Here is a 57,671-nt window from a genome sequence, read left to right on the forward strand (position 1 = left end):
TACGAGCTAAAACGCTGTAAGCMTTATAATGCCCTGCAGGCTCAGCTCGACTACGATGCCAAGCGGGAAAACTGTGGCTCTAGACGCACGGTCGATCAAAAAGATGTCGACTATATCTTATCCAAACTCAAGCTGGGCTGGTCGCCGGAAAGCATTGTAGGCAGGTATAGGAAAATGCATAAGAAATCTTTTCCTATCAGTGTATCAAGCATTTACCGGTACGCTGCCCTCGGCCTGTTTAAGCTGTCCCAAAAACTTCTGATTCGAAAAGGGCGGAAGTTGAAAAACAACATGACGGAAACGCGAGGCAAGATGCCCCGTCTTAAAAAGATTCATGCTCGTAGTGCGCCCCGAAGTCAAGTCGGGCATTGGGAAGTCGATACAGTCATCGGCAAGTCACACAAAAGTCAGATTCTCACGTTGACCGAGCGTACCAGCCGGTTTGAGATTATCTATAAGCTGGCGGCGAAAACGGCGAGTGAAACYGCACAGTCCATCATCCAYGTGTTGAAGAACTTGCCAAAAAAAGTGGTAAAGTCCATCACCGCAGACCGCGGCAAGGAATTTCATCTTTGGGAAGAAGTCGAAAAAGGGCTGGAGGTTCCCTTTTACTTCTCGGATCCCGGAAAACCAGGTCAGCGTGGCACCAACGAAAATAGTAACGGGCGCATTAGGCGCACATACCCAAAAGGAACCGATTTCAGCCGGATGACCCAGAAGGACATCATGGATTTTCTCTTGACGTTTAACCAGGTCCCCCGGAAAGTGCTCAATTATAATACGCCATTTGAGGTATTCATGAATTTCTTGCCGTGTTCGACTTGAGTTGACAATTTACAAAACATAAAAAATATCAACCTTCAGAATTCAGCAAATCACATTAGAAATCATGATAGTCAGAGAACCAGCGAGAAAACTGGAAGAAAAATTGACGAATTCATTGTTTATAAAGGAGAATCCTTTCAATCCTTCTGCTTTAACTCCGCAATGCTCCGGTGATTCTGTTTCCAGCCCGCACCGACGGCAGCGGTACTCTATTTGCACATAAGCTCCCAGTATGGTATCAGCCAGACTGCCGAAGAAGCCGGCACATGTAATAATTACAGCTGCCTCGGCTGAAATCTCCTTGAACAGCAGTATAGATATGAGAGCTATCAACAAAGAACCAGCCAGGCTTGCGAGCGTTCCCAGTAAAGAAACTGCCCCTGAAGATCCCTTCTCCACTCTTGCCAGATTTCTGATAGAAATAGGATCGCTTTTGCTCAAAGGCCCTATTTCAGAAGCCCAAGTATCAGCATTGGCAGCGGCAAGTGACGTAAATGCTCCCAGCATGTAAACAGCATCGTCCGTTATGATATAAAGAAGTGAAAAGATCAACGCACTTCCTCCATTAGCCACTACCTGCTGCCAATCCCTTTCAGACGTCTTGGCGAGTTTTTTCTCAATTTCTGCTTTGGCACTGCTTCTGAATTTTGACCATAAACTGCTCGTCCCAAAGAACGCCCCCAGGACAATGAGCCCCTTCCAGCCAAACGCAGACACGACTGTTATCCCGGTGAAAAAGGCTGCAATAGCTCCGCTGCCACTTAAGTTCTTCGTCTTCCATCCTAAAAAGCTGACGGCTAAAATTAATAGTAGGTTAGCCTCATTCACAATTCAGGACTGCTCCCTCAGTGATTATTTTGCCGACCGGAATATCAAAATGTTCAATTGGCACTTCCTCCATCACTTGTTCGTGAAAAGCAAGGGACAATGTCCTGCCCTGATAGTTTTCCAAGAAGCGATCATAATAGCCTCCGCCAAATCCCAATCTATAGCCGCTACTCATAAATGCCAAGCCTGGAACGATGACCAAGTCAATAACATCCTTTTCTACGAAAGTACATTTATCCGGATTTGGTTCCAACAGCCCAAAGTATACCTTCTCCAAGTCAGCAAATGAAGCTAACTGATAAAAGTCGAGCCTTCTGTCTTTAGGAGAGCACTTTGGCACAAGGACTCTTTTATCTTCTTCCCATGCTTTTCTAATAATCTGCCAAGTATCCACTTCTGGGAAATTCGATACAGTTAAAGCAATTGTCTGAGCTGTAGCCCATTCTTCCGTTTTATACAATTCATTGGCAATAAGAAAAGATTTGTGTTCGTATGCAGGTCTGTCAAAAGAAGAAAGCAGTTCTTTTTGCTTGTTTCGAAGATCTCTTTTATCCATTTATGAGATCACCCCTTAAAGTCAGTTTTTCGCAGAAAAAAGTGTTATACCCGGGCCTTGCCTCCGCAAGGAAACTCTCTGAGGGGCCCTATAATGACAGTTAAAACTCATCCCATACGGGAAATAAAGCTTTCTTTACAAGAACAAAAGCGGAAGCGCCTTGACCAGCCCCGACAGGCAAATGTTCCAAAGAGAAAAAAGGCGCTCTATCCTTTTATTCTCTTTGGGTTATTTGACCCCGAGGGGCTAGGCGCTGAAGCTGGACGTATCAAAAGCGGAAGCGCCTTGATCAGCCTCGACAGGCAAATGTTCCAAAGAGAAAAAAAGGCGCTCTATCCTTTTATTCTCTTTGGGTTATTTGACCCCGAGGGGCTAGGCGCTGAAGCTGGACGCGGACAACATAGTTAAAGTTGTCTACAAAGACTAATTTATAATTTCCAAAGCAACAAAAAAAGCAGCAGGAAAAATCCTGGCTGCTTACTTTGTTTCGCGGTGCAATGTTACACGTTTTAATTTAGGGCAATATTTTTTTAGCTCTAAACGGTCTGGATTGTTACGTTTGTTTTTTGTAGTAATATAGTTACGCTCACCAGTTTCTGTGCAAGCTAAAGTAATGTTTACACGCATTGTTATTTCCCTCCAAACTTAGCTATCTTCATCTGTTCATACGACTTTTTTATAATATCACTTTTTTAAATGAAATGCTAGTCTGTTTTTCAAGTGTTTGTGGAATTTTCGCAGATCTTCCCTCGAATCTGCCTCAGCACCAATTACATGGCCCTGGATTTTCTGTAAGGGCGAAAACAATAGGTCAAAAGAAGCCACCGTCAAAGCAGGTCCCTTAAGTAGAGGCTGATAAGGAATAGAGCCGGTTTTCAAAGTTTCCTTCCAATGGGAAATCCCGCGAGCGGTAAGCGGATATAGTGACCTCCGGACCATTCCGATGCTATTATCCACCTGATAGTCGACCAAGGATGACCGGGTTGATGAATAATGGTGGACGAGATGATCATCAGGCGAAATGAAGCTCAGTCTTTCAGTCCCAGCTGTTCTCCAGTCCAAAAGTAAGAATAACTTAAGCCTGCGATGGATTCTTTTTTTGTTTTCAACTGAAAATGTCAAAATACTGCCTTCAGTGCTGCTGTCTTCCTGAACAGCACAATTGAAGTCCTTCCAATCAGCAAAATTTGTAAGCTGCTGAGATTCATTTCTACCGCTTTCTTCACAATAGGCGAATATCTCGTAATGAAAGTTTGTGATGGTGTCCTTAGGCTCCTTATATACCCTTGCATGAGATACATTCATTTTCATTTTCATCTTCCTCTACACCTTTTGCCATTGTTTGATTTTATTGAAATAGTAGCCCGCAAATTCCTTGGCCAGATTTCTTCTTTCAGCTTTTGAGTAGATAATAAAACCATTGCTTGGCTGATCGACGATTCTGGTCCAGCCTCCCATACTATGTGAAATCAAGATTCCATCAAGGTTCAGGACCGGTTCGTCTCTTTGTTCTTCCACCAATTTAGTGATAACCTTCTGCTTTTGGTGGTCTGGACAGGCAACCATCATCCGTGTCAGATACTTTAGGGTATTCTCAAATCCATCCCTCACTGTTACGAATTCATCCATAATGCCTGCGCCGACCCTTTCTTTTATATCTTTCATTTGGCCGGTAAGAAACTCTTCCCTTGCCAGTTTATATTCTTCAGGGCTGCCGATATCACGCCAATAATCTTTAGTCCGGAACACGAAGATGTCTTCCTGTTCTGCCAGCATAAGCGGAAATACGTCCCTGCTGAAATCCGTTTCACCCTCAAAGCGGTACTTCCTCAACAATTCTGGTTCGACAATATAGATTCCGGTATTGACCAAATTACTGTCGATCTGTCCTGACTGGGGTTTTTCGATGAACTCTGTCAACCTTCCTTCGCTATCCGTTTTACATATTCCATACCCTTGAGGAACATCAAGCTCTTTCCCCACGATTGTCAATAAAGAGTCGTTTTGCTGGTGAAATTGGATTGCCTCTTGCAAGGACAGGCTTGTAAAAGCATCGCCACTGATTACCACAAACGCCTCATCCAGAAAATCAATTGAGCCAAAAACCCCTCCTGCGGTCCCAAGGGGAAGTTCTTCCTGTAAGTAAGTGATGCTTACTCCTAATTTACTTCCATCCCCAAAGTACTCTGATATCTTCTCTGCCTTATAGCAAGTCGTGACCATGATGGAAGATATTCCATTCTCCTTCATTAAATCGATATTGTATTCCAGTATGGGCTTATTCATAATAGTCACCATCGGTTTAGGGATGGACAGTGTATAAGGTTTCAAGCGTGTCCCTCTGCCGCCTGCCAATATGACACCCTTCATAACACCGATCCCTCCACCTTGTGCTGCAATGTCAATTCATCATACAACTCCAGCGTCTGTTTGGAAATACGCTCCCAGCTGAACATCGTTTCGGCCATTTTGTACCCATTTTCCCCCATTTGTTTCTTCTGCTCTTCCTCTTCTTCCAGATTTAAAATGCATGCACCTAAACTGCGGGCATCACCTGGATCGAACAACAGTCCTGCATGCCCATGTTCCACCAGAGACTTAAGTCCGCCTGTCTTAGATGCTATTACTGCCCTTTTTGCCGCCATTGCCTCCAGGGCAACAATGCCGAAAGGTTCATAAAAACTTGGGAAGATTACGGCTTCACTGTGGAAAAGAAAGGCGTTCCTTTCCTTATCGCTGACATAACCCAGAAAATGAACGAATTCCTCCAGCCCATTCTCCCTTACTCTATTTCGGAAGGACTCCAGAAGAGGCCCCTTGCCGGCGATGACAAAGTGTATCCCTTTTTCCCTGCTGATCATTCCCGCTGTTTCGATAATGGTTTCGAACCCTTTTTCATGCACTATTCTTCCTATTGAAAAGTAGTAATTTACTTTTTTGAATTGATCCTTAAGATATCCCGCTTCTTGATTGACATTATGGAGATTAACACCATTTGGGATGACAGAAACCGGGAGGTCCTTTCTCGGCTCTAATTCATAGAGTTCTTCCTTCATATGTTCACTGCAGATGATCACTTTGTCAGAAGAGCCCACGAGCATTTTCTCCTCCTCATGGATCTGCTGCTGTAAATTAGTGTATATACCTTGATTTCTGCCATGTTCAGTGGCATGAATAGTCGTCAGAAGAGGCACTCCATAATGAAGTTTCAACATGCATGCCGCATTTCCAACAATCCAGTCATGGGCATGAATCAGATCAATTTCTTCTGTTCGGAATATTTCACCGGCTTTCTCAATAAAAGAAAGATTAAGCTGAAACACCCAATGAAGAAAATCATCTTCCATAGGATGAAGCGGGCCTGTTCTGTATACATGTACTCCCTCATCTACTTCAAACGCCGGTGCACCATCCGTTGATGCCGTCAACAGAATGACTTTACACCCTTTTTTCACAAGGGATTTGGTCAAGTCATGAACGTGCCTGGATAAGCCGCCTACAATGTTGGGAGGGTACTCCCAGGAAAGAAGCAAGACAGTGCGTTGTCCAGAAACAGATGTCATATCCTCAACAATCGAATTCTCTATCTCTATTGGCAGGTATTCAACACTCTCTCTATATTCCAGCAGGCTGCTGTCTTCCTTTTTTCCTTTCCGCTGTTCTTCAAGCTCTCTGAATGCCTGCAGATAAGATTCTTCCATCTTTTCTTCTTTAAGCAGATGGTGCAAACAGGATATCCATTCCCTGATCATTTGCTTTACAACCCTGCCGCTTGCACAGTCAGATTGGGTGATTTCCTTCAGCTTTCTTTCCATTTCATGAAGTTCTAGCAATCCAATGAGTACTTCGTCAGAGAGAATTGCCTTTCCTTGATCCATCCCAAGGTAACCAAAACTCGCCCTTGTCAGAGTGCTCTTTTCATCTAAAAGTGAATTTTCACTGTACTCCATTTCGCAGTATTCACAGAGCTCTTCGACACGTCCCTTAATCTCCCCGCTGCCATCAACTGCTGTCAAGTGGCGATTGTTCTCGTCTAAACTGACAGGAAGGAGCATAAGTCCTCGAGGGGTCCCTAGCATACCTGCATCTCCATCACCTTTCTCACTGAAAATGAAAGTGGTTTCAGAAATGAAGGAATACTCGATGCCCAGTTCGATCAAGTAAAGGTCGATCCCCGGAGTATAAGCACAATCAGGCAGCCAGAAACCTTTGGGACCTTTAGTGAAGTGCTTTCTATGAAGCAGTAAAGCTTGCTGCACCATCATCCTTATTCCCCATCCTGTCACAAGGTGGGTAACCGGGAAGTTGGTTAAAGCCGAAGGAATAATAGTAATCCTCTTCTCTTCTTGAAGCATGTTTAGTCCAGAAGGGATATCCCGATTCATTCTTACCCATAGAGAGTAAAGCTCCTCCATACTTTCACCTTCGTGGTTTCTCTGAATTTGTAATGCAGACAGGAAGTATTTTTCTATAAGTTCCTTAGCTTCGTTTGTGGATAGCCAGTCGACAACCAGCGGGTTGATGACATAAAGTAAACTCTTTCCTTCTTTGTCTGTCTTATCGAAAAGCACGAGACATTCTTGTAATAGTTGTTGGATCAGTTCCATATTTTTTTTTATATCTGAAGGGAACAGGGAAACTGTATTAGATAAGATCATAAGGGATATAGGTTTCTTTTCCATGGCTTCCTCCTAGTTTTTCACGTAATACGAATAGGTACTTACATGTTCCACCCATTGAGGGGTCTGTGCTTTGCCCGCTTCAAAGTCCTGAAGTGCATTAAGCGGGTGATAGTCCTGTTCATGGCCAGTCCGAGGGGTTTGTATGACATTAGAGCGTGTTATTCCCGTGAACCTGCCTCCCTGGTCAACTATCCCATATTCAACACAGTAAGACCTGTTTGGTTTGAGGCTGTTAATAAACCAGTGTCCTGTGTGCGGATGTATAATAATATCAGTATAGCTATGGTGATTGTGTCCGTTAAAGGCAATGGAGGTGATATCAAATACTCTGAGACAATATAGAGATTGGTTTTCCTTAACCCCATGAAACTCCTTCACTTGCTTAATAATCGCCCTCGGGATGTTCCAATAACATAGGATTCTTGTGCTGTCTGAGAAAACTGCGGTCAATTCAGATATTAACGGCTTAGCTTTTGTGCCTTTGTGAGAGATTCTCGCTCTATATTTCCCCTGCCTTTTAGGCTTGGACACCATCTCAGTATTTTCTGAGGCTGCCGCAACAGGTGTTTGGGAATCTCCAAGGGCCTTTTGAAATTTCACCCATTGATACTGTACTTTTCCGACTGTTGTATTCATTTCTTTCGCAATCTTTCTGAAAGACATTCCCTGATTACGGTATTCAATTATTTGCTGCAGCATTCTTTTCACCTCTGAGATCAATTTGTGGTTATATGCATTGGGTACAATATTTATTCGTCCATTTAATGGTATCACCAAGGGCAAAAACCTACAATAAACGCATTTTGTCGCATTCTGCCTCCCTGCATCAAGACAATGAAAAAAGAGCAAAAAAAATTCGTTTACAGCTGGTATATTGGTTTTTCGTCCAATTAAACAGCGGAAAACGACAAGTTTCTTCTATTAATAATCTCTTTTTTGGTACACTTTGTTGCTATTGCATATTAATTTTGAAGACTACCTCCCTAATTGAACGGATATAACCTGATAAGCAAGCAAGATAAGAGATACTCTCCTTGGTTGGAGAGTAAAACTCAGATTCAAGGGGGAAAATCCGGCACTTGGAGGTTTTCCTAAAACCAAAATTTATGAGAAACAGCGTATTAATAAGGAGGACTCTTCTATAAAATTCAGTTATTCTATCAGAGGAATAACTACCAAATTCCTTATACGTCCAAACTTCCCTAAGACCTATTTGAGATTTAGGCGAGCGGTAACTGCTATTTATAACCCTGCAACCCTGCTGTGAGCGGGATATACAGTTATACGAGCGCATTATACATAAATGCGAGCGATAATAAGAAATTACGAGCAAAGAACCTATATTAATTTAGCCCAACACACCTTAAGGGATCCGCCTGCAATCTAGAAGATGAAAGTCTATTGAACGGTATAGAGAAATACGGAAAACTGTGCTATAACTAGTAGGTAGCAAACTCATACGAGGTGAACTTATGACAATCGTGATCATCAGCCTTCTCTCCCTTTCCTCTCTGCTTTTTATCATCTCTTTTTTTCAAAGAGACCGATATAAAACTTTGGAAAAAGATGTAGAAGAGCTTTCTATGAACTTCCTTCAGGAAAATTACACACTGAAAAAGAGGCTGAAGGTTCTTGAAGAAGAGCTGCTAATGGATGAAGGTCCCGTCTTCCAAGCACCCCCGCCCCAGCGTCCTAAAAAGAAGGTACATGAGATAGTGAAAAATCAGGTACTGGCACTTCATGCTCAAGGAATGAATATGGAGCAAATCGCCAAACAATCTGCATTGCCAGTAATGGATGTACAGGAAATCATCCGTAATCGCAGCGTCTGAAAGGAGTCATCATGAATAAACAAAACACAAGGTCTTTCGCTTCAGGTCTTTTGCTTTCTGCCATCCTCTTGATCATATTCTCTTATGGTACCGAAGACAAAGGTGATTCCAGGGAGACGCTGGAAGAGCAGGGTTATGTTGTTTTGACTGAGGAAGAAGCAAGGAATCAACGGGAAAAAATCGGAGATCTTGAGGAGCAGATAAATACACTGAGTGAAGACAGTGTATCTGGAGAACAAGAAACCGAAGTTGAAGAAGATGCAAGAACTGAGATAACACTGACCGTTTCCTCAGGAATGACTCCCATCGAAATTAGCGATGAGCTTGAAAGCAAAGGAATCATTAAAAATGCAAGTGACTTTAACAGCTACCTGGTGAAAAGTGGACGTGCCGATAAAATTCAGATAGGTGACTATCAGCTACATTCAGAAATGACACTTGAGGAAATATCAACATTATTAACAAAGTAAAAAGGCAGCCGCAAGTGGGCTGCCTTTTTCTATGATCAGGAATTTAAATCGAATCGTCTTCCTTTAACGAGATAGAATACACCTTCAGCGACGTTGGTAGCATGATCTGCTGAGCGCTCAAGATAGCGGCAGATAAAGGATAGCTGTGTAATCTGATCAGTGAACTCAGGCTGCTGTTTATTTAATGTAAGCAGCTCCCGGATAGTCTCTCCGTACAGATCATCAATTTCATCATCTAAATCAGCAATCTTCTTCGCTTTGACTACATCTTCTTCAACAAAAGATTCAAGTGTCAGGTTAATCATGTTAGAAGTAAGAGTGTACATTTGTTTAATATTTTTAATTGGCTTAATCAGCGGTTCCTTGCCGATTCTGATTGTAGACTTTGCTATATTAACTGCAAAATCGGCAATCCTTTCAATGTCCGATGCCACTTTTATTGTGACAATGATTCTCCGCAGGTCAGTTGCCACTGGCTGCTGTTTGGCGATAAGCAGAATAGCAATATCATTGATCTCTTCTTCCAGCAAATCTGCATGGGTGTCATCTTCAATGATTTCCAAAGCCTTTTCAATATCCTGTTCTTCAAGAGCTTTGACACTCATGTCAAGAGCAGTGTTCGCAAGTCTTCCAAGTTCCATTAACTTTGCCTGCAGGTCTTGCAAGCTTTCATCAAACTGTCCTCTGGCCATACATACCCCTCCACTTTAAGTAATAAATGATCTATCCATTATGGTTCTGTCACTGTCCTTCTGTTGTCTCACCCTCGGAACCCATATGAAAATATCCTTAGCTGATAAACTAAGGATATTTCCATGATCAACCGAATCTGCCTGAAATATAATCCTCTGTTCTCTTATCACTCGGAGTAGAGAAAATAGTATCAGTCTTATCGAATTCAATGACCTCTCCATTCAAGAAGAAAGCTGTCTTATCAGAGATACGTGCAGCCTGCTGCATATTATGCGTAACAATGATAATACTGTAATCTTTTTTCAAGTCCTGCACAAGTTCTTCCACTTTCAGTGTAGAAATTGGATCAAGTGCTGAAGTTGGTTCATCCATCAGGATGACATCCGGTTCAATGGCCAGGCAGCGGGCAATACACAGACGCTGCTGCTGTCCGCCGGAAAGCCCATAGGCGTTTTCCTTCAGGCGGTCTTTGACTTCATCCCAGATGGCCGCACCACGCAGACTCTTTTCTACAATTTCATCCAATACCTTTTTATTTTTGATGCCATGGATCCTCGGTCCATAAGCTACATTGTCGTAGATTGATTTAGGGAACGGATTCGGTTTTTGAAACACCATTCCGACTCTTGTTCTCAAATCCTCAACTGTAAAGGATTTATCCAAGATGCTTTTCCCTCTGTAGCTGATATCGCCGGAAATTTTCACTACGGGAATCAGTTCCACCATTCTGTTCAATGTTTTAATAAAAGTGGATTTACCACACCCGGACGGTCCGATAATTGCTGTTACTTCATTTTGGTTTATCGCAAGGTTAATATTTTTTAGCGCTTTGTCTTCTCCATACCAAAGATTAAGGTCTTTTGTTTCATAAACTACGCTTTTCTTTGGGCTTACCGTTGTATCTTCTTTTAAAGTGACTTTGCTCTTCTTTTCGTTACCAGATAGTACTGCCATTGAAAAAACCTCCAAAAATTAGAATCTCTTTTGAAACTTGTTTCTAATAATGATTGCAATAGAGTTCATCGCGAACAGTACAATCAATAACACAACAATCGTAGCCGCTGCTAAATAGGCATATTCATCAGTCAAAGCAGAGTCAACTGTCCAATAGTAAATTTGCATTGGCATTACAGTAAATTTGTCAAAAACGCCTTCTGGCAGTGGAATCAATAATGCAGGTATACCGATAACGACAAGAGGTGCTGTTTCACCAATTGCACGTGATAGAGCTAGTATTACACCTGTTAAAATACCCGGTATAGCTGTAGGCAAAACAATATTTTTGACAGTCTGCCATTTGGTAGCGCCCATTCCATATGATGCTTCCCTTAAGAATTGCGGCACTGCTCTAAGCGCTTCCTGGCTTGCCACAACAACAATTGGAAGAACGAGCAAGGACATCGTCAAGCCCCCGGCAAGGATAATGTTACCTAAATCAGCCATCCGGACAAATACAGTCAATCCGAGGATACCAAATACTACAGATGGTACACCAGCAAGATTACTAATGTTTGTTTGAATAATGCTCTTTAGCTTTCCTTCTTTTGCATATTCTTCAAGGTAAATTGCTGTACCAACACCAAGGAACATCGTCACTGGCGCTACGACAATCATAAGCCAGACCGTTCCAAGAATGGCTCCCAGGATTCCAGCCTTATCAGGGTTTACTGAAAGCTTTCCTGATAGAAATCCAAAGTCAATCCAGCCGATACTGTCAGAAGCAACACGGTATATCAATGTTACCAATACGACCAGTCCGAATAGGATAGATAATAGGAATAGAGTTCTTGCCAGCTTATTTTTAAATAAGCGCAAGCCCATGTGCTTTTGTACTTGTTCTGCGTTTACATACTTCATAATTAATATTCCTCCCTGAATCTACGAGAAATATATTGTGCAATCAAGTTCATGATCAAAGTGAACACAAACAAAGTCATCGCCACAGCGTATAAGCTGTAGTAAATCGTTGTTCCGGCTGCTGCTTCTCCACCGGTTACCTCTACTATATAAGCAGTCATAGTCTGCATGGATTGGGTAATGTCAAACGTGAAATTCTTATTGCTTCCAGAAGCAATCGTAACAATCATCGTTTCTCCAATCGCACGGGATATACCAAGTACAAAGGAAGATATTATTCCAGAAATAGCAGCAGGAATAACTACTTTCCAGGTTACTTCGAGTTTTGTCGCTCCAAGTGCAAGCGCTCCTTCTCTCATTGAGTTGGGCACAGAACTCATCGCATCCTCAGAAAGAGATGCCACCATTGGGATGATCATGATTCCCATTACTATTCCTGGACTGAGGATATTCGTAGGCTCTACCGCAGGAATAAATGATCTTATTAGAGGAGTCACAAATGTAAATGCAAAGAATCCATATACGATAGTTGGAATCCCCGCAAGAATTTCCAATATCGGTTTCAGTGTTTTTCTTACTTTGTCTGAAGCATATTCACTTAAATATACAGCAGACATTAATCCCACTGGAATTGCAACAAACATAGCAATGACAGAAGAGATAATCGTACCAGTGAGCAACGGCAGTACCCCAAACTGCGGTTCTCTTCCGATTGGATTCAATTCTGTACCTGTGAAAAAGTCCAAGAAGGGAACATTCCTAAAAAAGTTAACTGTTTCTGCTAATAAGGTAAAAACAATTCCAATAGTCGTGAAAATCGATATCGCCGCAATGGCAAATAAGAATTTCGGAATGAATTTTTCCATAACAGAATTAATGTTCAGTGTATTTTTCTTTTCTTCAATCATTTCCCGAACATTCATCTTGCCATTCGTTCCAGAATCCTTCATGGTTGATAACCCCTTTCATCCTTCATCCCTTGAGGAAGAAAATTACTCTTATTTTAATAACACACAAGAAGATGAGAAGAGTTACCTTCTCATCTTCCGAGCATGTTTTTCGTTACTAAATTATTATTGGATTTCTTCTAATTTAGAAAGGTTCTCTTCGATTGTTTCGTCTGAAAGTGGAGCAAAACCTGTTGCAGCCGCTACATCTTGAGCGTTGTTCATTGTGAATTTAGCATAGTCAAGAACTTGAGGCTTCTCTTTAGCCATGTTAACGTTCAAGTAAGTAAATACTGGACGTGTGAATGGGTTGTATGCAGCATCTTCGCTCAATCCTATTGTGTCAAGGCTAGGCTCGATAGGACCATTACCAAAGTCAACATTTACAGCACTGACTTTATCTTTGTTATTGTCATAGTAACCATATCCGAAGAATGCAATCGCGTTCTTATCTTTAGATACAAGATCAACTAGAGTAGAGTATTCCTGCTGTAGATTTACACTGTCAACAAAATCCTTCTCTTCCATGATTGTTTCGAACATGAATTCATTTGTACCATGGTTTTCATTTGGACCCATTGGCTTGATTTCTTCAGCCGGCCAGTCAGGGTTGATATCTGACCATTTCGTTACTCCACCTTCAGCAAGGAAGATGTTCACAACTTCTTCTTGAGTCATTTCAGTTGCCCAGTCATTTTCAGGGTTGATTACGAATGTCAAACCATCAAGAGCAACTTGGAATTCCATGACATCGATACCAAGATCTTCAGCTGTAGCTGTTTCTTCGTCTTTAATTTCACGGGAAGCATCGTTGAAATCTGTTCCGCCTTCTTCAACTAAGAACTTTTTGAACCCTGCAGATGTACCAGCACGGCTAACTTCTACAGAAACGTCACCATTTTCACCCATATAGTTTTCAGCCATTTGAGCCATGAACGGATATACAGTACCAGAACCATCGATTACAACGCTTCCTTCAAGTGAAGCTGTTTCTTCGCTATCAGCGTTGCCGCCGTTGTTTCCTGTGTTCGTGTTACCGCCATTGTTAGCAGCATTGTTTCCATTGTTAGATCCACAAGCAGCCGTGAACATTACTAGTGCTGCCATTACTACTAAAAGAAGTAGTCCTTTGAAGTTCTTCATTCCTAAATTCCCCCTAAAGAAATTTTTGTTTTTGTCCTACGAGTAATAGAATAATAGAGAAGTGTTAATCCGGTTTTAATCGATTGTAAAGCTTTTGTAAATTCGACTTATTTCTTGCTTAAAGTAAAAAAATTCCGGGAAATTATATCGAATTATAGCTATTATTTGATATAAACTGGAATCTATTCAAAAAAAAAGAGGCCTTCCATTCACGGAAGGTCTCCAATTGCTTACTCTTCTTAAGTAGTGCTTTCACCTGCTGCGTTTTCTTCTCTTGTTTCTTCTTGCAGTTCTTCTGCTTCATCAACATTTTCAACTTTCCGCTCTACTTCTGTAGAGTTCAATCCCTCTTCTTCACGTTCTTTCTTCAAGTCAAAATATTTATCCATAACTCTTCTAGAAATGTCTTTGTTAATGTAAGGATCTTGCCGGCCATTATGAGACCACGGCACAACCGTAGAAAAAGCAACTTCGGGCTGGTCATACGGAGCATAGCCGATCAACGTTGTATTATACGTGTCGTAGTAGTTTCCTGTTGCCGGGTCTCTATAACGTGCTTCAGCTGTACCTGATTTACCAGCAGCTACATAAGGAGCATCATGGAACTCCTTATAGGCTGTACCATCAGGGTATTGGTAGACACGGTAAAACCCTTGTTGAACATTTTCCATCTGAGCTTGTGTGACATTAACCTTATTCAGGATTTCAGGCTGTTTGACCGTCTCGATTGGCCCCATGTTTTCTTTATCGCCCGTCGGCTTGCGGATCTCCTTGAGGATGTGCGGCTGTACTCGGTATCCATCATTGGCTATCGTTGAGACATACTGAGCAAGCTGCATAGGTGTATACGTATCAAACTGCCCGATCGCAAAGTCCATCATGTTCCCTGGTGTATAAAAGGTTCCCCTGTATCCATTCACTTCACCGGGCAGATCAATACCTGTGTTGACACCAAGACCGAATTGGGCAAAATGGTTCCTCATGTTATCAAGGTCATTGGCATCCCCGCTGATCGCTGCATCGCGAACGTAGTAAGGATTGCCTCCTATCCTCATAGCGACCTTCCACATGTAGCCGTTGGAAGATACCTCAAGGGCTTGCTGGTCAGTCAATGAACGTTCTCTTCCATACCAGGAATTTTTAATAGGTGTGCCTTTAACCTTAATTGGTTCATCGAGGATGGTTTCTCCAGGCTGAAGCACACCAGTCATATAACCAGTCAATACTGTTGCACCCTTAACAACTGATCCAACCTCATAAAAACTCGTATATGTGCCGAGTGCATAATCCTGAATCCCATACTCTCCTGTTTCAGGATCCTTGGCATATCTCTTTCCGACCATCGCCAGGACTTCACCTGTATTCGGATCAATCAAGACTACAAAAGCCCGGTCAAGATGGGAGGACTGTGGATTACGGACATTTTTCAGCAGCTCTTCTGTGACGATTTTTTCCACTTCCTGCTGCAATTCCATATCGATTGTCAGGACAACATCTTTTCCGCGCTGACCTTCCTGCATCAGAACGGATTCCAGGACACTTCCGTCTTTAGTGATATTTTTGATTTTTTCTTTTTGCCCTTTTAAAACATCTTCATATTGAAGCTCAAGGTAAGTTTGCCCCACCCGGTCATTACGTGTATAGTCTCTTGCTAAATAGTAATCTACCATTTCCCTTGGAAGTCCTTCTCTGGAAGAAGACACATTTCCAAGGATGGATCTTAGCGTCTTATCGAATACATAAGTCCTTTCCCAGTCTGTCGTCGTATTCACGCCCGGCAGTTTAGACAGATGCTCACTCACTCTGGCAAATTCCTCTTGAGTGACACCTTTATTCTTGACCATCTGTGGAGAAAGAGCATATCCGCTGTTCATTTCACGGAAGATGGCAAGATCTTCTAGGTCTTGCCCAGACAGAGAGTTCAGATCAGCTTCTGTGATTCTATCCAAAGTCAGCTGATAAATTTTAGCATTAATTTCATCTTGAGATAGATCCTCATCTCTTCCGATTTCCGCTTTCTCTTCTGCTGAAACTTTTTCATCAGCTTCCTCTTTGTTGATCAGCATCCAATAATCTTTCTTATCCCGGTCCCTCACAGCCTCTGTATCCATTTCAATCAATTGGGCAAGGCTGCGGGCCACCTTGATCATATCTTCGGATTTTGTAGATTGGGTCCTTGTATAAGTTATGGCGTTCATCGGTGTGTTATCGACAATAACATTCCCAACCCGGTCGTAAATCTTCCCTCTTGGCACGCTGTTATTGACTAATACATCTTCTGTTCTTTCCACTTCCCGCTTATATTCTTCACCCGAAACGATCTGCACCAGTCCAAGCCGCAGGATCAGTAAAGAAAATAATAAAAAGACTCCAAAAAACAAGATGTTCATCCGAGCAGGCACATGTGTCTTTTTCTTTTTCTTAGTGTTTTTCAAGCTTTTCCAATCCTTCCTCGATATTAATTCCAAAAATAAATATTCTTTCTCATATACTCTATAGTATAGAAAAAAAAGAACCTTTTCCACCCATAACAACTGATGGATATGTAATTAAATTTTTCCAATTTGTTTTTAGTGAAAGCCGTGTTTAAGTACCCGTTAAAATCAAAAAAGTGCGTTAAGTTCAGCCCCTATAAATTTAGATTCAGAAGGATTGCTGCATTAAATGCAAGATTTCTTAATGCAGTTAGAGTAATTTTGCGGAGGAATGCAAATACTCCGGGCTGTTTCATTTTTGCATTTTCTGCGTTCAAGATTGAACATTTGTTACTATACCGATTTGCCGATTTATCTTTTTGGAGATTCCATGCTGTCTGTGAACACTTCGGACAACAGCCGTTTCGCTTTTAGTAGATCTGATGCCACCCCTCTAACCAGAACAAGCAGAAAGGGCGTCCCTCTCCGCTTGTATTACTAAGTCATGGACAAATTAATTTTTCTGATGAAAAGATAGATTAGACTGTGGCCGGAACCTAGAATGAGCAGCAGGATTGGGATACTTTTATCCTCATTGAAGAATGTTATAGCAAAGATAAATGCTAATATGGAAACAATTCTTCCTAAGTTAAGAAAAATCTCTCTGACCACAATGTATTCAATTCTCATCTCTGCGGCCTTCCACCCTTTCCCAATCACATCATAAGTCATGGAAATATATGGAACAAGCAGCAAAGGGTAAGCTACAGCAATGATTCCAGCATACATAAGAAGCCTGGCATAGGTTAAGTCAAATACAATCAAGAAAATGGCTGCATATAAAATTAAACCGCCTATCAGAATCGACTTTTTTCGGTATCTTTTTTTGATCAGCCTTGAAGTCAAAAAGTAGCCGATAAAAGCAATCCCTGAATTAACCAATCCAAAGGTACCTATTGCAAACTCACTTCCCGTACTGATAAAAACAAACACCGAAATAACAAATATGAAAGTCCCTTCTCTCAGACCTTGAAAGAAATGAGCGTTTGTTATCAATTTCCAGTTCTCATTATTTTTTCTCTCTTTAAGTATCCTCGTAAAACAATATCTTCCATGAGCCGGACGTCTTTTTAAGAAAAAGCTTAAAATGACAGCCAGTGAGAAAAGTCCTAATGAGAGGCCAAAGACAATCGTGTATCCCTGAAAGGATGTAAACCTTGATATGATATACCCCGCAAGAATTGGGCCTACCATTCCGCCTGCCGAGGTTAATGTTCCTAAAAATCCATTAAAAAAATCACGTGTTTCCGGTTCGGTGATTTCGAAAGTTAGGACATTGAAAGCCAGCCAGTAGAAACCATAACCAATTCCAAGGAGCGCACCCAGAATCACCAGGTTTTCACCTGCATTTTCTCCAAAAAACAGGACAGATAAATAGAAAGAGGCCAAAAAAATGACACCTATTCTCAATACGATTACCCTGTCAATTTTTTTGGCCCATCTGCCGGCCAGTATAAAGGTTAACGGCTGAAAAATAACAACCGTTAAGTTATAAATTCCTAGGTCTATAAATTCACCGGACTGTTTCCATAAATATATGTTTACAAAGGTGTTCGATAAGGCCACACTCATGGAATACAGTCCACCAATCAGAAGCAAAAACATTATATCCCTTTTTAATTCGATATCGCCTAAAAGCCTTTTAAACCTGGTCATTTTTTATTACTCCCCTTTTTCGTAAGCTTATTTTTTGAAAAAGAGGCCTAACTTATACCCATTAAAAAAAGAAGGTACTTAAGACTGCTGTCAAAATGAGAAGGCAAAAAGGAATACGCTTTATGAGGGCATAAAAAAGAGGATCCCTAGTAAGGAATCCTCTTTCACAGTCAATTATTTTGCTGCGTTGTAACGTTTAGTAACCTCTTCCCAGTTCACTACATTCCAGAATGCATTGATGTAGTCTGGACGGCGGTTTTGGTAGTTCAGGTAGTAAGCGTGCTCCCAAACGTCCAATCCAAGAATAGGAGTTTTACCATCCATTAAAGGAGAATCTTGGTTTAACGTGCTTGTTACTTCAAGCTCGCCATTGTTTACTACAAGCCAAGCCCAGCCAGAACCGAAACGGCCTGCGCCTGCTGCAGCAAATTCTTCTTTGAACTTTTCAAAGCTGCCGAACTTGCTTTCAATAGCGCTTGCAAGTTCACCTTCAGGATTTCCGCCGCCTTCTGGAGACAAAATCGTCCAGAATAAAGAGTGGTTTGCATGGCCGCCGCCGTTGTTGCGGACTGCTGTGCGTGCACCTTCTGGAACAGCATCTAGGTTTGCAACAACTTCTTCTACTGATTTGCTTAGAAGTTCGTCGTTTCCTTGAAGTGCATCGTTCAATTTAGTTACATAAGCATTGTGGTGCTTCGTATGGTGGATGTTCATTGTTTCCTTGTCGATATGAGGTTCTAGTGCATCGTAAGCATACGGTAGTTGCGGTAATTCAAATGCCATGATATATTCCTCCCTATGTAATATTTGGAATCCTTATTGATTCCGCCTTGTTCTTTTTTAGATTACCAAATTTAGCTTATTCCATCAAACGAAATGCTCGGATAATAAAAACCCAGATAGATAATAGTTTGATGACATGTTTATCATCACCAAAACAATCCGCTTTATTCTTTAGAGTCTTTAAAAGTTTTACTCGTTTCCTCTATTATCCATATGGAAATTCAGGTGACTGAACTGTGGATGGCAGAACTCTGCATTTTATCTGATGCGGCCCGGCATTCTGATTTTCATTCTGCTGCTGTTGTTGTAAATGAGGCTTACTTCAAAAGATTTTATAAATATGAATGTCTCTGTGGGTCACCTTACATTAAAAAGGAAGAATCCCAGTCAGTAGCAGCGAGGACCTGTTTCGATAAAAAACAATATTGACTCGACACCGGACATTCCTTTAGACTGCACATAATTGTCTTCTTCACTTCTTATTCAACTTTTAAAACCCCAGATGCTCACGTTAGATTCCCTTACCTCATGCTCCCTCTCCTTATATGACTATAACAAAATAAATAACCATAATGGTCTGTATAATCCCTTTGGTAAAAACACTTGAAATGAACCCGATCAGAGACCCAGTTCCAACTTTAAGCGCCTGCTTGAATCCTGTCCGGTTTACCAGCATTTCACCCAGCACCGCACCAAGGAATGGTCCGGCAATAATACCGACTACCGGAATGACAAAAGGACCTATAATCAATCCTATTGTGCTTCCCCAGATGCCCGCTTTGGTGCCTCCATATCTTTTAATTCCAAAAAGATTCGCTGCATAGTCCGCCCCGAATAGCAGCACAACGAACAAACCTTGAATAATCCAAAACAACAAGCTGAATGGTTCAAAGCTGAAGAGCACTCCATATAGAAGAAAGGCTCCCAGCAAAACCAGCACACTCGGAATTATCGGATAGACTAATCCAATAAATGAAGCTGCGATTAACAAAATGATAATACCCCAGTAAATAATCTCCAAATTTATTTCCTCCTAAAACAAAAGGACTGGCCAAGAGGGAGTCCCTCTGGTCAGTCCTATTATACACTCAAAATTAATCGTTTTCTCCTAATACCGCTTCTGCAATATTGACCGCATGGTCGCCGATACGCTCAAGGTTGCTGATGATATCTACGAATACGATTCCTGCCTGGCCGGAACATAAGCCTTCATTAAGTCGAAGGATATGCTGCTTGCGCAATTTACGTTCCATTTTGTCAATCATATCTTCTTTCTCAGCAACTTCCCTGGCAAGGCCATGGTCGTTAAGATCCAAGGAAGAAATAGCTTTTTTGACAGTTTCAATTGTTAAGACAAACATGACATCCAAGTCAGCCATGGCATCTTCGGTGATTTTCACCTTGTTTGCCTGCTGATACTCAACTAATTCTAAAATATTTTCAAAGTGGTCACCGATTCGTTCAATGTCTCTGACTGTATCCATCAAAATAGAATGTTTTTCAGATTCTGCTTCTGTCAATGAAGCAGAAGAAATCTCTACTAAGTAGTTCGTGATTTTCTTATCCAGATTATTGATCGCGTCTTCAATCTGATAAGCCACGTCAGAATGCTTGCTTTGTTTAGTCTTGAGGAAGTTATTTGACTCTTCCAATCCTTTTACCGCAAACTCACCCATGCGCAGGACCTCTTCCTTAGCCTGGCCCAAGGCAATGGAAGGTGACTGTTCGATAAACATAGGATCCAAATGTTTCGCTTTGTAATCAACTAGTGCATCCTCTCCCGGGATTAGCTTGGTCACAATAAGTGCCAGCAGGCCGATGAAAGGAAACTGAATAATAGTATTCGTCAGATTGAAAGTACCATGTGCAAAAGCAATCGTCATTTCAGGATTCAGGTTCAAGGCTTCCTGTAAAAATTCTATAAGTCTGTGATACAGCGGGAGAATAATCAGGAATAGTGTCGTTCCGATTAAGTTGAACAACACATGAGTCGCCGCAGCTCTCCTCGCAGCCACAGATGTCCCGATCGCAGCCAGCACAGCTGTGATAGTAGTCCCGATATTATCTCCAAACAGGACAGGCAATGCAGCGTTGATATCTACAAGACCTTCGGAATAAAGACCTTGAAGGATTCCAATTGTAGCTGAAGAGCTCTGTACTATTACGGTGAACAATGTACCAATGACTACACCAAGTATTGGATTGGAGCTCATGCTTACTGTAAGATCTGTAAACGCCTCTAAAGATCGAAGAGGTTTCATTCCTCCACTCATAAGCTCAAGGCCGTAGAAAAGGCCTCCGAACCCGAACACGATCTGTCCGAGGTACTGAACCTTCTTATGTTTAAAGAAGAATAACATGACAGAACCAACTGCAATGATCGGCAGGGCATATTCACCGATATCGATACCGATAATGAATGCCGTAACGGTTGTACCAATATTCGCACCCATGATGACACCGATTGCTTGGCGGAGCGTCATGAAACCTGCACTAACCAGCCCGACTGTAATGACAGTGGTACCACTGCTGGATTGAATAAGAATCGTAACAATTATACCTGCCAGAACCCCCATAAAAGGATTGGTAGTGAATCTATCAAGAATATCCCTTAAACGGTCACCTGCAGATTTCTGCAATCCATCTCCAAGGTATTTTATACCAAACAGGAAAATTCCAAGACCGCCAAAAAATTGAAATAACATCTCTTGCCAATTTAGTTCCAAAGATTTCAACCCCTAAATAAAGATTTCGACATCAAACAACAAAAACCCCTTTCAATTATTAAAGCATTATGAAGATAAAGTAAAGACTTTTTTAAGTTTTTTTAAAAGCAGTTTCTTTCCTGTCAGATATCCATATAAGACATCTCATAATAAAGTTCTACTTACTGCTTGATGTAAACGCATTGCCGGGCATAAAATGAGGATTGGACAACTATTTAGGGAGTGTTAAAAAAGATGAATATTTTCAAACAGTTATACAGAAGTCTGTATTCTCCCAAGGATATAGCTTCTTATCGATTTCAAGGTATAGGGAAAACAATCTTGTACGTATTTCTCCTGGTACTAGTTTCTATCCTGCCGGCTGCTTATAACCTTGCAATTTTTTCCAGCAGTGCTATAGAAGAGAGTATATCAGCAGTTGAATCAGAACTGCCTTCCTTCTCCATTGAAGATGGCGCCCTCGTTTCTGATTCACAAGAACCTGTTACAGTCAGGAAAGAATATTTGACATTCGTGATGGACAGCACTGGAAGCATCTCCTTATCCGAATTGAGTGCAGCAAATGATGCTGTCGCACTTTTAAAAGATGAGTTTGCTTTGGTGATTGCCGGACAAGTTCAATCATATCCCTATTCCATGCTTGACGGTTTAGAGGCTGACAATGAAGAGATCGTCAGTTTCCTGGAGACATTGGATTCCCTGAAGGGCATCATCCTTTTCGTTTTCATACTGATTCTTTATCTGTTTTCCGCTGGAATGACTTTCATTAAGGTCAGTATTTTTGCCCTTATAGCGCGTCTTTTCGCCAATGCATTATTCACGAAGCTTCCATACAGACAGGCATGGCGGATTACCGCGTACAGTATAACGCTTTCAACCATCTTTTTCACTGTAATGGAAATGTTAAACACTTTTGTTCCTGCCAGCTTCTTTCTTGACTGGATTGTTACGTCAATTGTCCTTTATTTAACGATCAAGGAAATGCCGAAAAAGAAAAAAACTTAATAAGATGGGCTTCAAAAAAAGGAACTGAGAGGGCTCAGTTCCTTTCGTGCTTATTTGGACGAGAATCGTTTTGATATCGTGGTAAGTGAGTTTGACAGTGACTTCAGATGTATTCCAATTTCATGTGTATTTTCCATTTCTGTTATTTGTGATCCGCTTGTCGCCAGCATTTGTTCTGTGCTAGCCAGAGTTTCCTGGGAGACGGAAGAAAAGCTTACGGTAGCTTGTTCAAGCTGCGGAAGTTCCGATTTCAGCTCCACTAAGGCAGATTGCATTCTTTCAAAGTTTTCGCTGACATTCTTCACTTCTTTCATTAGTTCGTCGAAGGATCCTTTTGATTCACTTGCTGTATCCAGGTTGCCTTTTATCTTCAGGAGCATATCATCAAACTCCTTAGCAGCTCTGATTGTGACCCCTTCCATGCCTTCAATCGATCCTGTAATATCTTCTGCAGCTTTAGTGGATTGATCTGCCAGCTTCCTCACCTCTTCGGCAACGACCGCAAAGCCTTTTCCTGATTCACCAGCCCGCGCTGCTTCAATGGCTGCATTCAGAGCCAACAGTTTAGTTTGTTCAGCCACACCTTTTATCAAGCCTACTAGGTTGGCTATGGACAATGAGTGGTTTCTGACCTGTTGGATTGTTGAGGTCATATGGGCGAAATCATTTTCAAAGGAATGAATAGCTTCAATAAGTTCAGTGTTATTTCTTTCTCCCTTTTCAGCTGATCTGTTCATATCTACTGCGCTTCTATGGACAGTTTCCATATTATTGATCAGTTGTTCAATTTTTTGCTTCATCATTTGAAATCCATTGACACTGTTATCTGAACTGCTTGCTGTTTGTTCCGCTCCATGCTTCACTACATTAATGGCTTCAATTAATTCCCGGCTGAAATTCAGCGCCCCTTCAGAAGAGCTGCTGAGGCTGCTGCCTGTTGTTTCAAGCTCCATTGTAGTTTCATTCAGCTCATGAAGAACATCCCGCATTTGCTCAATCATCATATTGAAACTTTTTTTCAGTGAATGGATTTCCGGCAGATTCGTTTTAAAATTGGCTCTTTTATTCAAGTTGCCATTTCTGACTTCCCTCATAATATTTTGCAGCTGTATGAGAGGCTTTGTAAAGCTTCTTACGAATAAGAGAATGAGTATGGATGACACAGCTAAACTGATTAATATGACAGCAAAGGTAAATTGAGCCATGTCGGTTACCGAATTAAGGTATGATTCAGAAGGCACCGCAAGGATATAATGTCCATCAATCCCTTTTATCTTCATCGAGGAAATTGTATATTCTTTTCCGTTTATTGTTTCATGTAAAAGCGTTCGTGAATCATTCGTTATCTTGGAAATAAGCGTTTCATTGAACTTCAGTTCTGAACCCGAGCTGGCTTGAAACGGGATCACCTCATTATTCGAGATGTAGAAAATATTTGATTCTATTCCGTCTTTGGTCAATTGCTCCTTTTGATCTCTAATGCTGATTTCAAGCTGCTGAAAGAAGTACTCATCATCACTGACATATAAGAATTTGAGATTTTCAGCCACATACGAAATTAGTTCTGCTTCTCTTCCCAGCCTGTTTTCAATAGTATCAATTGTGGCTTCCTTCGCTTTTATGTATGAACTGATCCCCACTACAACGATTGAAACGGTCAATAATAGGACAAATAAAAATAACAGTCTGTTTTTTAGACTGAGTTTTGAACTTAATCTCCCAAAGAACCCTGCCTCCTCTATTTTGGTCAAAGTATCTTTTCTCAATCGTGTTCTTTTCATTGTATTCTCAAAGATATCCTTCAGCCTTTTCTTCACCCTAAGCCCCCCAATTTCTTCTGCATTCGGCATACTATTACAAATAAGGTTTATATTCGACAATGTACCTATTTTTATTTTCACAGAGAAATATTAAGGGATTGTAAATCAGGTGTAATATTTGTATAAAAGTTGGGTTTTTAAATTTAAAAATAGCATACCTGCTATTCAAAAGTCCCAAATAGGTAGGAATATAAGGGAGAAATGCAGAATACATATAGTGATTTAGTAGAAATTCTTCAATGATGTTTTTCAGTTATATAATATAAATTTTTCCTTCCAGGGAAAGGAGCAGCTCATGAAAAGGCTTAGTATCTTTCTGATGGTTATGATCGTCTCATATAGCATATATTATGATTTAAAAGCCGGGACACTCCCCCGGGCAGCCGAACCAGCTGTACCAGCTGCAGTGATGGAACCTGTACAAGAGCCGAAAGAAATAATATCTGACGAAATAGAAATAGAATATGTAGAGGTGAAAATCAAATCAGGCGATACTATCCTGTCTTTAATGGAGCAGAACCTTGATGGACCGCTTCCTGTTTCCATCGACCAGCTGATAGAGGATTTTCAATTTCTTAATGAAGGAGAGACTCCTCAGGATATTCAAGCTGGTGAGGTCTATAGGCTTCCTCTATATTAAAGGTTTTCTCCCATATATTATTGCTTTCAATATCCCCTGGATACTAATTTTTTTGCTCTAAACGAAAAGAGGCTTATTAAAAATTGATAATTTAATATCCTGATTACAATCTGAAACAATCTATTTCTTGTCAACTTCAATGAAACATTGATACAATACTTTCGTACGCTTATTATTTTGTTTCACTATAAATGAATTTTCCAAAAGGAGAGAATAAGCCTTGAGTGAAATAATCCATCGTTCTAAAACTCGTCCAGTCAAAGTCGGAAACTTAACAATCGGCGGGAATGACGAGCTTATTATACAAAGTATGACAACGACAAAGACACATGATGTGGAAGCTACAGTAAAAGAAATCCACCGTCTTGAAGAAGCAGGGTGCCAGGTCGTCCGTGTCGCCTGCCCTGATGAGCGAGCGGCTAACGCCATTGCTGATATCAAAAAACAAATCAACATTCCTTTAGTAGTCGATATACACTTTGACTACAAGCTTGCTCTTAAAGCAATTGAAGGCGGAGCTGACAAAATCAGGATTAACCCAGGCAACATCGGCCGCCGCGAAAAAGTAGAAGCAGTTGTAAAAGCGGCAAAAGAAAAAGGTATCCCTATCCGTATTGGAGTGAATGCGGGAAGTCTCGAAAGAAAAATTATCGAGAAATACGGATATCCAACTGCTGACGGTATGGTCGAAAGTGCCCTCCACCATATCAAAATCCTGGAAGAGCTTGATTTCCACGATATCATCGTGTCAATGAAAGCATCGGATGTGAACCTTGCTATTGAAGCATATACAAAAGCAGCCCAGACATTCGATTATCCACTGCACCTTGGCATAACTGAATCCGGGACACTATTCGCTGGCACAGTGAAAAGTGCAGCAGGTTTGGGAGCCTTATTGAGTAAGGGCATCGGAAACACCCTGCGTATTTCATTGAGTGCCGACCCGGTAGAAGAAGTCAAAGTCGCAAGAGAACTCTTGAAGTCTTTCGGCCTTGCAGCCAATGCAGCAACACTGATTTCCTGCCCTACTTGCGGGAGAATTGAAATTGACCTGATCAGCATTGCCAATGAAGTCGAAGAGTACATCTCTACCATTAAAGCTCCGATTAAGGTGGCCGTACTTGGCTGTGCTGTAAACGGGCCAGGTGAAGCAAGAGAAGCCGATATCGGCATCGCGGGTGCCCGTGGAGAAGGCCTGCTATTCCGCCACGGAAAAACTGTCCGAAAAGTTCCAGAAGAGACAATGGTCGAGGAATTGAAGAAAGAAATCGATATCCTAGCTGAGGAGCACTACAGAAAACAAAGAGAAGAAGAAGAAGAGAAGCAAGAGATCTAAGAACAAAGACGTAAGCGCCTCGCAAATAACCCTCAGAGAAAAAAGGCCTCTTACCTTTTATTCTCTGAGGGCTGTTTAGGGTTATTTTATAATTTCCAAAACAATACAGAAAAGCTTGGCTGATAAATCAGCCAAGCTTTTTCTTTATTACCGGAATGCTCCCAATTCCGCTAATCCTTTTTTAGAAGAACGGCAAGACAAAAATTCCAACAATGATGGAAACGGCTCCTATGCCTATTGCCCAAGTTCCAAGTGCATCTGTTCCTCGTCTCCTGGCAACAAAGCCAAGTACGATTCCGGCTGCACCAAAAAGAACAGGTACAATGAAAAGTGACAAAATCGAAAGCGCAAGCGCTGAATATCCTAAAATCCTTCCTGAGGCATTGGTTTCTTCAGCCGTATCCCTTTCGAAATCACTTCCAAGGGCCATAGGAGTTGTCAGCTCTGCCGCTGTTTCTTCGTTGTATTTGTTTTGAACCACTTCAGCTTCCGGATTGTCGTTTACTTTGATATAGTCATTATAGATGTCTATATTTTGAAGATCTTGATTAACGCTGTCATTTTTGCGTCTCTCATTATCCATTTTTACAATCCCTCGCTTTCCGTATTCAGGAGCATTATTATTGTTTGTCAAAGTCAGTTTTTTACCTATGCTAATGATTGTCAAAAATGCAGAATCTCTAGGTGAATCTCCTATTATTAGCAAGAATATGGTACACTTTGTTTCAGGTTCCTTTTTCCTTACAGAGCATTATTGTCACGGTTGTGGTCATGCCTTTTTAGACTCCACCGCTCAGATCTCAGGCCATAATTTCAACTTGCCTGCTGCTATAAATTGGATCCAATAGTGCATAATGAAAAGAAAACCTAATTGGCTTCAATCAGAGAAATCGACTCAGATCTGCACCAGACCATGAAGGAGATGTACATATGAAGAAACGATTCGGTATAGATATTGATGGCACTGTAACTTGTCCCACCTCTCTTCTTCCTGCTATCAACAAGGAATTCAATTTACAACTAACTTTGAATGACATCACACAGTATGAACTAACAGAGGTTCTGGATATTACGCCAGAGGTTTTCGGGGAGTGGTTCAAAAGGTCAGAAGGAGAAATCTACAGGGAATCACCACTGGCACAAGGTGCGAAAACTGTGCTGGATGGCTGGAAGGACAATCATGAGCTTTATTTTATCAGTGCGCGTCCCTCCCATCTGTTAGAACTGACAAAGGACTGGTTTAATTACCAGGATCTTTTATTTCACCATATTGAACTTATTGGTTCACATGATAAAGTGTCGACAGCTGATAAATATAACGTAGATATCTTTTTCGAAGACAAACATGATAATGCAGTCTCCATCCATGAGAACTTGGACATTCCGGTCATCCTTTTTAACACACCGTATAACCAGGATCCTATTCCAAATGGCGTCATCAGGGTCAATGACTGGCAGGAAGCCCGCAGCTGGGTGGATAGCTGGCTGAAAGAATAAATCCTATGGTCATTAGAAAACCCGGCAGTTCTCAACTGCCGGGTTTTCACATTTATTCAGCTGCACTCAGGACATTTACCGTATATCTCAAATTTGTGTCCTGAAATATCATATCCATTCAAGCTTTCCTGCAGAATTTCCATTGGACAGGTATTGATCGCTTTTGTCTTTCCACAGTCCATGCATATAAAATGATGGTGATGATGATGATTAGAACAGGTGAACCGGAAATGCTTTTCTCCAGACAGTTCGGTTTCTTCCAGAATTTCAAGTTCAACAAATAGAGATAAGTTACGGTAGATTGTATCAAAACTTAATCCCGGGTACTCATCTTTCATACTTTCAAGAACATCTTTCGCAGTCAAGTAGCGGTCTGAAAACGAGAAAAGTTCAAGCATCTGCTCCCGCTTTCCTGTATGTTTATATCCCTTTTCCTTCATCAGCACCAAGGCTTCATCCAATTTCATGTCGTCACCCCGTCCTTTTTCACTACCTGATTGGAAGTGATTTTTTTATACAAAATCGTCAGTAATAAAATGAGTATCGCTGAGAGGACTATGGTTCCTCCTGGAGCGAGGTCAAGATAATACGCTGATATCAGACCTGTAATGACAGCTAACTCCCCAAATAATAGAGAAAAACCGATTGTCTGCTTAAACCCGCGTGCTACCCTTATACTCGCAGCAACAGGTAAGGTCATCAAAGAAGATACCAGAAGAATTCCCACTATTCTCATGGAAGCAGCAATGACCAATGCGACCATAACCATGAATATAAAGTGGATCGTCTTGGCCGAAATTCCTGAGGCTTTGGCAAATTCCTCATCAAAAGACAGTAAAAATAATTCTTTATAAAGAAATGTAATTATGGCAAGTACAATGACCGTAACGACTAAGATCAAATATAAATCTGTTCTGCTGACTGCACTCACACTTCCAAAAAGATAGCTGAAAAGGTCAGTATTGAATCCATCTGCCAATGAAATGAAAATGACACCAATGCCGATACCGCCAGATAAAATGATCGGAATCGCCAATTCCTGGTAGTGTTTATAGAGGCTTCTCAGCCGCTCTATGAATAGGGATCCTGTCACAGAAAATGCCATCCCTAAATACAGGGGATTCAAACCAGCCATAGCAGGAATATTTTTGCTTAAAAACAGGCTGGCCGCTATCCCGGAAAGTGTTACGTGGCTTAGAGCATCCGCAATCAGGGATAATCTTCTTACTACGATGAATGCACCAATCAATGGTGCGATAATGCCAATCAGAAGGCCTGTCAGAAAGGCATTTTGCAAGAATTCATAATTCAATAACGCTTCAATCATCTGTCTGCCTCCTCGTGGCTGTGATCATGATGAAGCAATTGAACATCATGGCCGTAAATGCCTGAAAGTTCACTCTCCTGAAGGTTTTCAAACTCCATAGTATTTCCATGGAAATGAAGTTTTTTATTCAAACAGGCTACATGCGTGACCTTACTTGAAATCGTTCCGATATCATGGGTTACCAATAGCAATGTAATCTCAAGGTCTTTATTCAAATGCTCCAGCATGTCATAGAAAGCCGCTACATTCCTGCTGTCGACTCCTACAGTCGGTTCATCCAGTATCAGAACTTCCGGCTCGCTCACCAGGGCCCTTGCGATGAATACCCTTTGCTGCTGCCCGCCTGATAATTCACCTATATTCCGGCTGGCAAATGGAGTCATTCCAACAGAATCAATAGCTTTTTCTACTTGTGAAGAATGTTTCTTGCCAATCATGCGGAACATACCGACCTTTTTAGTAAGGCCGCTTGACACCACTTCCTTGACGGTGGCAGGAAAGCCTGTATTGAATGAGTTTGCTTTTTGGGAGACATACCCAATTCTGTCCCGATCCTTGAATTTTTGTTGAGACTGTCCAAATAAGCGGATTTCCCCCTCCTTTGGTTTAAGAAGACCAAGGATCAGCTTTAACAGCGTTGACTTTCCAGAGCCGTTTGGTCCAACAATGCCCAGAAAGGCTCCTTTAGGAATCGACAGGCTGATGTCCTCTAATACAACTTCTTTATCATAGCGAAAGCTTAAATGATTTATATCTATAACTGATTTGTAATTCTCCATGAGAAAAACCCCTTCATAAAAAAACCGTCTTCCCTTCATGCGTAATCCTCATTAGAATAGGAGGAAAACTACAAGATACGAAAGAGGCTATAAGAATCGTTCCGATTTAATATAAGAAGTATACAGGATGAATAATTTATTGTAAACCGAAACAGCCTCTTTTCCTCTGAGATATTCTTGGTAATATCATTGCTGGTTCTGCGGTTTTCAATCCAAGAAGTCACTTTTTGTAAACTTGTGGCTATTCCATATCAATTTGAAAATACCGGCATAATTGAGCCGAATTACCGGAAAGCAAGAAAGAAAAGAGCTGTCCGCATGAACAGCTCTTTTTGTAATATGCTCAGCAATATCCCGCTCAATTGACTTTTAATGAATAGCTGACTTGAATCTCGCCCCTTTAGTTTCCTGGGTACTCATAATCGTAATGAAGGCATCGGCATCCACATCGGACACTATCCCCTTCAGCTTCATCACTTCAAGCCTTGTGACTACTACATAAATCACTTCTTTTTCATTGTCTGTGTAGCCGCCGCGGCCCTTAAGCATGGTTGTACCTCTGCCAAGTCTTTGCAAAATGGCATCTGATACCTCTGTGTAATAGTCAGATACAATGATGACGGCCTTGGTTTCATCCATCCCCTGAATGACCGTATCAATCGTTTTAAAAGCAATATAATAGGTCATGACAGAATACATCGCTTCCTCGATTCCGAACACAAATGCTGCCCATCCAAATATGAAGATATTGATGAACATGACGAATTCTCCCACTGAAAACGGCAGCTTCTTCGTCAACAGAATTCCGAGGATTTCCGTGCCATCCAATGAGCCTCCATGCCGAATGACCAAGCCGACTCCCACACCGAGGGTCAGTCCGCCAAATACAGTTGCGAGAATCTCCTCTGTTACAAATGGCTCCACATTATGAAGATAACTCTCTATAACAGCTAGAGCTACAATACCAGCCAATGAAGAAATCACAAACGTCTTACCGATTTGTTTATAGCCGGAGTACATGAATGGAAGGTTGAGAACTACCAGCAAGGTTGCGAAATTGACGAATGGTATGCCGGAAAGCAGATAGTCAAGAATTAAGGATACCCCGATGACGCCCCCGTCAATAATATTATTAGGAACTAAAAAAAGCTCAATGGATATTGCTGCAAGGCCGGCACCTAAAATAATAAAGAAGAACCGGTAAATTAAATGGAAAACACTCTCTTTTTTATGTATTCGCTGTGCCATCCTTTTCCCCTTCCCGCTAAACGTTAAGCAAGTAAAATAGAACAAGCCCCCAACACTTTTATTGTCACAAAGACCTCGTCCCGTTCATATGTATCCTATGAGGGGTGATGGTCGATGAAACTATTGCAAAATGTTATTAATCATAAGATCAATAGCATAACCGGTGATGATTTATTAAGTTATGGAAAGCAATTCAATGTAAAAATCAGTCCTGGCCAGGCAGAAAAAATCGCTGCCTATCTTAGAGGCAAGAACATTAATATTTTCGATAACGCTGAACGAAGCAAAGTAATCAAGGAAATAGCCAAGATTGCCGGTCCGTCCACTGCCAAAGATGTCAACAAGATATTCACTAAATTCGTTAACTAAAAATCAGCGGGGCCTCTCTAATAGAGAAGCCCCATTTTCTTATGATTCCTGAATTTTGTGAAGCAGTTCCTCGTCCCAGGTTTTACTTTTCAGCATTTCTATTTCAAATTTATATGGAGCTTTTTTATTTTTTTTGTCTTCTCCTACAAAAGGGGTTTCGAGTATCTTCGGAACATCCGCCAATTGAGGATGATGGACAATCTTTGAAAGTGCATCGAAGCCGATATGCCCGAAACCGATATTTTCATGGCGGTCTTTCGCTGCTCCGCTTGGATTCTTGCTGTCATTGATGTGAAGAACCTTCAAACGGTCGATTCCGACGATACGGTCAAACTCATTCAGGACGCCGTCAAAATCATTGACGATATCATATCCCGCATCATGAGTATGGCAGGTATCAAAGCATACGGACAACCTGTCATTATGTTCCACTCCCTCTATGATCATGGCCAGCTCTTCAAAAGATCTGCCACATTCAGAGCCTTTTCCTGCCATAGTTTCAAGGGCAATCTGAACTTCCTGATCCTTGACCAGCACCTCATTCAGTCCTTCTATGATTTTCTTAATGCCGGCTTCTGAACCCGCACCAACGTGGGCGCCCGGATGCAGGACGATTTGTCTTGCTCCGATAGCTGCAGTCCTCTCGATTTCCGAGCGAAGGAAATTCACGCCCAGTTCGAATGTGGCAGGATTGGTGGTATTCCCTATGTTGATGATATAAGGAGCATGAACAATGATGTCTGTAATTCCATTTTCCTTCATGTGAAGAAGTCCATTCTCGATGTTCAGGTCTTCAATTTTCTTTCTTCTGGTATTTTGCGGGGCACCTGTATACACCATGAAGGTATTGGCACCATAAGCAGCTGCCTCCTCACTTGAACCAAGCAGCATTTTCTTTCCGCTCATGGAAACGTGTGAACCTAATTTAACCATCTATATCCAACTCCCTTGCATTTCACTTGATCGATCAGGAATTATTCCGTCTTTTGACTCTTCTTTCCCGTTTCTTGATTTGATCCATTTTATATTTCATTTTCTTTTTATAGCCAGGTTTGACCTTATCCGGCTTACGGACAAGTGATTTAGCCTTTTGATCGATGCTGTCTTCTTCTGTCTTTTTGCGGTTTTTACGTTTATTCCTGTCTACAAGTTCTACCCACTCGCCGCGGATAAGATCTTGATTCTCAAACGTGATTCCCATTTTCTCCAAGTGATTCAGCGCATCTTCGTCCGAAGGCTCATAAATCGTTACGGCAATACCTGAAGAACCCGCTCTTGCCGTTCTTCCCGTCCTGTGGATATAAAAATCAAGCTCTCCGGGTATTTCATAATTGATGATGTGGCTGACTCCTTCAATATCAATCCCTCTTGCTGCAAGATCTGTTGCAACAATATACTGATACTCCAGGGCACGGACCTGCTTCATCACTTTCTTTCTTTCACGCGGAGACAGATCCCCGTGGATCCTTCCAACTTTCATTCCCTTGCCCAGCAGGAAGTCCGCTACTTCATCCGCCTTTGCCTTTGTGTTAGTGAACACAATAGCCAAATAAGGATTAAATGAGGTCAGTGCGTTAAAAAGCAGTTCCTCTTTCTTCCGGCTTTTTCTTGGAAGGAGAATATGCTTGATGTTTTTAGCTGAAATATGCTCAGGCTCCACATGCGCATACTGAGGGTTCTCCATGTATTTCTTTAAAAAAGGTTTTAGCTTTTCAGGAATTGTCGCTGAAAAAACAAGGATTTGAAGCTTTTCAGGCATTCTTCCGGCAATCTGGTCGACATCATAGATGAATCCCATATCAAGCATCAAGTCGGCTTCATCTACAACCAGCGTGGCTGCTTTATGTACATGCAGCGCGCCATCTTTCACAAGGTCATTGATCCTTCCCGGCGTACCCACAATAATTTGCGGCTGTGTTTTAAGCTTGTCGATCATACGCTGTTTATCCGTTCCGCCAATATAACAGCGGGAAGTGATTCCCTCTTCATCAGTGATCTTTAAAATTTCCTGATAAATCTGCTGAGCAAGTTCCCGTGTCGGCGCCGTAATGATGGCTTGTACCTCTTGAGCATCCTTGTCAAGCTTGTTCAAGATCGGCAGCAAATAAGAATGTGTCTTTCCCGTTCCTGTTTGCGACTGTCCAATTGCGCTTTCCCCCCTGTTGATCAGAGGAATCATCTTTTTCTGTATTTCTGTTGGCTCATAAAATTTCAGACGTTCAATGGCCTCATTGATAAACAGCTGAAAATCATACTGTTGGAATTGGTTTTTCATTTCGTCACTCCTTAAATTGTCACGTATTATATTGTGAAGAGATTATCTTAGATTTCTCGCTTTGGTATTCATACAGGTTCTTTCGTAAACTTTCCACTTAATAGGATATAAGCACGAAGGCCTTATGGTCATTTACAGATACGAAAACAACATCCATGCATAAAACAGTCCCTCTATATAACAATACCGTTTTTTGTCACAGATTCAAAATAAAGCTGCATAATTTTACAAATCAATTCTTCTCAGACAAAATTCCATCTCTTCATTATAATAAACAATTTTTAAAACTTCTAGCAGATTCACATATTTATTATTTTTCCGCTCTTTCCTTAGACGTTTTCACCCATTCAGCATATTGTATTAAGAGACTTTATGAGCGAAATCAGAAAGGAGGCCCAATATGCAGCCAAGACAGCAAATGCCTTTTAATTCAAGCTCCTTCAGACAGCAGCCTTTTCAGCAAGTAAGGGGGACGCGGGGACCAGGACCTTCTGGATTCGGAATGATGAGACCTGGCGGGATGCAGGGCGGCGTTCCCCAGGCTGCCGGACAGAAATCAGGCGGGCTTTTAGCTAAAATTCTTAATAGGGGCGGCTCTGCCCAAACAGCAGCCAGCCAATTTAACCCTCTTCAAGGAGCTGCGGGTTTTCAACGATCCGCACCCGGCACTGGAGGCTCGTTCTTAAAAAACATTATGAACCCAGGCTCACTAAACGGATTTCTCAACAACACCCAGCAGGTATTGAGAAGTGCACAGCAAATGGGACCGATGATTCAACAGGTTCAGCAGTATGGTCCCCTTGTCAAGAATCTCCCAGCCATGTGGAAGTTGTACCGGGGACTGAGTGCCGCTGAATCCAATGAAGAGGAAGAAGTCACAGATACAGCAGAAGTTATGGAAGAAGAAATAGAAGAAAAGGATGAAATTCAAGCAAAATCAGCTCCATCCAAGAAAAAGAATAAAAGAAAACCATCGAATTCTGCAAGAAAACCTAAAGAAGCTTCCACAGCCGGAAATTCTAAACCAAAGTTATATGTATAGCCAGCCAGCGCTCTCACCAAACGGATGAGGGCTTTTTCTTTCGCTCTTTTCGAAAGCCTCTTTTCTTAAGCTTTGCTGCTATTTGAGACTAATTCCAAAAAAACCATGATTCACCGGAATAACCTCGTAAACAGGCAAAGAAAAGCAAGAGCTGCTCTCGCAGATTTGAGAGAAAACCTTAGTATACGGGGATATCCTTAAAGCAGCAATGTCTGCGAATACAGCCTTTTGCAAAGTTTGCTGCTGCTTTAAAAGCAATTCCCGCTTCAAGCTGTACGCCCCGCGAAGTGCCCGCCTCGAGCAAAAATAAACTACAGCTTTAAAAGAGCAGTTATATTTGCATGGTCCTTCTTCAGAAAAGATTCTTTGTCATCGACAGAAATCTACTTTATAATGAACCCTGTAGGTACAAATAAACAGTCCGACTTTATGTACAGGAGGATTTCAAATATGAATGTTAAGAAAATCACGCCGAGAGGCTATTGTTACGGTGTCGTTGATGCAATGGTCATTGCACGCAACGCCGCTCTAGATAAATCCCTGCCAAGGCCGATCTACATCCTTGGAATGATCGTACACAACAAGCACGTAACGGATGCTTTTGAAGAAGAAGGCATTATCACATTGGACGGTAAAAACCGCAAAGAAATCTTAGATCAGGTCACAGAAGGCACCGTCATCTTTACAGCTCACGGTGTTTCTCCGGAAGTAAAACAGCTGGCAAAAGATAAAGGGCTGGTCACACTCGATGCTACATGTCCTGATGTAACCAGGACGCACGACCTCATCAGGGCTAAGGAAGCAGAAGGCTTTGATGTCATCTATATTGGCAAAAAAGGGCATCCAGAGCCTGAAGGAGCTGTAGGTGTGGCTCCCGAAATTGTCCACCTCGTAGAAACAATGGATGATGTTGAACAATTAAACATTACAAATGAAAAAATCACCGTCACCAACCAAACCACCATGAGCCAATGGGACGTCTCAGATGTAATGGAAAAAGTAAGAGAGAAGTACCCGCAAGTAGAAGTTCACAAAGAAATCTGCCTGGCCACACAAGTACGTCAGGAAGCTGTAGCCGAACAAGCGGGCGAGGCAGACGTTCTCATAGTAGTCGGTGATCCTAAAAGCAATAACTCCAACCGCCTTGCTCAAGTTTCAGAAGAAATTGCCGGCACAAAAGCTTATCGCATTGCGGATATCAGCGAGCTTCAAATTGAATGGATAAAAGATGCAGAATTGGTTGCCGTGACAGCAGGAGCTTCCACACCTACTCCTATTGTGAAGGAAGTAATGAACTTCATCAGCCAGTTCGACACTGAAAATGAAGAGACATGGACAAGAGAGAAGAAAGTGCCATTGAACAAAATTCTTCCCAAAGTCAAAAAACCGAAGACGGCAGTGGAATAAGAACAAAAGCGCAAGCGCCTTGATCAGCCCCGACAGGCAAATGTTCCTGGGAGAAAAAAAGACGGGCTTTCCTTTTATTCTCCAGGGGTTATTTGACCCCGAGGGGCTAGGCGCTGGAGCTGGATTCAGAAACGCTGCCTAATTTTCGATCTGAAAAAGTTTTATACTTTCTTATCTTTGAACAAAAGCGCATTTGCCTTTTCCGCTCCCCAGTTATTTGACGCTGGGGGGCTGGACGAGGATAACATAGTTAATGGTTATCCTCAGAGGCATAATAATGTTTCATTTTTTAACAGGAAAGCAGGCATTCGTAACGAATGCCTGCTTTTTATGTCTTATAAAAATGTAAATGGATCGGTATTCACCTTTGAAACTACAAACTCCACTTCCATTCCTTTCTCCCGGCATCTGTCAGTCATCCACCGGGCAACGCCCTCTTTCATGACTTTTTCGATATGATGCCCTGCATCCACTACGTTGAGTCCAAGCATCATCGCATCATGAGCAGTATGGTAGTATAGATCCCCAGTCACAAAGACATCTGCCCCACTGTACTTGGCACTATGGATGAATTTATTTCCATCTCCGCCTAATACAGCGACTTTTTGAATAGTGTCTGATAAGGAACCGGTTACCCTTACATTTCCTACACCAAGCTTCTCTTTTACATGGACCGCAAACTCCTTCAGAGACATCGTGGATGAAAGTTTTCCAACTCTGCCCAGCCCTAAAGTTTCTCCCTCATTATCCAGGGGCATGATGTCATAGGCCGCTTCTTCGTAAGGGTGGCTTTTGATAAGGGCTTTCAACACTTTCTTTTCCAACTTTTCAGGATAAATGGTTTCTACTCTAACTTCGGAAACTTCCGCCATTTTGCCTCGTTTTCCAATATGCGGATCCGTTCCTTCACCGGGCAGGAAGCGGCCTGTCCCCGGACTTGAAAAAGTACAGTGACTGTAATTTCCTATATGTCCGGCACCGGCATCTCCCAATGCTTTTCTTACCTTTTCAGCGTCCTCTTCAGGTACGAATACAGCCAGCTTCTTTAATTTCTCCTGGAAGGTCGGAAGCAATACCTTTGTATCCTTCAATTCCAAAGCCTCTGCTAATAAATCATTTACACCGCCCTTTGCAACGTCTAAATTGGTATGGGCAGCATATACAGAAATGTCATTTTTGATCAGCTTTTCAATCATCCTGCCTTGTACCGTGTCTGTCCGAATCGACTTTAAGGACCTAAACAATGGAGGATGATGGGCAATAATCAATTTAACGCCTTTTTCGACGGCTTCATCCACAACTTCTTCGAGGACATCTAAGGTAATCATTACTTTATTTACCTTTTGATTAAGCCTTCCAATCTGCAGCCCGATCTTATCACCTTCTTCAGCAAGCTCTTTTGGTGCGAGGACCTCAAACAGTGATATGATTTCATGGCCGTTAACGGTTTTCATCCAATACCTCCTCAACAATCTCTATTTTCTTTTGAATTCCATCTCTTCTCTCCCTCAATTGAGGAGAATCTTCAGCTTCTTCCATTTTGTCTATAATCGTCTTCCATTGCTTTAATTCGTGCTTCCACTTCCGCTTAAACACAGGACTGTTCTCTTTCATTAAAAAAGGACCGAGCAGCAGTTCACTATCTCTGTTCGCTTCTGTATAAGGCTCTTCAGGATTTCCTTTATCTGCCGCGAGGACTTCGTATATTTTATCATCTTCTTCTAAAATCTGTTCGCTCTTCAATTCCCAGCCATTTTTCAACAGCCACTTCCTGATAGAGGATGCCCCTACATTTGGCTGGAGAACCAGACGGCTGACTCCCTCAAGCTTACTCTTACCATTTTCCAAGATACTGGCTATTAAGGCACCTCCCATCCCGGCAATGGTTATGCAGTCTGTTTCATTGGGCCGGATGACCTGAAGTCCATCTCCTTTACGTACAGAAATCGAGTCTTCCAGCTGCGAATACTTCACCTGCTTGACTGCGGATTGATACGGACCCTCCGCTACTTCCCCTGCTACCCCTGAAACTGCGATTCCTTTGTCCACCGCATAGCAAGGCAGGTAGGCATGATCGGAGCCAATGTCGGCAATCCTGGAGCCCTCAGGGATAAACGAAACAACAGTTTCTAATCTCTTCGATAATTTCTCTGAATTCATATTTTCACCTTTTAGTATGTATTTGGTCTTTCAATGGTTATAGTTCATATCCGTACACATTACGTTTCTCATTCTAACCAAGTTTCACTACAAAAAAAAGTCCTTTGCATGAGCAAAAGACTTTTTTAGAGAATTATAATTCCATTAACCATTCAGCCATGGCTTCTTCGTTTCCTGGTACTAGGCCTGCTGGCATTCCGCCGCCTTTACCCTCTTGAAGAATTTCGACGATTTCTTCCTTAGAATAACGGTCGCCGACACCAGTAAGAGCTGGACCTGCTCCACCTTCATAGTTTCCGCCGTGACAAGTGATACATGCTTTCTCATAATGAGCTTGAGGATCGAACTCACCGCCCTCAGCTGTACCGCCCTCAGCGGTCTCTTCCGTACCTTCACCATGTTCTTCAGCCATCTCTTCAGAGTTATTCAATCCTTCCAAAGACATAAAGAAAACAAGGCCGATTCCAAAAACCATAATTAGAATGAATGGAATAATCGGATTGCGATTCATAAATTAACCTCCCTTATGTAACAGTTGATAGTATAGGTTGTGTTTATTATAAACAATATTTATTTTACTTTAAATAGATGGAAAGTAAAAGTCCTAAGGGGTACTTTTTCGACGTTTGTCGCAAATTGGACACTTTTGACCGGACCGTGAAGTTCCTTATATAGAGACTTATAAAACGAGTTATTCCAAATCATTTTGTAGAAGTGCGGAAAATGCCTGCATTATTTGTGACATTCTATACTGTCTGTGAGGCTCTTCTGACTGCATTGATTCAATGTCTGAGTTCACAGGGTCTTAAGGCACCAGCCGTAAACTGCAAAGGATAATAAGAAGACTTTACGTCAGGACTCATTTAAAAGATCCCATTAAGAAAAAAGCCCGGAATAAAAATTCCAGGCTCAATCACACACATTAGACATTAACACCCAATCAATCGGGAAATGACCATTCTCTGTACTTCAGAAGTTCCTTCGCCGATTTCAAGAAGTTTCGCGTCACGCATATAGCGTTCTACCTCATACTCTTTCATGTAACCATAACCACCATGGATTTGGATGGCTTCATCAGCCACTTCCATAGCGATCTCGGAAGCATACAGTTTACACATTGAAGCTTCCTTGGCAAATGGCCTGCCTTGATCCTTCAGCCAGGCCGCTTTGTAGATCATATTCTTCGCAAGTTCAATTTTCATAGCCATATCAGCAAGTTTGAATTGAGTTACTTGAAACTTTGATAATGACCTTCCAAATTGTTTTCTTTCTTTTGAATATTGAAGGGCTTTTTCAAATGCAGCTTCAGCTATGCCCAGCGCCATGGCTCCAATACCAATACGGCCCCCATCAAGAGTCGCAAGGAACTGTTTGAATCCTTCCCCTTTTTTCCCAAGGAGATTTTCTTCAGGAACTCTTACATTCTCAAGAACAAGTTCTGTTGTATTTGAAGCATTGAGCCCCATCTTTTCATAATTGTCTACAACTCTAAATCCTTCTGCATCTGTAGGAACAATGATGGCACTGATCTCTTTGCTGCCATCCTCCCTGCGGTCCGTGATGGCTGTGAGGGCAAGATTCTTTGCGTAGCTTGCGTTGGTGATAAAACTCTTATTTCCATTAATGACGTATTCATTACCCTCTTTAACCGCAGATGTCTGGGTCCCCCCTGCATCAGACCCTGCGTTGGGTTCAGTCAGACCAAAGGCTCCAAAAGATTCTCCGGTACAAATGGGCGTCAGGTATTTATGTTTTTGTTCTTCTGTACCAAACATACTGATTGGTGCACCGCCTAAAGAAATATGCGCTGAGTAAGTAATTCCTGTGGATGCACATGCTTTGCTCAATTCCTGTGTCACAATGGCAAAACTTATTGTATCTCCCCCAGCTCCGCCATATTCTTCTGAAAACGGCAGCCCCATCATCCCCAGGTCGCCGAGCTTTTGAAATATCTCTTTTGGAAATTGCTTAGTCCGATCCCTTTCGATTGCTCCAGGAGCTACTTCCTCCCTGGCAAAATCCCGAATTGTTTTTTGAATCATTTTTTGTTCAGAAGTCAAATCAAAATTCATGTCCATCCCCCTTATTATGCAAACACCCGTTTCAGAACCGGCTTCTTGAAATCCCCAAGCCGCTGCCATGAACCCGGAATGTCCATGCTGCCAAAAAAGTGTTGTGTGCGCTTACACTCTTCATTATAAAAGGTTTGGCATAATTTTCTCAACTTTTAAAAACTTTTAAAAATTCCGTTATTATATTAGAATAGAGACAACCAAAAGGATAGTCCCAACAGCTCCTCCTAAAGTAAAATAAAGAAGCTTCATAAACCGGCCGCACAGTATCCACATTAAACAGTTAAAAAATAAGATAGCATATGTAATATGTTTATCTCCCTTAAAAAAGGCATCTGAAAAACCAACTGTCTGCAAAAGCATGATCATTGCTATGGCTATGTAGATGACTGGAAGAATTAATTCTTTATTAGAATAATAAATTCCCGCAAAAAATAATGAGACGACAAAACCTGTCAAAATCGCTGTTTGCAAAACGAATGACAATTCAGTAAAATAAATGACAAATAATGAAATTGGAATTAATGTACAGATTAGGATAGAAGGAGCGAAGGAAGCAAAAGAGAATTTTGATTTTGCTGTCTTGATATCCTCTACCTCATTCCCCTGATTATAAAGCGCTAATAAATAGTCACAGTACTGCTCAGGAAGCATCTTATTTTGTTTCCAAAAAAGGATTTCGTGTATTATTATGTTTGTTTTTTGATTATTACTATTCATTGTTCCACATCCTGTACTGTATTTTTCGCCGTCGGTACACGGGAACCCTTTTTTTATTGAGAATTATGTTTGGAAAGAGCAAATTCGCAAGCGCTTTTTTCAGCCCGACATGGGCTGCGAAATCTGATTGCAGAGACTAGCTACTAAGAAACATCAAAAAAAAGGCTGTTTTTGCAGATATTTGCTTTCGGAAAACTCCCAAGAGCCGGATTTTCCCCCGGATACTAAGAGTTTTATCGCTTATCGAGAGAGAGCAGCTCTTGTCTTTTCAGTGTTATCAGTTTTCATCTTCTTAATATGATTATTTTTTCGGAAACAGTATCAAATAGAACAAAGTTTACGAAAAGAGCAAAAAAAAAAGATTACTCTCCCTTTAGGAAAGTAATCTATCTGGAAATTATCTTCTACTCCAAGAAATCTTTCAAGCGCTTGCTGCGGCTCGGGTGGCGCAGCTTTCTCAACGCTTTGGCTTCAATTTGACGAATACGTTCTCTTGTCACTCCAAATACTTTTCCAACTTCCTCAAGAGTCCTGGTACGTCCATCATCCAGGCCGAAGCGAAGTCTTAGTACATTTTCTTCCCTGTCTGTCAGGGTATCCAGCACGTCCTCCAGCTGTTCTTTAAGGAGTTCATATGCTGCATGTTCAGAAGGAGATTGAGCTTCAGCATCCTCAATGAAGTCACCAAGGTGAGAATCGTCTTCTTCACCGATAGGCGTTTCAAGAGATACTGGTTCCTGGGCAATTTTCAAAATTTCCCTTACTTTTTCAGGAGTCAAGTCCATTTCTTCAGCTATTTCTTCAGGTGACGGCTCACGTCCTAAATCCTGAAGCAGCTGGCGCTGAACCCTGATCAGCTTATTGATTGTTTCAACCATGTGAACTGGTATACGGATGGTCCTTGCCTGATCGGCGATTGCGCGTGTGATCGCCTGGCGAATCCACCATGTCGCATACGTACTGAATTTGAACCCTTTTCGATAATCAAATTTTTCTACTGCTTTGATAAGGCCCATATTACCTTCTTGAATCAGGTCCAGGAACAGCATGCCGCGTCCTACATACCTTTTGGCTATACTAACTACAAGCCGCAGGTTGGCTTCCGCAAGGCGGCGCTTGGCTTCCTCGTCACCCTCTTCGATCCGGTTAGCCAGAGAAATTTCTTCCTGCGCGGACAATAGGTCCACTCTTCCGATTTCCTTCAAGTACATACGGACCGGGTCATTAATCTTTACTCCCGGAGGAACACTTAAATCATTAAGGTCAAACTCTTCGTCGCCAGCCTTATTCAACTGCTGGATATTCGGATCGTCATCCTCTTCATTTTCATTGATGATTTCTACTCCCTGTTCTCCTAACTGCTCGTAGAATTCATCCATTGTATCGGATTCCAGTTCAAAATTAGCCAATTTCTCGGCAATATCTTCATATGTTAATACGCCCCGTTTTTTTCCGAGCTCCATTAACTGTTCTTTCACCTGGTCTACTGTGACTTCTGACTCTACCTCTTTGGAACGTGCTGACTTTTCAGCCATTTGTTCCCCTCCTTCCAACTTCCTTACATTTGATCCCGCTTTATAACGATTTTCTAAGCCGCACAATTTCCATTGCAATCATGGCAGCTTTGTTATAATCTTTTTGTCTTTCAGCTTCTTTTTGCGCTGTTTGTTTTTCTTTTATTGTCAACATCTTTTGATGTTTTAACACCTGATTAACGTAATCAATTAATTCCTGTTCACTGCACTCGTCCGAAATGGACATCATCCCGATTTCAGATACGACCCTCCTGAGCCTGCTGTCCGGCAGGAATTGTATGAATCCACTGGAATCAGCCTCATTGCCCTCTTCATAATAACCGAATAAATAGGTAATGATTGCTTGATGTTCATCAAGATTGAATGAGCTGCCTCCCAAGAGATCCTGGACTTTAAAGCAGATATCAGGATTTTTCATCATATGGGCAATCAGCCGCCTTTCAGCAGTGTGATATGCCGGGAACAGCTTGGTTTCCGCTTTAGGCTGCACAGGCTGAACATAATCAGGCTTTTTATGCTCCTTTTTGTCCGATTTCCTATTAGAGAAATAAACCTGTTTTTGCTGCTGCTGCAGCGCCTGCAGAGATAAGGAAAACTCATCTGCCAGCTGCCTTAGATAATAATCCCGTTCGATATGATTCTGAAGTGCACTGATTTCCTTTAATACTTCTTCTATATACTGAAGCCTATCTCCTTCATCATTCAAATTTTTTCCTTGACGGAAATAAATAAGTTTGAATGCCATGAAGGTCAAGCTTGCCCCTATTACATCATTTTGGAATTTCTCAGCATTGTACTTTTTGATGTAGTCATCGGGATCGAGCTTTTCAGGAATCATTGCTATCCTTAGATTGAATTGTTCTTCATTGAGCATTTTGGCCGCCCTGAAAGCTGCTTCCAATCCAGCTTTGTCACCGTCATAACAGATGACGATGGAGTCTGTTACCCTCTTCAGCATTTGCAGATGCTTTGCAGTCAATGAAGTCCCCATGGAAGCAATACCGTTTTCTACACCTGCCCTGTCAGCGGAGATTACGTCTGCGAAGCCCTCGAACAGAATGGCCTGGCTTTTCCTTCTTATGACAGGCCGTGCATTGTGAAAATTATAGAGTACAGAACTTTTGTTGAATATGACCGTTTCAGGACTGTTAAGGTACTTAGGTTCCTCGCCGTTCATCGCCCTGCCTGAAAAAGCAATCGTTTTGCCTCTCTGATCATGGATGGGAAACATAATCCTTCCTCTGAACCGGTCAAAATACTGTTCTTCTGATTCCTTTTTCACCAGGAGCCCCGCGTCTGCCATCAAGTTCGGTGTAAATCCCCTTTTCGTAAGGAAGTTGACGGTGAATTCCCAGCTTGGAAGGCTCCAGCCAATTTGGAATTTATCGATGCTTTCACGGGTGAATCCCCTCTCTAAAAGGTATTCTAGGGCATCCTGACCCTCTTTTGTATTTACAAGTAAATGATGATAGAATTTACTTAATAGTTCATGTGCTTCAATCATCTTTTCTTCAGCTTTGCTAGCTGTCGTTTCAGCCGGGCTGATATCAACGGTCAGCTCATGACCTGTTTTACCAGCAAGCTTCACTACGGATTCTTGAAATGAAATACCATCTATATCCATTAGGAAAGTATAGGCATTGCCGCCAGCTCCGCAGCCAAAGCAGTGAAAGATCTGTTTATCAGGGGAAACAGAAAAAGATGGTGTGCTTTCTCCATGAAATGGGCAAAGGCCGAAGTAATTTCTTCCCTGTTTCTTCAGCTGCACATAATCACTTATAACGTCCACAATATCAACTGACTGACGAATCTCATTAATCTTTTCTTCAGGAATTCTCCCTGTCACAAACACATCACCTGATTATTATTTTACTTAAATAATGCATTCGATAAATCCTATTGATCTCCTGCAAAATTCGACAAAATTTTCTTGAACACAGAGACAAACCTTTCTCTATCTTCAGATATAAACGGTTTAGGACCTTTTCCATACTTTCCTTTCCGCCTTTCTTTAGCGGACAGATACCGGAAATCTAAAGCCGTTGAGATGGTTTCTTCTCTAAACTCTTTTCCCCTCGGAGAAATCGCATAAACGCCTTTCGGCAATACAATGCTCGCCAGACCGATATCCTGGGTGACGAGTAGATCTCCGCTTTTTATATGATTCATGATATAAAGATCTGCTGCCTCTTTTGAGGAATCCACATAAACCCACACCCCTTTGTCGGGACTGGTTTTCCTGTGGGCATTGGATGCAATGAAGATAACTTTTACTTCCCGGTCTTCACATATGCCTGTGATTTCTTCTTTTACAGGACATGCGTCTGCATCCACATAAACAACAGCTTCTATTTTGCTACTATTACCTATTCTACATCACCTCAAAATATCCTTCTTCATCTGACAACTTTCACGCCGCTCCTCATAAAGAAAACATTTTGTCGATTTTTTTCTTCGTCAGTAACTTGACATAACCCAATAATTAGTTTATTCGTTTATTCATCAGTCTAAACCTATTTTTGAATATATTTTTATCACAATTTTTTATTATAGTATATCTTCATGCTTTTGACTACTAAAAACCCCGTATACAATATATTTTTTCTTCAGCCTTCATATTACTCAATTGTTGACTTTATTTTTCCTGTTGAAAGTAAATCCTGAACAAAAAGAAAAAGGATGACATCCTGATGGCATCCTTAGTTCGATTTCTGAATTTCATTGATGATGATATTAGCTGTTTCTTCAACCGCTTTATTGGAGACATCCACAACATGGCAGCCAATTTTATCTACGATTTTTTCGAAGTACTCAATCTCCTGCTGAATTCTATCGAGGTTTGCATAACTGGCCTGGTCGTTCAGCCCAAGAGATTTCAGCCTTTCCCTTCTTATGCTGTTCAGTTTTTCTGGTGCAGCCTTCAGTCCGAAGCACTTGGAAGGATGCACTTTGAACAGTTCTTCAGGCGGATCAACTTCCGGTACTAATGGTACGTTTGCTACCTTCAGCCTTTTAAGAGCCAGGTATTGGGATAAAGGAGTCTTGGAAGTCCTTGATACACCAATCAGAACGATATCGGCTCTTAGCAGTCCTCTAGGATCCCTGCCATCATCATACTTCACTGCAAATTCAATTGCTTCCACCTTTTTGAAGTAATCTGCATCGAGTTTTCGGACAACCCCCGGTTCATTCGATGGAATTTTGCTATATTTTTCCTGATAAGTATCCATTAAAGGTCCCATGATATCGAAAGCATACAGCTGTTCTCTTTCTGCTTCTTCCTTAAGATACTTTCTCATATCCGGTTTTACCAAAGTATAAACAATCAATCCATTATTTAATTTAGCCAATGAAAGAACTTCATCAAGATGAGAAGTATCTTCTACATATGGGAAACGCTTAATTACTGTATTGGAGCCGTCAAACTGACTAATGGCAGCTTTGGTAACAAGTTCCGCCGTTTCTCCTACTGAATCTGAAACTACATAAATGTAAGGTTCTTTCAAACTACCCACCACCTAGTATTAATACTTAAATGTCTTCAGCCAAAGCTACAAATGCCTTGGTAATATTCGTTTTCGTAATTCTTCCAGTCACTTCCAGATCACCATTTTCAGTGATGTTCACTACCGGTACTGCATCAATTTGTTTATCGATCAGGCTTTTAGCTACATCGATCAGCAGATCATCTTTTTCACAAGTTGTGATATTCGGCATCCTTGTCATGATGATATTCACAGGAATTGAGTTCAATTCCTGTTTGCCGATACTGGCCCGTAAAAGATCCTTCCGGGATAAGACTCCAACCAGATGGGTCTTTTCATCAATCACGAATAAAGTTCCGACATCCTCAAGGAACATTGTTACTATTGCATCATATACTGAAACATTCTCATTCACAACTACTGGAATGGATTGATAATTTCTAACTAATATTTTTTTAAGGTTTTCTGTTAAGAGCTGTGTGCCGGTCTTGCCTGAGTAAAAATACCCCACACGAGGCCTCGCATCCAGATAGCCAGCCATAGTCAATATAGCCAAGTCCGGCCGAAGAGTTGCACGTGTCAGATTCAGCCTCTCAGCAATCTGTTCTCCGGTAATCGGGCCATTATCTTTTACAATTTGCAGAATATACTCCTGCCGCTTATTAAGTTCCATCTTGCTCACCACCTAACGGACATGTATAAAATAAGTGTTATACTTTATACTAAATATTATATACTATTAAGAAAAAAAGAAAAGAAAGACTTTTTATAAACCTTGTTTGTACTTAAAATTCATATTGGCCTCTTTTGAGAACCAGCCATAGAAATTGATGAGGATAATATATTTCATCCCTGCCTTTATGAAAGTATCCATTATAGCATATCCTATATTGGCAGCACCTTTTTTCATGTACATTCCTTCCCATAGAGTAGCTTTTTCACCCCCGCACTGCAATTATTTTGTATCATTAATGAATTGTTGTATATTATTATAGAAAGTGATAAAATTATTCCATCTTTCCAAGGTTGTTTATTTGGAACCGAAATTAATATTGAATTTTGCAATGACGGAACTATAAGTACTTGTGCAAAAGCGATCCGGGGATGGTGGAAGCCCGGTATACAAGGAAACGGCAGTCCTGAGCATTTTAAAACGAAAGTGGATATACCTTACGTATATCAACTAGGGTGGAACCGCGGGCCAAAGCTCGTCCCTAGGCATTAGTGCCTGGAGACGTGCTTTTTTTATTTCATTTTTTAACCCGGCCTTATTTGGCGGATGTTGTTTCCCTAGAGAAATCAACATCCCTGAATGAGAGCTGAAAATTAAAGGAGTTGTTTTTAAAATGGCAATGGAAGAAATCGTAAATTTAGCAAAACACAGAGGATTTGTATTCCCAGGCTCTGAAATATACGGAGGGCTTGCAAACACATGGGATTACGGTCCCCTTGGTGTCGAACTGAAAAATAATATCAAAAAAGCATGGTGGAAAAAATTCATTCAGGAATCTCCGTATAATGTCGGACTGGATGCTTCCATCCTCATGAACCCCCAAACATGGGTAGCTTCAGGGCATGTTGGAAACTTCAATGACCCTATGATCGACTGTAAAAATTGTAAAACGCGCCACCGTGCAGACAAAATTATCGAGAATGCCCTTGAAGAAAAAGGGGTTGAAATGATTGTTGACGGCCTTCCATTTGAAAGAATGGCAGAAATCATAGATGAGTATGAAATTGCCTGCCCTGACTGCGGCAGCCGTGATTTTACAGAAATCCGCCAATTTAACCTTATGTTCAAAACTCACCAGGGAGTAACGGAATCATCCACAAATGAAATTTTTCTTCGTCCTGAGACAGCCCAGGGAATTTTCGTCAACTTCAAGAATGTTCAGCGTTCAATGCGTAAAAAAGTCCCATTCGGAATCGGTCAAATTGGAAAAAGCTTCCGAAATGAGATAACACCGGGTAACTTCACCTTCCGTACGAGGGAATTTGAACAAATGGAATTAGAGTTCTTCTGCAAACCAGGTGAGGATCTTGAATGGCACTCTTATTGGAGAGAGTTCTGCAAAAACTGGCTTCTGGCATTAGGTATGAAAGAAGACAATATGAGACTGCGTGACCATGATGATGATGAGTTATCTCATTACAGTAACGCGACAACGGATATTGAATATAAATTCCCATTTGGCTGGGGAGAACTATGGGGTATTTCAGACCGTACGGATTTTGACCTTAAGCGCCATATGGAACATTCAAATGAGGATTTCCACTACATGGATCCTCAAACCAATGAAAAATTTGTTCCATATTGCATCGAACCATCTCTGGGGGCTGATCGTGTTACACTTGCTTACCTATGTGATGCATATGAGGAAGAAGAATTAGAAAAGGAAACAAGAACCGTTCTTCGTTTCCATCCTGCTCTTGCTCCATTCAAAGCAGCAGTTCTTCCTCTTTCTAAGAAGCTTTCTGATGATGCATTTAAGGTCTATGAAGAGTTATCTAAAGACTTAATGATCGATTTCGATGAAACCGCATCTATCGGCAAACGCTACAGAAGACAAGATGAAATCGGTACTCCGTTCTGTATCACTTTTGACTTTGACTCTGTGGAGGACGGACAAGTAACAGTCCGTGACCGCGACTCCATGGATCAGGTTCGTATGCCAATCAGTGAAGTTAAAGGCTTTCTGCAGGAAAAGGTTAAATTTTAAATAGTGTAAAAAGCGAGCCGCGATGGTCTGGATAGACCGTGCCGGCTCGCTTTTTTTGTTAATGCTTCATTGCTGGTTGCTGGTTGAGCGATGCTAGTCACGCTATTATCGGGGTTTCTTGTTTTGGTGTCCCGCGCTCTCGGGGCGGGGTACCTCACTTTGGGGGTTTCTTGTCTTAATGTTCCACGCTCTCGTAGCGAGGTACATCATCTTTGAGTTTTCCGCTTTTAATGTACCTCGCGCTCGGGGCCAGGTACATCATCTTTGAGTTTTCTTCGTTTAATGTACCTCGCTCTCGGGGCGGGGTACATCACAATTGAGTTTTCTGCTCTTAATGTACCTCGCTCTAGTTGAGAGGCACAACATATCCTGAGTTCCTGATTAAAATGCTACAGCTAAGGATCTGCAAAACTGTGCTTTCAGTTGCACTCGCTACATATAAATAAAATCCTAAAAAGTAAAAAGCTGACAGCGTGTGCTGTCAGCTTAGTCACATGAGATCCTTCATTCTGTCCATCTGATCAAGAAATTTCCTTGACTTTAGGAAGAGCCCTGAATTTTCATCATAATAAGTGCGAATAATCTTTTTCAATTCTTCTTTGGTAGAATCCTTCAACGAAATCTTCCCCAACCGGTTCATGTCAAAATGATAGAACAACCTCAGCAGCTTGATGGTTTGGGGCGAAACCTTATAATGATGAGGATCACTTTCCAAACACCTATGGCATATAATTCCGTTTTCTTTAAATGAAAAAGAAAACTCTCCTTCTGTTTCTCCGCATACTGCACACTTATCCAAAGAAGGATACAAGCCTAAAACAGGGAGCATTTTCATTTCAAAGATGTGAGTAACGATATCAGGATCATACTCTTCATTAATATAAGTAAGGGTCTGAAAAAGCATCTCAAACAGAAAAGGATTTGGCTTCCGTTCTTCTGTGCCTTTGTCAATGAGCTCGACTACATAAGTGGCGTAGGCTGTTTTGAACAGGTCCTCCCTGATATGACGCATGGAGGTAATGGTCTCTGCCTGCTGAAGAGTTCCCAGCCCGCTGCTCTTTTGGAACAAGAAGTACCCATATGTAAAAAGTTGGGAAACCGAAGATAATCGGCTGTTAGTTTTTTTGGCACCTCTGGCCATTACCCCCAATTTCCCATTCTCTCTAGAAAAAATCGTTACTATTTTATTGGATTCACCATAGTTATTCGTTCTTATGACAATGCCTTCACATTTTTGCAGCATACAGCCACCTCCCGAGTGATTTAGATGGATCGGGTGATAGCCCAGGTGATCAATCCATATATCTTCTAAATATAGGACACACAACATACCTGGCTGCTCTTTGTTGTCAGCCAGAAGGTTACGGCTTAAGAGATGGGATGATCCAACTCCGCTAGTTCTTCATCAAATTCCAGAACCCCTTCGTCATCCGTTGACTCAAGTTCTTTGAAAAGTAAATATGTGTCTATACTACCTGTTTGTGAAAACACTTTCCAGGTAAAGTCCAACATAAAAACCCCGCCTTTCATGTTTTAAACTAGCCACTTGCCTTGTGTTATTAGATTGACCTTCAGAAGAAAAAACATGAGACGTAAATATTGTTAATTTAACAGTATTTTACTTTTAAGCAAGGCTGGATTCGCATATATTGCTGCTTTGGAAAAATCCTAAGTACCGGATTTCCTCTTGGAAACTAAGCTTTTCACAAAAAGAGCAGCTTTTTTCTTTCTTGGTTACCAGGATATTTCCAGTGAATTAAGCAGGTATTTTTGGATTAATATTGTGATAGCAGCAAAGTTTACGAAAAGAGCCTTTAATAATCATCATTGAAACCAAAATCACGGAGATTGGACAGCTTATTCCGCCAGTCTTTTTGAACCTTCACCCACAGTTCCAGATAAACCTTGGAACCTAGAAGGTTTTCAATATCGACTCTAGCCCGTTTTCCGATTTCTTTTAACATACCACCCTGTTTTCCAATAACGATTCCTTTTTGGGAATCACGTTCCACTACTATGGTTGCCATTACATCGATGACATTGCCATTGTCTCTCGTGGAAATCTTTTCGATGACCACTGCAAGTGAGTGGGGAATCTCTTCCCGTGTTAGATGAAGAGCCTTTTCACGGATGAGTTCTGAGACGATGAACCTTTCAGGATGGTCTGTTACCTGGTCTGCAGGATAGTATTGAGGACCTTCCGGCAGTTCTTTTCGGATTACCGAAACCAAGGTTTCGACGTTATTCCCCTCAAGAGCGGATATCGGAACAACAGCTGCGAAATCATGCAGAGCATTGTATTGTTCTATAAGCGGCAGGATGTCGTCCGGATGAAGCTGATCGATTTTGTTCAGGACAAGAAATACGGGTGTTTTCACACCTTTCAGTTTCTCGATAATGAATTCATCGCCGCGGCCATACCCTTCTTCCGCATTAATCATGAACAATACAATATCCACTTCACGCAGAGTATTCTGGGCAATCTTCATCATGAAATCCCCAAGTTTATGCTTTGGCTTATGGATGCCGGGTGTATCGATAAAGATCATCTGAGAATCATTGGTCGTATAAACTCCCTGGACTTTATTGCGTGTTGTTTGAGGCTTATCACTCATGATGGCAATCTTCTGCCCGATTACCCGGTTAAGAAAAGTTGATTTTCCTACGTTTGGTCTTCCGATGATGGATATAAAACCTGACTTGTATACTTGTTGATCATTATTACTCATTTAAATCCTCCGGTGAAAATGCTCCTGGCAATATTTCTGCTACTGTTAACTCCTGTATATCCCCTTTTAGATTACTTAAAACCACTACCATGTCAGAGGGACAAAGTTCTGATATCACTTGCCTGCATGCGCCGCAGGGCGGTACCGGTCTGTTGGTGTCGGCAATCACTGCCATTTTCGTATATTTTTTGTCACCTTCAGAATAAGCTTTGAACAGCGCTGTCCTCTCAGCACAGTTACACATGCTGTATGCGGCATTTTCTATGTTGCAGCCATGGTACACTTTACCATCTTCTGTCAGAAGTGCAGCACCAACACCGAACTTAGAGTAAGGTACATAAGCTCTATCTCTTGCTATTTTAGCTTCTGCGATTAATTGTTCATTTTTCATATTTGATCTCCTTTGGTACCCACTTTCTATTTTACTACATCTTACGTAAAAAAAAATGGGCTGTTACTGTATTGTTATAAAATAGTTAGATAATTCTCACAAATGGACACCCTTACCATGTGTGTTAACCCATTTTATCCAACTATCACTTAGAATTCAAATTTCCTCCAAAGAAATCGGTTACAAAACCTTTATATTGCAAAATATCTCAGCGTTAATAGGAATAGTGATCTTTCGTCCAGGTGTTGTCAAATGTACCAACAAGAGAGAATCTCATGTGCTGCTGAAGGATAGCTTGAAATTTAGATATGCAAATACACTGGATTGCCCTTTTCAGCACCAAAAAATAACCTAGTTAAATAAAAATATTTTCATTTCGTTATAAAACATTTTGTTCTTCAGTTCTATACCCGTGTCTGAAAATACTGGAAGAAGCAAACTGGTCAAATGGACAGGCAATATGAAAGCTGGGTAACTTTAGAATGGATGGATAGCCCTTTGCTAAGACATGTTTAAAGTGTGAAGAGAAGACCTGTCATGAGCAGCCGCTTGAAGAGTGCCTCAGTGAATAATGTTGCTAAATTGTATTATGAAAACGCAGAGAAACAATTTACTTTTAGCTGACTACACTTTTACGCTGAAAAGCAGTAATATCATCTTTAATGTAAGACCTTGACATCATTTTCCGGCATTACAAAAAAAGATTGCAAAGGAATCCTCTGCAATCTTTCATCTCATTGTATGATTTCCCACAGCTTTGGCAGGAATATGATCATACCGATGACAACGGCTCCCAGGGCATAGCACAGGACAGCTCCTGCCGCTATGTCCTTGGCCTGTCCAGCCAGTGGATGGTATTCCTTTGTCACTAGGTTTACGGTCCGTTCAACAGCCGTATTCAGCATTTCCAAGGCAAACATCCCCGCGATCAGGAGGATGACAACAATCCATTCCGGCAAGGAAATTGAAAGCACAAATCCTGCAGCCACTACTGCTAGGGAGGCCATAAAATGCACACGGAAATTTAACTCTTCTGCAAAAACAAGCTTGATGCCCTTGAAAGCAAATTTAAAGGAGCCCAGGAATTTCCTTCTCCTTGAAGGTTTATCTTTGAAGTCCGTATCCATCAAGGATTTCCTTTTGCCTTCCGAACATCCTTTTTTCATCTTCCTTATTCATATGGTCGTACCCCAGCAGATGGAGAAAGCCATGAAGTGCCAGGAAGCCCAATTCCCTTGAAAAAGAATGGCCGTATTCGTCTGCCTGTTCTTTTGCTTTCTCTACAGAGATGATGATATCTCCTAAGATACGCGGAATCCCATCCCCGATAATCTTCGTCTCATCCTCACCAAGTTCTTCCATGGCGAAAGATATTACGTCAGTTGCCTGGTCCTTATCACGATATTCTTTATTGATCTCCTTTATCCGCTCGTTCGTCACGAAGGATAACGTCAATTCACTTGCCGGCTCGACACTTTCCTGACCGGCTGCATAATTCAGCAGACTCTGTACAAGTTCTCTGTCTGATTCAACTAATTGATCGGTTTCATCAAGAAAATCTATTTCAAGATTCATGTGCCAGCTCCTTTCTATTTGCTTCCGGATATTCAATCCTTGAGTGGAAAATTCCATTCAGCGTTTCACACAATGTTTTCTTTACTATATCCAATTCCTTGAGGGTTATATCACATTCATTGAATTGGCCGTCTTGAAGCCTGTCCTTCACAATGCTGTCCACAAGCTTTTTAATTTCTTCGTTGGTGGGGCTCTTCATGGACCTCACTGCAGCTTCCACACTGTCCGCTATGCTGATGACAGCTGTTTCCTTTGTCTGCGGCTTTGGTCCCGGATATCTATAAGAATCCTCATCCAGATTTTCGTTTTCTTTTAAAGCTTTGTAGTAAAAGAATTTTAGAAGGGTCGTTCCATGGTGCTGCTCAGCAATATCTATGAATTCTTTGGGAAGCTTATACTTCCGCAGCATCTCTGCTCCATCGGCCGCATGATGAATGATAATATCCCTGCTCCTTTCAGGAGGAAGGTGATCATGCGGATTGCCGGTGTTCATTTGATTCTCAATGAAATAGTGGGGCCTGACAGTTTTGCCTACATCATGATAATAACATCCCACCCTTGCAAGCAAGCCATTTGCCCCTATGGCTTCACAAGCTGTTTCAGCCAGGTTGGCAACCATTACACTATGATGGTAAGTCCCCGGCGCCTCAGTAAGAAGCTTCTTCAGGAGTGGATGATTCGGATTCGACAGCTCCACCAGCCTCATTGCGGATAAGATTCCGAAGCCTGCTTCAAAAAATGGCAGAAACCCTATTGCCAGCACGGCAGAACCGATACCCGAAACGAACCCGTACACTACAAAATAAGTGTATTCCATGCTACTATAAGTGACACCGCGCAAAAAGAGAAGAAATAAGATGATCAAGACGTTTACAAGTGATACAAACAACCCCGCCTGCAAAATATTCGTGCGGTTTTTCCGGCTTGATAGAAACAAAACCCCCGCAAGTCCGCTGAACATGATATAGATGGCCATTTCTATATCGATTGCTCCTGAAATCTCGTAATGAAATACAATGCTTCCACATGCGGCAAGGATCATGACCATCAGCATGGCAATTCTTTCATTAAGCATGATTCGGATCAGCATGCCCGCCAGTGCAGCCGGGAAAAGGAATCCCACCCTGTCCAAATCGAGCTCCTTCATCAAGGCAGTGATTTTCATCAGGATGAGGCTGATGACGAAAACAAGGCTGAGAAGGATAAGCCTGTTCTGTTTTCTTTCTTCAGGGAGATCCCAATTATGGAAGTGATAATAAATGGCTCCAATGGCCAGGACAACAAAAATGCCAAGTCCGATAAACGGCTTGATTGGAGTTTCAGATGAAAGCAGTCCCAGAAGCTCCAGCTGCCTGTAATCCTCGTGGGTTATCATCTTCCCTTGCTGGACAATGACTTCCCCTTCTATGATTTCTTCTGGGGCCACTTCTTCCATCGCCTGCTGCTTCTTCTGCTGCGTCAGTTCCTGATTGAATACCTCAGTTGGGATAACCGCAAACCTGCTCAAGAATACAGCTGCTTCAATCATGGAGGGAGGGAGATTAAGCGCCCTTATCCTTGTATCGATTCTTTCATTGACTGCATATATATCTTCTTCAAAAATTTTGTCGCTCATGGTTGTCTTAATTTGGGAAACAACCGTCGTTTTGACACGCTGCAATTCATCATCACTGAGCTGCAGCAGAGTGAGAAAAATGCTGTCCGGAATACTCTGGGTAATATTTTCCCTTACATTAGCGTTCTTGGTCAGCTGGACTTTGAGATCAGCGAGTTTTTCCTCGACCGCAGGTTCAGCCTCTGTTTCTTCAGCGGCGTCGGCCGGCTCCTCAGCCTGTGAAGCGGCCGTTCCCTTCCCTACATCTTTAATGATCTCAAAAATCGAATCTATGAGGGCTACCCGGTTCTCCACCACATCCTGCTGGCGGGTATACTGATTGGGCACTTCATCAGCAGCCTCTTCCCTTTTCTTCTGTGTCAGCTCTTCATCCTTGATCAATTTAGGAGATCTGATTGTCACATCGGCAATTTCAAAAACGTTAACATCATACTTCTCGGGTTTGACATTTCCATAAAGAACTCCATAAAGCAATAAACCCAGTAAGACAAATATAAGAAGTGTAAAAACTTTATAGCTCAATATCGAACGAATCTTATTGATATAAGGCTGAAACTTCATCAGAATCCTCCCGGCTGGTTTCAAGTTATGTATAGAGGTGAATTTTTCAATTAATTATGTAAAATGATAACAGTTTTTGTTGAGGATTGCACCCTCTATTTTCGCTTCTGTATTTATTTACCAGCTCCATATTATAAAAAAACTGCCTGTAGGAAATCCCCGCAGACAGCAGTGTTTACATAGAATTTTTTTCATAGGCATTAATGATTTTTCCAACAAGCGGATGGCGGACAACATCTGTCTGCTCAAGATAAACAAATGACAGCCCTTTGATTTCTTTGAGGATTTTTTCCGCTGCCACCAGGCCGGATTGCGCTCCCTTGGGCAAGTCAACTTGGGACCGGTCTCCATTGATGATCATTTTTGACTCAAACCCAAGCCTGGTCAGAAACATCTTCATCTGTGCCTGGGTCGTATTCTGCGCTTCGTCCAGAATGACAAAGGCATCATCCAGTGTTCTCCCCCTCATGTACGCCAGGGGAGCAATCTCAATGGTTCCCCGTTCAATCAGCCGCTGGGTGTGGTCAGCACCGAGCACATCGTTCAGGGCATCATACAGCGGCCTTAAATATGGATCGACCTTTTCTTTCAGGTCGCCAGGAAGAAAACCGAGACTTTCTCCGGCTTCGACTGCCGGCCTCGTAAGAATGATTCTTTTGACCATGCCATTCTTTAAAGCATGTACAGCCATAACGACCGCTAAATAGGTTTTCCCTGTACCGGCAGGACCGATTCCAAAAACAAGGTCATTATTACGTATCGCATGGATGTATTGTCTCTGACCCAGTGTTTTTACGCGTATAGGTTTGCCTTTTGCATTCTTTGTTATCTCTTCATTGTATAAGTCTTCGAAGTACTCCAGTGTCCCCTGCTTCGCCATCTGCAGTGCATAGGTGACATCACGCTGGCTGATATTGATTCCTTTGCGGATGACAACAAGAAGCTTGTTCAGGATTTCCTGCGCTATTGAAACAGCCTGCTCTTCCCCTGAAATATAAACGGACTCTCCACGGGTCACTATGGAAATAGATAATTCACTTTCCATGGATTTCAAATGTGAATCTGAAACGCCGAATAGTGCAATCGCTTCATTTGGATTATCAAGTTGAATGTTTGTGGTTTTCAGTTCATCTGACATTACTCAGTCTCCTTGAATAATTGGTTGTCCGACAGCTATGTCTTCTATTACTTTAAAGTGTACGTTTAACCTTACTTTACCATTTTCAATCTGTTCGTGTAAAATTTTTTCACCGGTAACTTCCGCGTCTTCTGGAAGTTCAGCTTTCAAATTATCCCTTGCCAACTCTTTTGCCGTTACAACGGCCTCTTTTCTTGTGTATTTCCTTGTCACGTCTTCCTTTTCTTTCACAGTTTTCTCGATATAGGTTACAGGCAGCTCCCATTTCAGAAACTTCACTTTGTGTTTATCCTGTTCATCTACACTGTTTTTATATTCTATCTTTCCCCAACCCCAGATGGGTAACCGGAAATTCCCTAAGGAAATATAATGTTTTACTTTTTCATTGCCGCTGAACACCTCAAAATCCGTTTCAAGCGGCAGCTCCACTTTAGTTTTATACCACACCTCACCGCGAATAACGCCTTTTGCCGAAACGGCTTCCTTCTTTTCCTGATCCTCTTTTCCGATTAGACCAGAAACCAGCAGCTGGCCTTTCTGCACATGATCATTTACTTCGACCATAGGCATGCCTTCTTCTACAAAAACTTCCTTGATGACCGCTTTCTGTTTTGCTACTAAATTTCTGGCGCCGATCTCTTCTGCAGTTTCCGGCTCGTTTTTTTCCACCACTTGAAAGTGGTAAGTTGTCCCTTTTAACTCCACACCAACCCATGTAATATTGTTCATGCGGTTGGAAAGCTCACGCTGTAT

At 41.6% G+C, this 57,671-nt stretch carries 57 protein-coding genes (1 of these 57 running past the window's edge); 12 read left to right on the plus strand and 45 right to left on the minus strand.

Going from position 1 to position 57,671, the window contains the following annotated elements:
* Positions 1-825, plus strand: an 825-nt coding sequence (locus tag FZC78_RS00005) for an IS30 family transposase (RefSeq protein ID WP_148937666.1), incomplete at its 5' end; no start/stop codon positions are given.
* A gap of 42 nt (positions 826-867) precedes the next feature.
* Here the strand turns inward: FZC78_RS00005 and FZC78_RS00010 are convergent.
* Complete coding sequence (locus tag FZC78_RS00010; RefSeq protein WP_252183455.1) at positions 868-1,653, minus strand: DUF92 domain-containing protein; 786 nt, start codon at positions 1,651-1,653, stop codon at positions 868-870.
* Positions 1,646-2,209, minus strand: coding sequence for a 5-formyltetrahydrofolate cyclo-ligase (locus FZC78_RS00015; protein ID WP_148937668.1), 564 nt, complete (start codon positions 2,207-2,209; stop codon positions 1,646-1,648). The genes FZC78_RS00010 and FZC78_RS00015 overlap by 8 nt, the downstream gene beginning before the upstream one ends.
* Before the next feature lie 93 nt (positions 2,210-2,302).
* On the opposite strand from FZC78_RS00015, the gene FZC78_RS24085 reads away from it, so the two are divergent.
* Entirely contained in the window at positions 2,303-2,617 is a 315-nt protein-coding gene (locus FZC78_RS24085) for a hypothetical protein (RefSeq protein ID WP_252183456.1), read from the plus strand.
* A 69-nt stretch (positions 2,618-2,686) separates the two neighbouring features.
* On the opposite strand, the gene rpmG is transcribed toward FZC78_RS24085, so the two are convergent.
* Genes rpmG through FZC78_RS00045 form a run of 5 tightly spaced genes read right to left on the minus strand, consistent with a single transcriptional unit; the run spans position 2,687 to position 7,590 of the window.
* Positions 2,687-2,836, minus strand: a complete 150-nt coding sequence (rpmG, locus tag FZC78_RS00025; protein WP_064091498.1) for a 50S ribosomal protein L33 — start codon at positions 2,834-2,836, stop codon at positions 2,687-2,689.
* A gap of 57 nt (positions 2,837-2,893) precedes the next feature.
* A complete protein-coding gene (locus tag FZC78_RS00030) occupies positions 2,894-3,526 on the minus strand; it encodes a hypothetical protein (RefSeq protein WP_148937669.1) in 633 nt (210 codons plus the stop codon).
* Between the two features lie 6 nt (positions 3,527-3,532).
* The gene (locus FZC78_RS00035) at positions 3,533-4,579 is read right to left on the minus strand and encodes a nucleotidyltransferase family protein (protein WP_148937670.1); all 1,047 of its coding nucleotides are present in this window, start codon (positions 4,577-4,579) and stop codon (positions 3,533-3,535) included.
* Entirely contained in the window at positions 4,576-6,891 is a 2,316-nt protein-coding gene (locus tag FZC78_RS00040) for a glycosyltransferase (protein WP_148937671.1), read from the minus strand. The genes FZC78_RS00035 and FZC78_RS00040 overlap by 4 nt, the downstream gene beginning before the upstream one ends.
* A 9-nt stretch (positions 6,892-6,900) precedes the next feature.
* Entirely contained in the window at positions 6,901-7,590 is a 690-nt protein-coding gene (locus FZC78_RS00045) for a DUF4912 domain-containing protein (RefSeq protein WP_148937672.1), read from the minus strand.
* 773 nt (positions 7,591-8,363) lie between these two features.
* On the opposite strand from FZC78_RS00045, the gene FZC78_RS00050 reads away from it, so the two are divergent.
* A complete protein-coding gene (locus tag FZC78_RS00050) occupies positions 8,364-8,723 on the plus strand; it encodes a hypothetical protein (protein ID WP_148937673.1) in 360 nt (119 codons plus the stop codon).
* Between the two features lie 11 nt (positions 8,724-8,734).
* On the plus strand, positions 8,735-9,193 hold the full coding sequence (locus FZC78_RS00055; RefSeq protein ID WP_148937674.1) for an endolytic transglycosylase MltG: 459 nt from the start codon (positions 8,735-8,737) through the stop codon (positions 9,191-9,193).
* 35 nt (positions 9,194-9,228) lie between these two features.
* Here the strand turns inward: FZC78_RS00055 and phoU are convergent, their stop codons facing one another.
* The 10 genes from phoU to FZC78_RS00105 form a co-directional block, all read right to left on the minus strand.
* A complete protein-coding gene (gene phoU, locus FZC78_RS00060) occupies positions 9,229-9,885 on the minus strand; it encodes a phosphate signaling complex protein PhoU (RefSeq protein ID WP_148937675.1) in 657 nt (218 codons plus the stop codon).
* Positions 9,886-10,012: 127 nt separating this feature from the next.
* Entirely contained in the window at positions 10,013-10,840 is an 828-nt protein-coding gene (gene pstB / locus FZC78_RS00065; RefSeq protein ID WP_148937676.1) for a phosphate ABC transporter ATP-binding protein PstB, read from the minus strand.
* 18 nt (positions 10,841-10,858) lie between these two features.
* Positions 10,859-11,743 carry a phosphate ABC transporter permease PstA gene (pstA, locus tag FZC78_RS00070; RefSeq protein WP_148937677.1) on the minus strand — a complete coding sequence of 295 codons (885 nt, stop codon included), beginning with the start codon at positions 11,741-11,743 and terminating at the stop codon, positions 10,859-10,861.
* Between the two features lie 2 nt (positions 11,744-11,745).
* Positions 11,746-12,693 (minus strand): phosphate ABC transporter permease subunit PstC, encoded by a 948-nt coding sequence (gene pstC / locus FZC78_RS00075; protein ID WP_148937678.1) that lies wholly within the window; start codon positions 12,691-12,693, stop codon positions 11,746-11,748.
* 123 nt (positions 12,694-12,816) lie between these two features.
* The gene (locus FZC78_RS00080; protein WP_148937679.1) at positions 12,817-13,833 is read right to left on the minus strand and encodes a PstS family phosphate ABC transporter substrate-binding protein; all 1,017 of its coding nucleotides are present in this window, start codon (positions 13,831-13,833) and stop codon (positions 12,817-12,819) included.
* A gap of 239 nt (positions 13,834-14,072) precedes the next feature.
* Entirely contained in the window at positions 14,073-16,223 is a 2,151-nt protein-coding gene (locus tag FZC78_RS00085; RefSeq protein WP_148938113.1) for a penicillin-binding transpeptidase domain-containing protein, read from the minus strand.
* 522 nt (positions 16,224-16,745) lie between these two features.
* On the minus strand, positions 16,746-17,963 hold the full coding sequence (locus tag FZC78_RS00090; RefSeq protein WP_148937680.1) for an MFS transporter: 1,218 nt from the start codon (positions 17,961-17,963) through the stop codon (positions 16,746-16,748).
* Positions 17,964-18,137: 174 nt separating this feature from the next.
* Positions 18,138-18,746 (minus strand): superoxide dismutase, encoded by a 609-nt coding sequence (locus FZC78_RS00095; RefSeq protein WP_148937681.1) that lies wholly within the window; start codon positions 18,744-18,746, stop codon positions 18,138-18,140.
* Positions 18,747-19,287: 541 nt separating this feature from the next.
* On the minus strand, positions 19,288-19,767 hold the full coding sequence (locus FZC78_RS00100) for a DUF456 domain-containing protein (RefSeq protein ID WP_148937682.1): 480 nt from the start codon (positions 19,765-19,767) through the stop codon (positions 19,288-19,290).
* A gap of 73 nt (positions 19,768-19,840) precedes the next feature.
* On the minus strand, positions 19,841-21,451 hold the full coding sequence (locus tag FZC78_RS00105; RefSeq protein WP_148938114.1) for a Na/Pi cotransporter family protein: 1,611 nt from the start codon (positions 21,449-21,451) through the stop codon (positions 19,841-19,843).
* A gap of 255 nt (positions 21,452-21,706) precedes the next feature.
* Here FZC78_RS00105 and FZC78_RS00110 point away from each other — a divergent pair, with 255 nt between their 5' ends.
* Entirely contained in the window at positions 21,707-22,477 is a 771-nt protein-coding gene (locus FZC78_RS00110) for a DUF1189 domain-containing protein (RefSeq protein ID WP_148937683.1), read from the plus strand.
* Between the two features lie 50 nt (positions 22,478-22,527).
* Here FZC78_RS00110 and FZC78_RS00115 read toward each other — a convergent pair whose 3' ends face one another.
* Positions 22,528-24,294 (minus strand): methyl-accepting chemotaxis protein, encoded by a 1,767-nt coding sequence (locus FZC78_RS00115; RefSeq protein ID WP_252183457.1) that lies wholly within the window; start codon positions 24,292-24,294, stop codon positions 22,528-22,530.
* Positions 24,295-24,592: 298 nt separating this feature from the next.
* Here FZC78_RS00115 and FZC78_RS00120 point away from each other — a divergent pair, with 298 nt between their 5' ends.
* Complete coding sequence (locus FZC78_RS00120) at positions 24,593-24,937, plus strand: hypothetical protein (RefSeq protein ID WP_148937684.1); 345 nt, start codon at positions 24,593-24,595, stop codon at positions 24,935-24,937.
* Positions 24,938-25,157: 220 nt separating this feature from the next.
* Complete coding sequence (gene ispG, locus FZC78_RS00125; protein ID WP_148937685.1) at positions 25,158-26,273, plus strand: flavodoxin-dependent (E)-4-hydroxy-3-methylbut-2-enyl-diphosphate synthase; 1,116 nt, start codon at positions 25,158-25,160, stop codon at positions 26,271-26,273.
* A gap of 181 nt (positions 26,274-26,454) precedes the next feature.
* On the opposite strand, the gene FZC78_RS00130 is transcribed toward ispG, so the two are convergent.
* Positions 26,455-26,856: a DUF4190 domain-containing protein gene (locus FZC78_RS00130; protein ID WP_148938116.1), complete on the minus strand. Its 402-nt coding sequence runs from the start codon at positions 26,854-26,856 to the stop codon at positions 26,455-26,457.
* 347 nt (positions 26,857-27,203) lie between these two features.
* Between FZC78_RS00130 and FZC78_RS00135 the strand changes: the two genes are divergently transcribed.
* On the plus strand, positions 27,204-27,770 hold the full coding sequence (locus tag FZC78_RS00135) for a hypothetical protein (protein ID WP_148937686.1): 567 nt from the start codon (positions 27,204-27,206) through the stop codon (positions 27,768-27,770).
* Positions 27,771-27,826: 56 nt separating this feature from the next.
* On the opposite strand, the gene FZC78_RS00140 is transcribed toward FZC78_RS00135, so the two are convergent.
* The 4 genes from FZC78_RS00140 to FZC78_RS00155 all read right to left on the minus strand — a co-directional run bounded on the left by FZC78_RS00140 (position 27,827) and on the right by FZC78_RS00155 (position 31,124).
* Positions 27,827-28,237, minus strand: coding sequence for a Fur family transcriptional regulator (locus tag FZC78_RS00140; RefSeq protein ID WP_148937687.1), 411 nt, complete (start codon positions 28,235-28,237; stop codon positions 27,827-27,829).
* Positions 28,234-29,097, minus strand: a complete 864-nt coding sequence (locus FZC78_RS00145; RefSeq protein ID WP_148937688.1) for a metal ABC transporter permease — start codon at positions 29,095-29,097, stop codon at positions 28,234-28,236. Before FZC78_RS00145 ends, FZC78_RS00140 begins: the two co-directional genes overlap by 4 nt.
* Entirely contained in the window at positions 29,094-29,876 is a 783-nt protein-coding gene (locus FZC78_RS00150; RefSeq protein ID WP_148937689.1) for a metal ABC transporter ATP-binding protein, read from the minus strand. Before FZC78_RS00150 ends, FZC78_RS00145 begins: the two co-directional genes overlap by 4 nt.
* 369 nt (positions 29,877-30,245) lie before the next feature.
* Positions 30,246-31,124 (minus strand): YitT family protein, encoded by an 879-nt coding sequence (locus FZC78_RS00155; protein WP_148937690.1) that lies wholly within the window; start codon positions 31,122-31,124, stop codon positions 30,246-30,248.
* A 114-nt stretch (positions 31,125-31,238) separates the two neighbouring features.
* Between FZC78_RS00155 and FZC78_RS00160 the strand changes: the two genes are divergently transcribed.
* Positions 31,239-31,493 carry a DUF2624 domain-containing protein gene (locus FZC78_RS00160; protein ID WP_148937691.1) on the plus strand — a complete coding sequence of 85 codons (255 nt, stop codon included), beginning with the start codon at positions 31,239-31,241 and terminating at the stop codon, positions 31,491-31,493.
* Positions 31,494-31,532: 39 nt separating this feature from the next.
* Here FZC78_RS00160 and FZC78_RS00165 read toward each other — a convergent pair whose 3' ends face one another.
* Both FZC78_RS00165 and FZC78_RS00170 read right to left on the minus strand, forming a co-directional pair.
* Positions 31,533-32,426, minus strand: a complete 894-nt coding sequence (locus tag FZC78_RS00165; RefSeq protein WP_148937692.1) for a deoxyribonuclease IV — start codon at positions 32,424-32,426, stop codon at positions 31,533-31,535.
* A 34-nt stretch (positions 32,427-32,460) separates the two neighbouring features.
* Positions 32,461-33,768, minus strand: a complete 1,308-nt coding sequence (locus FZC78_RS00170) for a DEAD/DEAH box helicase (protein WP_148937693.1) — start codon at positions 33,766-33,768, stop codon at positions 32,461-32,463.
* Between the two features lie 400 nt (positions 33,769-34,168).
* Between FZC78_RS00170 and vrrA the strand changes: the two genes are divergently transcribed.
* Together vrrA and FZC78_RS00180 are read left to right on the plus strand one after the other, a co-directional pair.
* Positions 34,169-34,810 carry a VrrA/YqfQ family protein gene (vrrA, locus tag FZC78_RS00175; protein ID WP_148937694.1) on the plus strand — a complete coding sequence of 214 codons (642 nt, stop codon included), beginning with the start codon at positions 34,169-34,171 and terminating at the stop codon, positions 34,808-34,810.
* 450 nt (positions 34,811-35,260) lie between these two features.
* Positions 35,261-36,217: a 4-hydroxy-3-methylbut-2-enyl diphosphate reductase gene (locus FZC78_RS00180; protein ID WP_148937695.1), complete on the plus strand. Its 957-nt coding sequence runs from the start codon at positions 35,261-35,263 to the stop codon at positions 36,215-36,217.
* Positions 36,218-36,552: 335 nt separating this feature from the next.
* Here the strand turns inward: FZC78_RS00180 and FZC78_RS00185 are convergent, their stop codons facing one another.
* The 11 genes from FZC78_RS00185 to FZC78_RS23390 all read right to left on the minus strand — a co-directional run bounded on the left by FZC78_RS00185 (position 36,553) and on the right by FZC78_RS23390 (position 47,099).
* Entirely contained in the window at positions 36,553-37,671 is a 1,119-nt protein-coding gene (locus FZC78_RS00185; protein ID WP_148937696.1) for a Nif3-like dinuclear metal center hexameric protein, read from the minus strand.
* Entirely contained in the window at positions 37,658-38,377 is a 720-nt protein-coding gene (locus FZC78_RS00190) for a tRNA (adenine(22)-N(1))-methyltransferase (RefSeq protein WP_148937697.1), read from the minus strand. Before FZC78_RS00190 ends, FZC78_RS00185 begins: the two co-directional genes overlap by 14 nt.
* A 133-nt stretch (positions 38,378-38,510) precedes the next feature.
* Positions 38,511-38,888, minus strand: coding sequence for a cytochrome c550 (gene cccA, locus FZC78_RS00195; protein ID WP_148937698.1), 378 nt, complete (start codon positions 38,886-38,888; stop codon positions 38,511-38,513).
* A gap of 418 nt (positions 38,889-39,306) precedes the next feature.
* Entirely contained in the window at positions 39,307-40,449 is a 1,143-nt protein-coding gene (locus FZC78_RS00200; RefSeq protein ID WP_148937699.1) for an acyl-CoA dehydrogenase family protein, read from the minus strand.
* 180 nt (positions 40,450-40,629) lie between these two features.
* On the minus strand, positions 40,630-41,169 hold the full coding sequence (locus FZC78_RS00205; RefSeq protein WP_148937700.1) for a hypothetical protein: 540 nt from the start codon (positions 41,167-41,169) through the stop codon (positions 40,630-40,632).
* A 404-nt stretch (positions 41,170-41,573) separates the two neighbouring features.
* Positions 41,574-42,704: an RNA polymerase sigma factor RpoD gene (gene rpoD, locus FZC78_RS00210; protein ID WP_113927522.1), complete on the minus strand. Its 1,131-nt coding sequence runs from the start codon at positions 42,702-42,704 to the stop codon at positions 41,574-41,576.
* Positions 42,705-42,744: 40 nt separating this feature from the next.
* Positions 42,745-44,550 (minus strand): DNA primase, encoded by a 1,806-nt coding sequence (dnaG, locus tag FZC78_RS00215; protein WP_148937701.1) that lies wholly within the window; start codon positions 44,548-44,550, stop codon positions 42,745-42,747.
* Between the two features lie 50 nt (positions 44,551-44,600).
* Positions 44,601-45,038, minus strand: a complete 438-nt coding sequence (locus tag FZC78_RS00220; RefSeq protein ID WP_148937702.1) for a YaiI/YqxD family protein — start codon at positions 45,036-45,038, stop codon at positions 44,601-44,603.
* 365 nt (positions 45,039-45,403) lie between these two features.
* On the minus strand, positions 45,404-46,210 hold the full coding sequence (locus FZC78_RS00225; protein ID WP_148937703.1) for a pyruvate, water dikinase regulatory protein: 807 nt from the start codon (positions 46,208-46,210) through the stop codon (positions 45,404-45,406).
* Positions 46,211-46,235: 25 nt separating this feature from the next.
* Positions 46,236-46,862: a helix-turn-helix transcriptional regulator gene (locus tag FZC78_RS00230; protein ID WP_286365460.1), complete on the minus strand. Its 627-nt coding sequence runs from the start codon at positions 46,860-46,862 to the stop codon at positions 46,236-46,238.
* Positions 46,863-46,955: 93 nt separating this feature from the next.
* Positions 46,956-47,099 (minus strand): hypothetical protein, encoded by a 144-nt coding sequence (locus FZC78_RS23390; RefSeq protein WP_187444749.1) that lies wholly within the window; start codon positions 47,097-47,099, stop codon positions 46,956-46,958.
* A 436-nt stretch (positions 47,100-47,535) separates the two neighbouring features.
* Between FZC78_RS23390 and FZC78_RS00235 the strand changes: the two genes are divergently transcribed.
* Entirely contained in the window at positions 47,536-48,909 is a 1,374-nt protein-coding gene (locus FZC78_RS00235; RefSeq protein WP_148937705.1) for a glycine--tRNA ligase, read from the plus strand.
* Between the two features lie 490 nt (positions 48,910-49,399).
* Here FZC78_RS00235 and recO read toward each other — a convergent pair whose 3' ends face one another.
* The 9 genes from recO to yqfD all read right to left on the minus strand — a co-directional run.
* Positions 49,400-50,152 carry a DNA repair protein RecO gene (gene recO, locus FZC78_RS00240; RefSeq protein WP_148937706.1) on the minus strand — a complete coding sequence of 251 codons (753 nt, stop codon included), beginning with the start codon at positions 50,150-50,152 and terminating at the stop codon, positions 49,400-49,402.
* 125 nt (positions 50,153-50,277) lie between these two features.
* Positions 50,278-50,421, minus strand: coding sequence for a YqzL family protein (locus tag FZC78_RS00245; RefSeq protein WP_148937707.1), 144 nt, complete (start codon positions 50,419-50,421; stop codon positions 50,278-50,280).
* A 302-nt stretch (positions 50,422-50,723) separates the two neighbouring features.
* Positions 50,724-51,638 (minus strand): GTPase Era, encoded by a 915-nt coding sequence (gene era, locus FZC78_RS00250; protein ID WP_148937708.1) that lies wholly within the window; start codon positions 51,636-51,638, stop codon positions 50,724-50,726.
* On the minus strand, positions 51,631-52,029 hold the full coding sequence (locus FZC78_RS00255) for a cytidine deaminase (RefSeq protein ID WP_148937709.1): 399 nt from the start codon (positions 52,027-52,029) through the stop codon (positions 51,631-51,633). Before FZC78_RS00255 ends, era begins: the two co-directional genes overlap by 8 nt.
* Positions 52,030-52,763: 734 nt before the next feature.
* Positions 52,764-53,156, minus strand: coding sequence for a diacylglycerol kinase family protein (locus tag FZC78_RS00260; RefSeq protein WP_148937710.1), 393 nt, complete (start codon positions 53,154-53,156; stop codon positions 52,764-52,766).
* A complete protein-coding gene (ybeY, locus tag FZC78_RS00265) occupies positions 53,134-53,604 on the minus strand; it encodes an rRNA maturation RNase YbeY (RefSeq protein WP_148937711.1) in 471 nt (156 codons plus the stop codon). The genes FZC78_RS00260 and ybeY overlap by 23 nt, the downstream gene beginning before the upstream one ends.
* Positions 53,594-55,780: an HD family phosphohydrolase gene (locus tag FZC78_RS00270; RefSeq protein ID WP_148937712.1), complete on the minus strand. Its 2,187-nt coding sequence runs from the start codon at positions 55,778-55,780 to the stop codon at positions 53,594-53,596. Before FZC78_RS00270 ends, ybeY begins: the two co-directional genes overlap by 11 nt.
* Positions 55,781-55,955: 175 nt before the next feature.
* Positions 55,956-56,918 (minus strand): PhoH family protein, encoded by a 963-nt coding sequence (locus tag FZC78_RS00275; RefSeq protein WP_148937713.1) that lies wholly within the window; start codon positions 56,916-56,918, stop codon positions 55,956-55,958.
* Positions 56,919-56,921: 3 nt separating this feature from the next.
* Positions 56,922-57,671: the 3' portion of a sporulation protein YqfD gene (gene yqfD / locus FZC78_RS00280; RefSeq protein ID WP_148937714.1), read on the minus strand. Its footprint extends 444 nt past the window's final position; 750 of the gene's 1,194 nt are visible here — the last part of the coding sequence; its start codon lies beyond the right edge, outside the window; it ends in the stop codon at positions 56,922-56,924.

The sequence above is a fragment of the Rossellomorea vietnamensis genome, assembly GCF_008180415.1.
GTDB classification, from domain to species: Bacteria; Bacillota; Bacilli; order Bacillales; family Bacillaceae_B; genus Rossellomorea; species Rossellomorea vietnamensis_C.

Coding starts and splice junctions, on each gene's coding strand:
- FZC78_RS00260 (WP_148937710.1), bottom strand. CDS start 53,156: ATGGATACGGACTTCAAAGATAAACCTTCAAGGAGAAGGAAATTCCTG.
- FZC78_RS00155 (WP_148937690.1), bottom strand. CDS start 31,124: ATGGCACAGCGAATACATAAAAAAGAGAGTGTTTTCCATTTAATTTAC.
- FZC78_RS00035 (WP_148937670.1), bottom strand. CDS start 4,579: ATGAAGGGTGTCATATTGGCAGGCGGCAGAGGGACACGCTTGAAACCT.
- recO (WP_148937706.1), bottom strand. CDS start 50,152: ATGCTGCAAAAATGTGAAGGCATTGTCATAAGAACGAATAACTATGGT.
- FZC78_RS00055 (WP_148937674.1), top strand. CDS start 8,735: ATGAATAAACAAAACACAAGGTCTTTCGCTTCAGGTCTTTTGCTTTCT.
- FZC78_RS00275 (WP_148937713.1), bottom strand. CDS start 56,918: ATGTCAGATGAACTGAAAACCACAAACATTCAACTTGATAATCCAAAT.
- FZC78_RS00095 (WP_148937681.1), bottom strand. CDS start 18,746: ATGGCATTTGAATTACCGCAACTACCGTATGCTTACGATGCACTAGAA.
- FZC78_RS00140 (WP_148937687.1), bottom strand. CDS start 28,237: ATGAAATTGGATGAAGCCTTGGTGCTGATGAAGGAAAAGGGATATAAA.
- FZC78_RS00270 (WP_148937712.1), bottom strand. CDS start 55,780: ATGAAGTTTCAGCCTTATATCAATAAGATTCGTTCGATATTGAGCTAT.
- era (WP_148937708.1), bottom strand. CDS start 51,638: ATGAGTAATAATGATCAACAAGTATACAAGTCAGGTTTTATATCCATC.
- FZC78_RS00040 (WP_148937671.1), bottom strand. CDS start 6,891: ATGGAAAAGAAACCTATATCCCTTATGATCTTATCTAATACAGTTTCC.
- FZC78_RS00080 (WP_148937679.1), bottom strand. CDS start 13,833: ATGAAGAACTTCAAAGGACTACTTCTTTTAGTAGTAATGGCAGCACTA.
- FZC78_RS00090 (WP_148937680.1), bottom strand. CDS start 17,963: ATGACCAGGTTTAAAAGGCTTTTAGGCGATATCGAATTAAAAAGGGAT.
- cccA (WP_148937698.1), bottom strand. CDS start 38,888: ATGAATCGCAATCCGATTATTCCATTCATTCTAATTATGGTTTTTGGA.
- FZC78_RS00185 (WP_148937696.1), bottom strand. CDS start 37,671: ATGAAAACCGTTAACGGCCATGAAATCATATCACTGTTTGAGGTCCTC.
- FZC78_RS24085 (WP_252183456.1), top strand. CDS start 2,303: ATGACAGTTAAAACTCATCCCATACGGGAAATAAAGCTTTCTTTACAA.
- FZC78_RS00085 (WP_148938113.1), bottom strand. CDS start 16,223: ATGAACATCTTGTTTTTTGGAGTCTTTTTATTATTTTCTTTACTGATC.
- FZC78_RS00230 (WP_286365460.1), bottom strand. CDS start 46,862: ATGGAACTTAATAAGCGGCAGGAGTATATTCTGCAAATTGTAAAAGAT.
- FZC78_RS00235 (WP_148937705.1), top strand. CDS start 47,536: ATGGCAATGGAAGAAATCGTAAATTTAGCAAAACACAGAGGATTTGTA.
- FZC78_RS00165 (WP_148937692.1), bottom strand. CDS start 32,426: ATGGTTAAATTAGGTTCACACGTTTCCATGAGCGGAAAGAAAATGCTG.
- FZC78_RS00180 (WP_148937695.1), top strand. CDS start 35,261: ATGAATGTTAAGAAAATCACGCCGAGAGGCTATTGTTACGGTGTCGTT.
- rpoD (WP_113927522.1), bottom strand. CDS start 42,704: ATGGCTGAAAAGTCAGCACGTTCCAAAGAGGTAGAGTCAGAAGTCACA.
- FZC78_RS00050 (WP_148937673.1), top strand. CDS start 8,364: ATGACAATCGTGATCATCAGCCTTCTCTCCCTTTCCTCTCTGCTTTTT.
- FZC78_RS00135 (WP_148937686.1), top strand. CDS start 27,204: ATGAAGAAACGATTCGGTATAGATATTGATGGCACTGTAACTTGTCCC.
- FZC78_RS00105 (WP_148938114.1), bottom strand. CDS start 21,451: ATGTTATTTCAATTTTTTGGCGGTCTTGGAATTTTCCTGTTTGGTATA.
- ybeY (WP_148937711.1), bottom strand. CDS start 53,604: ATGAATCTTGAAATAGATTTTCTTGATGAAACCGATCAATTAGTTGAA.
- FZC78_RS23390 (WP_187444749.1), bottom strand. CDS start 47,099: ATGAAAAAAGGTGCTGCCAATATAGGATATGCTATAATGGATACTTTC.
- FZC78_RS00150 (WP_148937689.1), bottom strand. CDS start 29,876: ATGGAGAATTACAAATCAGTTATAGATATAAATCATTTAAGCTTTCGC.
- FZC78_RS00030 (WP_148937669.1), bottom strand. CDS start 3,526: ATGAAAATGAAAATGAATGTATCTCATGCAAGGGTATATAAGGAGCCT.
- FZC78_RS00130 (WP_148938116.1), bottom strand. CDS start 26,856: ATGGATAATGAGAGACGCAAAAATGACAGCGTTAATCAAGATCTTCAA.
- FZC78_RS00015 (WP_148937668.1), bottom strand. CDS start 2,209: ATGGATAAAAGAGATCTTCGAAACAAGCAAAAAGAACTGCTTTCTTCT.
- FZC78_RS00170 (WP_148937693.1), bottom strand. CDS start 33,768: ATGAAAAACCAATTCCAACAGTATGATTTTCAGCTGTTTATCAATGAG.
- FZC78_RS00145 (WP_148937688.1), bottom strand. CDS start 29,097: ATGATTGAAGCGTTATTGAATTATGAATTCTTGCAAAATGCCTTTCTG.
- pstB (WP_148937676.1), bottom strand. CDS start 10,840: ATGGCAGTACTATCTGGTAACGAAAAGAAGAGCAAAGTCACTTTAAAA.
- FZC78_RS00245 (WP_148937707.1), bottom strand. CDS start 50,421: ATGTTGGACTTTACCTGGAAAGTGTTTTCACAAACAGGTAGTATAGAC.
- FZC78_RS00200 (WP_148937699.1), bottom strand. CDS start 40,449: ATGAATTTTGATTTGACTTCTGAACAAAAAATGATTCAAAAAACAATT.
- FZC78_RS00110 (WP_148937683.1), top strand. CDS start 21,707: ATGAATATTTTCAAACAGTTATACAGAAGTCTGTATTCTCCCAAGGAT.
- FZC78_RS00190 (WP_148937697.1), bottom strand. CDS start 38,377: ATGAATTCAGAGAAATTATCGAAGAGATTAGAAACTGTTGTTTCGTTT.
- FZC78_RS00160 (WP_148937691.1), top strand. CDS start 31,239: ATGAAACTATTGCAAAATGTTATTAATCATAAGATCAATAGCATAACC.
- vrrA (WP_148937694.1), top strand. CDS start 34,169: ATGCAGCCAAGACAGCAAATGCCTTTTAATTCAAGCTCCTTCAGACAG.
- phoU (WP_148937675.1), bottom strand. CDS start 9,885: ATGGCCAGAGGACAGTTTGATGAAAGCTTGCAAGACCTGCAGGCAAAG.
- pstA (WP_148937677.1), bottom strand. CDS start 11,743: ATGAAGTATGTAAACGCAGAACAAGTACAAAAGCACATGGGCTTGCGC.
- FZC78_RS00120 (WP_148937684.1), top strand. CDS start 24,593: ATGAAAAGGCTTAGTATCTTTCTGATGGTTATGATCGTCTCATATAGC.
- pstC (WP_148937678.1), bottom strand. CDS start 12,693: ATGAAGGATTCTGGAACGAATGGCAAGATGAATGTTCGGGAAATGATT.
- FZC78_RS00205 (WP_148937700.1), bottom strand. CDS start 41,169: ATGAATAGTAATAATCAAAAAACAAACATAATAATACACGAAATCCTT.
- FZC78_RS00255 (WP_148937709.1), bottom strand. CDS start 52,029: ATGAAAAATGAACAATTAATCGCAGAAGCTAAAATAGCAAGAGATAGA.
- FZC78_RS00045 (WP_148937672.1), bottom strand. CDS start 7,590: ATGCTGCAGCAAATAATTGAATACCGTAATCAGGGAATGTCTTTCAGA.
- rpmG (WP_064091498.1), bottom strand. CDS start 2,836: ATGCGTGTAAACATTACTTTAGCTTGCACAGAAACTGGTGAGCGTAAC.